The 47,967-nt window shown below is 63.2% G+C and carries 36 protein-coding genes, 1 tRNA gene and 2 pseudogenes; 24 read left to right on the top strand and 15 right to left on the bottom strand.

The features are described from left to right. The 6 genes and pseudogenes from ABH924_RS19155 to ABH924_RS19130 all read left to right on the top strand — a co-directional run. A pseudogene (locus ABH924_RS19155) lies at positions 1 to 342 on the top strand (acetyl-coenzyme A synthetase); the annotation flags it as partial. A 198-nt stretch (positions 343 to 540) separates the two neighbouring features. Continuing rightward, positions 541 to 1,857, top strand: a complete 1,317-nt coding sequence (locus tag ABH924_RS19150; protein WP_234748711.1) for an ABC transporter substrate-binding protein — start codon at positions 541 to 543, stop codon at positions 1,855 to 1,857. Positions 1,858 to 1,871: 14 nt separating this feature from the next. After that, positions 1,872 to 2,876, top strand: coding sequence for a carbohydrate ABC transporter permease (locus ABH924_RS19145; RefSeq protein WP_234748707.1), 1,005 nt, complete (start codon positions 1,872 to 1,874; stop codon positions 2,874 to 2,876). Beyond that, on the top strand, positions 2,873 to 3,781 hold the full coding sequence (locus ABH924_RS19140; protein ID WP_404501373.1) for a carbohydrate ABC transporter permease: 909 nt from the start codon (positions 2,873 to 2,875) through the stop codon (positions 3,779 to 3,781). Before ABH924_RS19145 ends, ABH924_RS19140 begins: the two co-directional genes overlap by 4 nt. Before the next feature lie 4 nt (positions 3,782 to 3,785). Then, the gene (locus tag ABH924_RS19135) at positions 3,786 to 5,861 is read left to right on the top strand and encodes a beta-galactosidase (protein ID WP_404501371.1); all 2,076 of its coding nucleotides are present in this window, start codon (positions 3,786 to 3,788) and stop codon (positions 5,859 to 5,861) included. Between the two features lie 29 nt (positions 5,862 to 5,890). Further along, a complete protein-coding gene (locus tag ABH924_RS19130; RefSeq protein WP_404501370.1) occupies positions 5,891 to 6,670 on the top strand; it encodes a DeoR/GlpR family DNA-binding transcription regulator in 780 nt (259 codons plus the stop codon). An 86-nt stretch (positions 6,671 to 6,756) separates the two neighbouring features. Here ABH924_RS19130 and ABH924_RS19125 read toward each other — a convergent pair whose 3' ends face one another. Together ABH924_RS19125 and ABH924_RS19120 are read right to left on the bottom strand one after the other, a co-directional pair. Beyond that, positions 6,757 to 7,776, bottom strand: a complete 1,020-nt coding sequence (locus tag ABH924_RS19125; protein ID WP_404501368.1) for a LacI family DNA-binding transcriptional regulator — start codon at positions 7,774 to 7,776, stop codon at positions 6,757 to 6,759. A gap of 13 nt (positions 7,777 to 7,789) precedes the next feature. Then, positions 7,790 to 8,992, bottom strand: a complete 1,203-nt coding sequence (locus ABH924_RS19120; RefSeq protein ID WP_404501366.1) for a Gfo/Idh/MocA family protein — start codon at positions 8,990 to 8,992, stop codon at positions 7,790 to 7,792. A 227-nt stretch (positions 8,993 to 9,219) separates the two neighbouring features. On the opposite strand from ABH924_RS19120, the gene ABH924_RS19115 reads away from it, so the two are divergent. The 5 genes from ABH924_RS19115 (at position 9,220) to aroQ (ending at position 15,402) form a co-directional block, all read left to right on the top strand. Further along, a complete protein-coding gene (locus tag ABH924_RS19115; RefSeq protein WP_404501364.1) occupies positions 9,220 to 10,161 on the top strand; it encodes a carbohydrate ABC transporter permease in 942 nt (313 codons plus the stop codon). Positions 10,162 to 10,173: 12 nt separating this feature from the next. Further along, positions 10,174 to 11,133, top strand: a complete 960-nt coding sequence (locus ABH924_RS19110) for a carbohydrate ABC transporter permease (RefSeq protein ID WP_234748692.1) — start codon at positions 10,174 to 10,176, stop codon at positions 11,131 to 11,133. 52 nt (positions 11,134 to 11,185) lie between these two features. Beyond that, the gene (locus tag ABH924_RS19105; protein ID WP_404501362.1) at positions 11,186 to 12,538 is read left to right on the top strand and encodes an ABC transporter substrate-binding protein; all 1,353 of its coding nucleotides are present in this window, start codon (positions 11,186 to 11,188) and stop codon (positions 12,536 to 12,538) included. A gap of 114 nt (positions 12,539 to 12,652) precedes the next feature. After that, a complete protein-coding gene (locus ABH924_RS19100) occupies positions 12,653 to 14,857 on the top strand; it encodes an alpha-galactosidase (protein ID WP_404501378.1) in 2,205 nt (734 codons plus the stop codon). Positions 14,858 to 14,937: 80 nt separating this feature from the next. Further along, positions 14,938 to 15,402, top strand: a complete 465-nt coding sequence (aroQ, locus tag ABH924_RS19095) for a type II 3-dehydroquinate dehydratase (RefSeq protein WP_234748689.1) — start codon at positions 14,938 to 14,940, stop codon at positions 15,400 to 15,402. Positions 15,403 to 15,772: 370 nt separating this feature from the next. Here the strand turns inward: aroQ and ABH924_RS19090 are convergent, their stop codons facing one another. Next, a complete protein-coding gene (locus ABH924_RS19090; RefSeq protein ID WP_404501359.1) occupies positions 15,773 to 16,957 on the bottom strand; it encodes a MarP family serine protease in 1,185 nt (394 codons plus the stop codon). A 247-nt stretch (positions 16,958 to 17,204) separates the two neighbouring features. Here ABH924_RS19090 and ABH924_RS19085 point away from each other — a divergent pair, with 247 nt between their 5' ends. Next, positions 17,205 to 17,882, top strand: a complete 678-nt coding sequence (locus tag ABH924_RS19085; RefSeq protein WP_011775987.1) for a Crp/Fnr family transcriptional regulator — start codon at positions 17,205 to 17,207, stop codon at positions 17,880 to 17,882. A 96-nt stretch (positions 17,883 to 17,978) separates the two neighbouring features. Here the strand turns inward: ABH924_RS19085 and ABH924_RS19080 are convergent, their stop codons facing one another. The 3 genes from ABH924_RS19080 to ABH924_RS19070 are packed head-to-tail and all read right to left on the bottom strand — an operon-like array spanning position 17,979 to position 19,602. Next, complete coding sequence (locus ABH924_RS19080; RefSeq protein ID WP_404501356.1) at positions 17,979 to 18,890, bottom strand: NUDIX hydrolase; 912 nt, start codon at positions 18,888 to 18,890, stop codon at positions 17,979 to 17,981. A 17-nt stretch (positions 18,891 to 18,907) separates the two neighbouring features. Further along, complete coding sequence (locus ABH924_RS19075; RefSeq protein ID WP_404501354.1) at positions 18,908 to 19,444, bottom strand: RidA family protein; 537 nt, start codon at positions 19,442 to 19,444, stop codon at positions 18,908 to 18,910. Positions 19,445 to 19,446: 2 nt separating this feature from the next. Continuing rightward, positions 19,447 to 19,602 carry a DUF4177 domain-containing protein gene (locus tag ABH924_RS19070; RefSeq protein WP_009359196.1) on the bottom strand — a complete coding sequence of 52 codons (156 nt, stop codon included), beginning with the start codon at positions 19,600 to 19,602 and terminating at the stop codon, positions 19,447 to 19,449. On the opposite strand from ABH924_RS19070, the gene ABH924_RS19065 reads away from it, so the two are divergent. The 5 genes from ABH924_RS19065 to ABH924_RS19045 all read left to right on the top strand — a co-directional run bounded on the left by ABH924_RS19065 (position 19,601) and on the right by ABH924_RS19045 (position 26,971). Beyond that, a complete protein-coding gene (locus ABH924_RS19065) occupies positions 19,601 to 21,907 on the top strand; it encodes a transglycosylase domain-containing protein (RefSeq protein WP_404501352.1) in 2,307 nt (768 codons plus the stop codon). The genes ABH924_RS19070 and ABH924_RS19065 overlap by 2 nt on opposite strands. Further along, on the top strand, positions 21,900 to 22,862 hold the full coding sequence (locus tag ABH924_RS19060) for a metallophosphoesterase (RefSeq protein ID WP_234748681.1): 963 nt from the start codon (positions 21,900 to 21,902) through the stop codon (positions 22,860 to 22,862). Before ABH924_RS19065 ends, ABH924_RS19060 begins: the two co-directional genes overlap by 8 nt. A gap of 303 nt (positions 22,863 to 23,165) precedes the next feature. Continuing rightward, entirely contained in the window at positions 23,166 to 24,995 is a 1,830-nt protein-coding gene (locus ABH924_RS19055) for an ABC transporter ATP-binding protein (protein ID WP_404501349.1), read from the top strand. Further along, the gene (locus ABH924_RS19050) at positions 24,992 to 26,809 is read left to right on the top strand and encodes an ABC transporter ATP-binding protein (protein WP_404501347.1); all 1,818 of its coding nucleotides are present in this window, start codon (positions 24,992 to 24,994) and stop codon (positions 26,807 to 26,809) included. Before ABH924_RS19055 ends, ABH924_RS19050 begins: the two co-directional genes overlap by 4 nt. Positions 26,810 to 26,894: 85 nt before the next feature. Continuing rightward, a tRNA-Pro gene (locus ABH924_RS19045) sits at positions 26,895 to 26,971 on the top strand. A 295-nt stretch (positions 26,972 to 27,266) separates the two neighbouring features. Here the strand turns inward: ABH924_RS19045 and ABH924_RS19040 are convergent. Beyond that, complete coding sequence (locus tag ABH924_RS19040) at positions 27,267 to 27,527, bottom strand: hypothetical protein (protein WP_404501345.1); 261 nt, start codon at positions 27,525 to 27,527, stop codon at positions 27,267 to 27,269. A gap of 138 nt (positions 27,528 to 27,665) precedes the next feature. Between ABH924_RS19040 and ABH924_RS19035 the strand changes: the two genes are divergently transcribed. After that, positions 27,666 to 28,952: a helix-turn-helix domain-containing protein gene (locus ABH924_RS19035; RefSeq protein ID WP_234748675.1), complete on the top strand. Its 1,287-nt coding sequence runs from the start codon at positions 27,666 to 27,668 to the stop codon at positions 28,950 to 28,952. Positions 28,953 to 28,959: 7 nt separating this feature from the next. Here ABH924_RS19035 and ABH924_RS19030 read toward each other — a convergent pair whose 3' ends face one another. Further along, positions 28,960 to 29,895: a phosphoribosylaminoimidazolesuccinocarboxamide synthase gene (locus tag ABH924_RS19030; RefSeq protein WP_234748674.1), complete on the bottom strand. Its 936-nt coding sequence runs from the start codon at positions 29,893 to 29,895 to the stop codon at positions 28,960 to 28,962. Between the two features lie 3 nt (positions 29,896 to 29,898). Next, positions 29,899 to 31,209: a phosphoribosylamine--glycine ligase gene (purD, locus tag ABH924_RS19025; protein WP_404501376.1), complete on the bottom strand. Its 1,311-nt coding sequence runs from the start codon at positions 31,207 to 31,209 to the stop codon at positions 29,899 to 29,901. Between the two features lie 554 nt (positions 31,210 to 31,763). On the opposite strand from purD, the gene ABH924_RS19020 reads away from it, so the two are divergent. The 3 genes from ABH924_RS19020 to ABH924_RS19010 are packed head-to-tail and all read left to right on the top strand — an operon-like array spanning position 31,764 to position 34,812. Beyond that, positions 31,764 to 33,341 carry a molybdopterin-dependent oxidoreductase gene (locus ABH924_RS19020; protein ID WP_404501342.1) on the top strand — a complete coding sequence of 526 codons (1,578 nt, stop codon included), beginning with the start codon at positions 31,764 to 31,766 and terminating at the stop codon, positions 33,339 to 33,341. A gap of 36 nt (positions 33,342 to 33,377) precedes the next feature. Next, positions 33,378 to 34,394: an asparaginase gene (locus ABH924_RS19015; RefSeq protein WP_404501340.1), complete on the top strand. Its 1,017-nt coding sequence runs from the start codon at positions 33,378 to 33,380 to the stop codon at positions 34,392 to 34,394. Between the two features lie 16 nt (positions 34,395 to 34,410). Further along, complete coding sequence (locus tag ABH924_RS19010) at positions 34,411 to 34,812, top strand: sterol carrier family protein (RefSeq protein WP_404501338.1); 402 nt, start codon at positions 34,411 to 34,413, stop codon at positions 34,810 to 34,812. A 66-nt stretch (positions 34,813 to 34,878) separates the two neighbouring features. Here ABH924_RS19010 and ABH924_RS19005 read toward each other — a convergent pair whose 3' ends face one another. The 3 genes from ABH924_RS19005 to ABH924_RS18995 form a co-directional block, all read right to left on the bottom strand. Beyond that, on the bottom strand, positions 34,879 to 36,369 hold the full coding sequence (locus ABH924_RS19005) for a cation:dicarboxylate symporter family transporter (protein WP_404501336.1): 1,491 nt from the start codon (positions 36,367 to 36,369) through the stop codon (positions 34,879 to 34,881). Positions 36,370 to 36,457: 88 nt separating this feature from the next. Beyond that, entirely contained in the window at positions 36,458 to 39,277 is a 2,820-nt protein-coding gene (locus ABH924_RS19000; RefSeq protein WP_404501334.1) for an aminotransferase class I/II-fold pyridoxal phosphate-dependent enzyme, read from the bottom strand. Between the two features lie 14 nt (positions 39,278 to 39,291). Continuing rightward, entirely contained in the window at positions 39,292 to 40,890 is a 1,599-nt protein-coding gene (locus ABH924_RS18995) for an amino acid permease (RefSeq protein WP_404501332.1), read from the bottom strand. A gap of 272 nt (positions 40,891 to 41,162) precedes the next feature. Between ABH924_RS18995 and ABH924_RS18990 the strand changes: the two genes are divergently transcribed. Together ABH924_RS18990 and ABH924_RS18985 are read left to right on the top strand one after the other, a co-directional pair. Further along, positions 41,163 to 42,779, top strand: a complete 1,617-nt coding sequence (locus tag ABH924_RS18990) for a PucR family transcriptional regulator (RefSeq protein WP_404501330.1) — start codon at positions 41,163 to 41,165, stop codon at positions 42,777 to 42,779. A 5-nt stretch (positions 42,780 to 42,784) separates the two neighbouring features. Then, complete coding sequence (locus ABH924_RS18985) at positions 42,785 to 43,696, top strand: glutaminase (protein ID WP_234748669.1); 912 nt, start codon at positions 42,785 to 42,787, stop codon at positions 43,694 to 43,696. A gap of 27 nt (positions 43,697 to 43,723) precedes the next feature. Here the strand turns inward: ABH924_RS18985 and ABH924_RS18980 are convergent, their stop codons facing one another. The 3 genes from ABH924_RS18980 to ABH924_RS18970 all read right to left on the bottom strand — a co-directional run bounded on the left by ABH924_RS18980 (position 43,724) and on the right by ABH924_RS18970 (position 47,009). Further along, positions 43,724 to 44,488: an SDR family oxidoreductase gene (locus ABH924_RS18980; protein ID WP_404501327.1), complete on the bottom strand. Its 765-nt coding sequence runs from the start codon at positions 44,486 to 44,488 to the stop codon at positions 43,724 to 43,726. A 21-nt stretch (positions 44,489 to 44,509) separates the two neighbouring features. Beyond that, the gene (locus ABH924_RS18975) at positions 44,510 to 45,268 is read right to left on the bottom strand and encodes an aspartate/glutamate racemase family protein (RefSeq protein ID WP_404501325.1); all 759 of its coding nucleotides are present in this window, start codon (positions 45,266 to 45,268) and stop codon (positions 44,510 to 44,512) included. 172 nt (positions 45,269 to 45,440) lie between these two features. Beyond that, on the bottom strand, positions 45,441 to 47,009 hold the full coding sequence (locus tag ABH924_RS18970; RefSeq protein WP_404501323.1) for an NCS1 family nucleobase:cation symporter-1: 1,569 nt from the start codon (positions 47,007 to 47,009) through the stop codon (positions 45,441 to 45,443). A 344-nt stretch (positions 47,010 to 47,353) separates the two neighbouring features. Between ABH924_RS18970 and ABH924_RS18965 the strand changes: the two are divergent. After that, positions 47,354 to 47,967 (top strand): annotated as a pseudogene (locus ABH924_RS18965) (pyruvate dehydrogenase (acetyl-transferring), homodimeric type); the annotation flags it as partial.

Genomic DNA, 47,967 nt, shown 5'->3' with positions numbered 1-47,967 from the left:
TCCGCCCTCGTCTCCCACCCCGCCGTGGCCGAAGCCGCCGTCGTCGGGGCCGCCGACGAAACCACCGGCCAGGCCGTCGTCGCGTTCGTCATCCTCCGCGCGGACGCCGTCAACGACGGCGACACCACCATCGCCGAGCTCCGCAACCACGTCGGCAAGGAAATCGGCCCCATCGCCAAACCCCGGCACATCCTCGTAGTCCCCGAACTGCCCAAAACCCGCTCCGGCAAAATCATGCGCCGCCTCCTCAAAGACGTCGCCGAAGGCCGCGAACCCGGCGACGCCACCACCCTCTCCGACCCCACCATCATGGCCCAGATCGCGCAGTCACTGAAGAAATAGGCACGGCCCCAAACAAGCAAAGCTCCAAAGGCCACCAAGCTAAGGCGGCGGTTCTCTCCAAAGAGGACCGCCGCTTTTGTCTTAAAACCCGCCGTCGCAAGAATGTTATATTTAGTTCTTTCATGTTCTGTTTTGAGCGGTTATAGTCGAGTTCTACGTGAGAAAACTCACAAGCACCACGCTTTCAAGGGAGAGAACATGGCAGCGAATCTTGACCCGTTCCAGTCGGCCCACAATGCGGGCCCTGGACGCCGCACCATCCTGAAAACGCTCGGTATCGGTGCCGCGGGGCTCGCCGGCATTCCGCTGCTGGCTGCTTGCACCGGTGGCTCCGGGCCAGCTCCCGGAGCCTCCTCGAACAGCCTGACCTTCGGCTCGGGTTCTTCGGACGATGTTCCCAAGGCGGCCTACAAAGCCGTCACCGATGCCTTCACCAAGAAGTCCGGCATCACGGTGGCCACCAACGTCGTCCCGCACAACGACTTCCAGAACAAGATCAACTCCTATCTCCAGGGCAGCCCCGACGATGCCTTCACCTGGTTCGCCGGCTACCGCATGCAGTACTACGCGGGCAAGGGCCTCCTGGCTCCCGTGGATGACGTGTGGGCAACGATCGGCAGCAACTTCTCCGACGCCATGAAGAAGGCCTCCACCGGGCCGGACGGCAAGATGTACCTGGTCCCCAACTACAACTACCCGTGGGGCTTCTTCTACCGGAAGAGCTTTTGGGCCGAAAAGGGCTACGCAGTCCCCAAGACGTTCGATGAGCTGAAGACCTTGGCCGCCAAGATGAAGTCCGACGGCATCATCCCGATCGGCTTCGCGGACAAGGACGGTTGGCCCGCCATGGGCACCTTCGACTACATCAACATGCGTCTCAATGGCTACCAATTCCACGTGGACCTGACCGCCCACAAGGAAAGCTGGGACCAGAAGAAGGTCAGCGACGTCTTCGACACCTGGAAAGCCCTCCTGCCGTTCCAAGACCCCAATGCCCTCGGCCAGACGTGGCAGGATGCGGCCAAGGCACTCGAAGCCAAGAAGACCGGCATGTACCTGTTGGGTTCGTTCGTGACCCAGCAGTTCACGGATCCCGCCGTGCTGGCGGACATCGATTTCTTCCCGTTCCCGGAAATCGCAGTTGAAGGCACCGACGCCGTCGAAGCCCCCATCGACGGACTGCTCCTCTCCAAGAAGGGCGGCGACAACAAAGCAGCGCACGACTTCCTGGCGTTCATGGGATCCGCCGAAGGGCAGAACGCCTACTCAGCAGTGGATGGCTCCAACATCGCCACCGTCAAGGGCGCCGACACGTCAAAGTTCACGCCGCTGAACAAGAAGTGCGCGGACACCATCGCCAATGCCAAGTACATCAGCCAGTTCCTGGACCGGGATGCCCTCCCTGCCATGGCGAACAACGTGATGATCCCCGCGCTGCAGTCCTTCATCAAGGACGGCACCGTGGACGTCAAGAACCTTGAAGCGCAGGCCAAGACCCTTTACGCAGCCCAGTAGGTGAAGGAATCCCCATGAGTACTACCGCCGAGAAACCGGCAGCACCGGACAGCGAGCCCGGTGCTGCAGGGCGAACCACGGCCGGGAAGAGCCAGCCCGGCACCGGCAGGCGGACCGGCAAAGCAGGCAGGGTCCGCCGCCTCACGCGCCGTGACAAATTCATCCTCGCGATCATGGTGGGCCTGCCTACGCTGATCCAACTTCTGCTGGTCTGGCTGCCCACGCTCTTCTCCATTGCGCTGAGCTTCACCCGCTGGAACGGCCTGGACCTGAAGGACATCAAGGCCGCAGGGACGGACAACTACCGCTACGTGGTCCAGGACTATCCCCCGTTCTGGCCCGCGATCCAGCACAACGTCCTGTGGCTCGTGTTCCTGGCCCTCATCGCGACGCCCCTCGGCCTGCTGCTGGCGGTGCTCCTGGACCAGAAGATCCGCGGCAGCAAGATCTACCAGAGCATCTTCTTCACACCCGTCATGTTGTCGCTGGCCCTCATCGGCATCATCTGGCAGCTGTTCTACAACCGGGACAGCGGGCTCCTGAACTACCTCCTGGGGACAGCGGGCACACCGCAGGCTGTGGACTGGTTTGGAAATTCGAACGTGAATATCTGGGCGGCCATGGTTGCAGCTACCTGGCGTCACGCGGGCTACGTGATGATCCTGTACTTGGCCGGGCTCAAGGGCGTGGACCCTTCGCTGAAGGAAGCGGCGTCGATCGACGGCGCCAATGCGGCGCAGACGTTCTTCCGTATCGTCTTCCCGGCAATGCGCCCCGTGAACATCGTGATCGTGGTGATCACGATCATCGAGTCGCTGCGTGCCTTCGACATTGTGTACGTCATCAACCGAGGGACCAACGGCCTTGAATTGATCAGCGCCCTGGTGATCCAGAACCTGATCGGCGAAGGCCAGGTGATCGGAGTCGGCTCGTCCCTCGCGGTGATTCTCCTGGTCATCTCGCTGATTCCCATCGTCTTTTACCTCATCCGCACCTTCGGCAAGGAGAGCAAGGCATGAGCACCCTCGCCAACCCCATCCCGCGCACAGCAGCGGCAGGCGAAACCCGGACCTCCGGGAAGCGCCACTATGGGACCCATATTTTCCTGACCGTCATGGCAATAATGTGGCTGATTCCGCTGGGTTGGTCCTTGTTCACGGCGTTGCGTCCCAAGGCGGATACGGACAAATACGGCTATTTCAGCCTTGGCGGCACCTTCAATTTCGACAACTTCATACAGGCCTGGACCCAAGGCGGATTCTCGAAATACCTCCTGAACTCGGTGATCATCACCGTGCCGGCGGTGCTCCTGACCCTGTTTTTTGCCTCGATGATGGCATTCGCCGTCTCCAGGGTGAGCTGGAAATTCAACGTCACGCTCCTGATCATGTTCACGGCCGGGAACCTCCTTCCCCCGCAGGTTCTGGCAGCCCCGTTGTTCGAGATGTTCAAACATGTCACGCTGCCGTACTCCTTCAGCGATTCCGGCAACCTGCTCAACACCTACATCTCGGTGATCGCCGTGGACACGGCGTTCCAGATCGGGTTTTGCACTTTCGTGCTTTCCAACTACATGAAGGCCCTCTCGTCCGACCTGACGGAGGCCGCGCTCGTGGACGGTGCCGGGATCTGGCGGCAGTACTGGAACATCATCCTGCCGCTGTGCCGGCCCGCCCTCGCGGCGCTCGGAACCCTGGAAGTCATCTTCATCTACAACGACTTCTTCTGGCCGCTTCTCTTCATCCAAAGCGGTAACCGGCTGCCGATCACAACGGCCATCAACAACCTGCAGGGCGAATTCCTCAGCAACTACAACCTGCTGGCGGCCGGCGCCACCATCACCGTGATACCCACCCTGATCATCTACCTCGTGCTGCAGCGCCAATTCGTGGCCGGTCTCACGCTCGGTTCCAGCAAAGGATAAACGCATGGCAATGGATTACATCGTCGACAAGTTGGGCGGCCGGATCGCGTTCGGCGGCGACTACAACCCCGAACAATGGGCCGAAGAGGTCTGGAAACACGACGTCGCCCTCATGAAGGAAGCCGGGGTGAACCTCGTCAGTGTCGGCATCTTCAGTTGGGCCCTTCTGGAGCCCGAAGAAGGCCGGTACGAGTTCGGCTGGCTGGACAGGATCCTTGACCTGCTCCACGCCAACGGCATCAGTGCGGATCTCGCGAACGCGAGTGCTTCTCCCCCGCCGTGGTTCAGCCGCAAGTACCCCGATTCGCTCCCGGTGGATGCCGACGGCGTCCGGCAAAGTTACGGTTCGCGCCAGGCCTTCGCGGCGTGCTCGCCGGACTATCGCCGGGCGGCAGCAGCCCTGACGACGGCGATCGTCCAGCGCTACGCGGGGCACCCCGCCGTCGTGATGTGGCATGTCCACAACGAGTACGGCTGCCACAACCAACCGGACTTCGGCCCCCACGCGGAGCGTGGCTTCCAGGAATGGCTCCAGGCCAGGTACGGGAGCCTGGACGCGCTCAATGAGGCCTGGGGCACGGCCTTCTGGTCCCAGCATTACTACGACTGGGCCGAGATCCTGCCGCCGCGCCGCTCGGGAACGTGGGTTAACCCCACGCAGCAACTGGATTTCGCGAGGTTCTCCTCCGATGCCCTTCTTGAGTGCTTCAACGCAGAGGCAGACATCATCCGGGCCAATTCGAAGCACCCGGTGACCACCAATTTCATGGGCTTCAACATGGGCCTGAGCGCTCCTGTGGACTATTGGCGCTGGTCCGGGCATATGGATGTCGTGTCCAATGACCACTATCTGATTGCGGCCGACGAACGGAACTTCCAGGAACTGGCCATGACAGCGGACCTCACCCGCGGCTGGGCACAGGGCAAGCCATGGCTCCTGATGGAACACTCCACCTCGGCAGTCAACTGGCAACCCCGCAATGTGGCCAAAGCACCGGGCGAAATGCTGCGCAACTCGCTGCAGCACGTGGCCCGCGGAACCGATGGCGTGTTGTTCTTCCAATGGCGGGCTTCCCGCGCCGGGGCCGAAAAATACCACTCCGGACTGGTCCCCCATGCCGGCCGCGACAGCAAAGTCTGGCGCGAAGTGGTGGAGCTGGGCCGCGCGCTCGAGAGCATTTCGGAGGTGGCCGGCTCAACGGTCCAGGCCGAAGCCTGCATCATCCACGACACCGACGCCCGCTGGGGCACCGAACTGGACTCGCACCCCAGCGAGGACGCACGGAACCTCCCGGAAACGCGGCGCTGGCACGACGCCCTCTACCGGGCAGGCGTCACCACGGACATCCGGCAAAGCACCGATGACCTTTCCGGCTACAAACTGGTGATCGCCCCCATGCTGTACCTGGTCACGGATGAAGGTGCGGCAAAGCTCCACGAGTATGTCGAAGCCGGCGGAACCCTCGTGATCACCTATTTCTCCGGAATCGTTGACGAAAACGACCACATCCGTATGGACCCGGTCAACGGCGGCGGTTATCCCGGGGCATTCTCCGAACTGCTCGGCGTGAGCATGGAGGAATTCTTCCCCCTGCGTTCCGGCGATGCCGTCGGCTTGAGCCGCTTCGGCTCCGGGACAGTCTGGAGCGAGCTGGGGAAGGCAACCGCGGCGGAGGTTCTTGCCACGTTCGACGGCGGCGGAGACACAAACGGCACAGGCGCCGGCGTCGCACGCACCGGCGTCGACGGCTCGCCGGCGGTGACCCGCCGGGCGGGATCCGCCGGACGCGGTGCCGCCTACTACGTGGCCACGAGTCTGGGCCGCGCGGGACTGGCCGAACTGGTCCAGCTCCTGTGCTCGGACGCCGGGGTGGAGCCGGTCCTGGGCATTCAGCCCCCGGAAGACGTGGAAATCGTCCGCAGGAGCAACGGCACCAAGGACTGGACCTTCGTCATCAACCACGGCTCGCAGGACGTGGAGGTGCCGCTCGACGGCGTCGAGCTCCTGAGCGGGGCACCCACCGGAGGTACGCTAAACCTTACTGCCGGAGGCGTCGCCGTCGTCGCCACTCCCGCCTAGCCACCCGCCGCCCCTCCAGAAAGGCTCCGATGCTTCAGGCAGCCCGCCACACCGCCATTGTCGACGCCGTCCAGCGCGAGCGGGTTGTCCGTGTCTCGGACCTCGCGCAACTGCTGGGCGTCTCAGCCATGACCGTTCGGCGCGACATCGAGTCGCTTGAGGAGTCCGGACTCGTCGAGCGCATCCATGGCGGGGCCAAGATACCCGGCGATGCCCGGACCCACGAGCCCGGCTTTGAGCTGAAATCCACCCAGCTGATCGAGGAAAAGCACGCGATCGCCATCGAGGCCGCCACCCTGGTCCATGAGGGCATGGCCGTGGGCCTGAGCGCCGGAACAACCACCTACGAGCTCGCCAAGGTACTCCTTGAAGGCCCGCGGATCACCGTGGTGACGAATTCCATCAGGATTGCGGATCTCTTCCACAATGCCTCGGGTTCACGGCCGGGTTTCCCGGTCATCGTGACGGGCGGAGAGCGCACGCCGTCGGATGCCTTGGTGGGTCCCATCGCAACGGCCGCGCTGAAGCAACTGCACTTGGACACCCTGTTCCTGGGCGTCCACGGCATGGATGCGGACGCCGGATTCACCACGCCGAACCTGCAGGAAGCCGAAACCAACCGGGCCTTCATCAGTGCGGCCCGCAACGTGGTGGTCTTGGCGGACCACAGCAAGTGGGGAACGGTGGGCATCGCCTCGATCGCCCAGCTGGAGGAAGCCGACGTGCTCGTGACGGATTCGCATCTCGGCGAGGATGCCCGGCGCATCCTCGCCGACGGCGTCGGGAAGCTCAGGATCGCGGCACCTTAGCGTGGGAGGCCCAACTCACTCGCACTTGTTGTCGTTATGAGCCCTCAAAACGACAACAAATGCGAGTCAGTTGGGCTGGGAACGCGCTACGGGCACCCGCACGATTGCCGGATGCGCAACTGCGTGGGGAAGACCCTGTGCCGCGGGGGTTCGTTGCGATTCTCGCCCACCAGCGCGGACACCGCGGCCTCTGCCATCTCCCACACCGGCTGCTCTACGGTGGTGAGCGCCGGCCAGCTGTATTCGGCCTCGATCGAACCGTCGAAGGACGCCACGGCAATATCGTCAGGAACGGACAAGCCGGCCTCGCGGATTGCCCGCAGGAGCCCGATTGCCTGCATATCGGAGCTGGCGAAGATCGCCGTCGGACGGTTTTCCGCGGCCAGGAGGCGTTGTCCGGCGGCGTAGCCCCCGGGGCGGTCGAATCCGTCGCGGGCAAGGGGTCCAGGAGGCAGTCCGGCGGCTTGCAGAGCCCGCCGCCACCCCTCTTCCCGTCCGTCCGTCACGTTGTCCGCCGTGATGCCCATGGCGAGTCCGATGTTGGTGTGTCCGTGGCCGATCAAGTGTTCCACGGCCAGGCGGGCTCCGGCTTCAAGGTCCACGCCTACGCTGTTGAATCCGGGTGCGGTCGAGGCATGGTTCAGCAGCACCGAGGGTATTTCCGCCCCGAAAAGCTCCAGTAGATCGGGTTCAAACATGACGCTTGCCAGGACCACTCCATCTACCTGACGGGCGGCGAGGTTGCGGATGTGGCGGCGTTCGGAGTCCAGCTTGTTGTCGGAATTCGTCAGCAACAGGGCATATCCGCGCTCGGCGGCAGCCACTTCCACCGCATGTCCCAGCAGCGCCCAGAACGGGTTGCTGGAATCCGGAATCACGAGGCCGATGGTCTGGTTGGACCCCATTTTGAGCGCACGCGCGGCGGCATTCGGGCGGTACCCCAGGATCCGGATGGCGTCTTGGACCTTCGCTTCCGTCGCCGGCGCCACCTTCTTGGGGCCGCCGTTAACCACATAGCTCACGACGGCGGTGCTCACCCCGGCGTATCGGGCCACGTCTTTGCGCGTCACCGGTCCGCGCGGGGTGTGCACTGCCGAAGTAGTCATTGGATCATGCTAGCTACAAAGCCTCCGGAGCATCGCCGAAATCGCGGATAGGGAGCCGCTCGCCGCCGCGGAGCGCGGACTCGTGAGCCACGACGCCGGGGAGTGTGAAGCGCGCGGCCACCCAGGCGTTGACCGGGGGAAGGCTTCCTTTGTTCACGGCCGTGACGAAGTCGTCCACCAGGAACTGGTGGCTGCCTTCGTGCCCTGTTGGAGCTCCCTCGAATTCAACGGGGAGCCGGCCGGCGTCGTGCACCGGAGCGAGGCCGGAGATGAACGCGCCGCGAAGCTCCGGTGCGACATCCGCCAACGAGGGGTCATCGGCCGACATGCTCGGCTTGGTCTCCACCTGGTCCGAGACATCCAGGACCCCCTTTTTGTCCTGCCACAGCGTGGTGGTGGCCAACTGTTCAAAGCTTGCCTCCGTGCCGAAGAAGCGGAAGCGCGATTCACGGATGTGCGAGGGGTAACCCACGCGGCGCATCTCGTTGGTCCGCATCACGCCGCCGTCGTTCATTTCGAACAGCGCCGTGGCGTTGGAGAAGTCATTGTCGAACATGCTGACTTCCTTGTCGAAGACGCCGTCGCCGCGATCGTCCTTGACTCCGATGCAACTGACGCTCACAGCATGTCCAGGCACGGCACCCAGCACGCCACCGATGGCGTGCGTGGGGTACAGCATGGGCGGGTAGCTGGCGGTTGCCTTCCAGTTTTCGCCGCCGCTGTACTGGTAGGCCTCGTAGAAGCCCAGGTCCATGTCATGGACGTAGTCGCCTTCGGTGTAGAAGATGCGGCCGAACTTGCCGGCGGCGTGCTGCTTGCGGGCATAGACGGTGGCGGGGTTGTAGAAGCTGGTCTCTCCCATGGCATAGACCAGTTTGGTTTCACGCACGGCGTCGATGATTCCGGCGATCTGATCCTCGGAGATTGCCATCGGAACAGCCGAATAGACGTGCTTCCCGGCGCGCAGCGCCTTGATCACCAACGGCCCGTGTGTCCAGCGCTGCGTGAAGATGGCGACGGCGTCGACGTCGGAGGCCAGCAACTCGTCGAAACTGCCCATGGTGCCGTCGAGCCCGAGCTGTTCAACAGCTTTGGACGCGCGTTCAGGGAGCTCGTCCACTGCGTAGACCGCGGAAACCCCTGGGTGGAGCTTGAAGAGGTGGGCAAATTGGCCGCCAAACTGGCCAAGGCCTACTACTCCCATTGAAAACGTCATTGTTAGCCCTTCGATTCATGTGGGTAGCTTCAGAATGTCCTCGCCGCGCCGGGAGCGGCTCGACAAGTGACTCAGGCCAGTGAATCACCGGGATCTACACGAGTCAACAAAACGCAAGAAATCTAAAATAATCGAACAAAACTTCACAGATTTACTTGACCCCTTCATATCTACTCGTGTAGATTCTCATCAGTTGTAACCCACATCACAGTCAGGAAGGGTCGAAGATGACCACCCTTACCAAACCAGCGGCGCATACCGCACCGCCCCAATCGGGCAAACCAAGCAGGTTCGGCATTCGGCGTATCGGTGACCTGAAGATCGCGTTGCTCTTCATCTTTCCGGCGTTGATCGGCTTTGTAGTTTTCTTCCTGATCCCCACCATCCGGGGCATCTACCTCAGCTTCACCGAGTACAGCATCCTGGGTGATCCCACCTGGATCGGCATCAAGAACTACACGGCAATTTTCAGCGACGATCTGTTTTGGAACGCCATGGCCGTCACGGTCCAGTACGTGGCACTGAACATCGGATTCCAGACCGTCATCGCCATCGGACTCGCGTTGCTTATGCATCGCGTGGCCAAATCAACCTTCATCCGCGGCGCACTTCTGCTCCCGTTCCTTGTGGCCAACGTCATCGTTGCGCTGCTCTGGTTCTGGATGCTCGACTACCAACTAGGCATCGTCAACGAGGTCATCAGCTGGCTGGGCCTTCCCCGCGTTGCCTTCTTCGGCAGCGAACAGTGGGCCATTCCCACCATCGCCTTCGTCAACGTCTGGCGGCACATGGGGTACACCGCCCTGCTGATCTTCGCCGGGCTCCAGTCCATCCCCAACCACGTCTACGAAGTAGCCAACCTTGACGGCGCGTCCCCCACCCGGACCTTCTGGAGCATCACCATGCCGCTCCTGCGCCCCGTGCTGGTCCTGGTCCTGGTGGTCACCGTCATCGGATCCTTCCAAGTCTTCGACACCGTGGCCGTGACTACCGGCGGCGGACCGATCAATGCCTCCCGGGTGATCCAGATGTACATCTACCAGAAGGCCTTCGGCGAGTCCGACTTCGGCTACGCATCAGCCCTGTCCGTGATTCTCTTCATCATTCTCGCCCTGGTGGCCTTCATCCAGATGAAGTTCCTCAAGGGCAACGAGACGGACCTGGACTAAGGAAACCCTGCCATGAGTACCTCCACCAATTCCCGCCGTTCGCGCGAGTCCGCCACCGCCGTCGTCGGCTCCCCGCAGTCGCGCCGCACCCGCACGAAACCCTTCAACTGGCGCCGCGCAGGCGCTTGGACCCTCGTCGTCATCGCCGTCGCCGTCACGGTTGCCCCCTTCCTCTGGATGATCCGGACGGCATTGTCCAGCAACCATTCACTGGCCTCGAACGCCGGCAACCTTCTCCCTGCAGACTTCAGCTGGGGCGCCTTCCAGCGTGTCCTGGGGCTCCAAAGCCCCGAGCAAGCCATTGCCGAGGGCGGTTCCGGCGCCGCCATCAACTTCTGGCTGTACCTGCGCAACTCAATCATCTTTGCCACCATGACCACCGCAGGCCAGGTGTTCTTCAGTGCGATGGCAGCCTACGCCTTCTCCAGGCTGCGCTGGCCCGGGCGGAACAAGGTCTTCGCGATCTTCTTGGCCACGATGATGGTCCCGCCGATCTTCACGGCGTTGCCCAACTTCCTGATGATCAAGAACCTGGGCCTGCTCAACAGCTTCGCCGGTCTTGCATTGCCCTACATGTTCATGACGCCTTTTGCCATCTTCTTCCTGCGCCAGTTCTTCCTGAGCATGTCCCGCGAAGTCGAAGAGGCAGCCATGCTCGACGGCGCCAAGCACCTCCGGATCTTCTTCCAGATTGTGATCCCCAACGCCGCAGCCCCCCTCGCCACCCTGGCGCTGCTGACCTTCATCGGTCAGTGGAACGAGTACTTCTGGCCGCTCCTGGTGGGCCAGGACGAGAACGTCCGCGTCCTCACCGTGGGCCTGGGTGTCTTCAAGTCCCAGTCCCCGCAAGGGGCACCGGACTGGAGCGGGCTCATGGCCGCCACCCTGGTGGCAGCGCTGCCCGTCCTGATCCTCTTCATCGCCTTCGGCAAGAAGGTGGTCAACTCCATCGGCTTCTCCGGCATCAAGTAAGTCATCCCCGAGCACCGCCTCCGTTCTATCGCAACCCCCTGAAAGGTCCACCATGAAGAAATCCATTGGCACCGTCGCCGCTGCCGTCACCGTCGCTGTCGCGGCCGCGCTGTCACTCTCCGCTTGTGGCGGCTCCGCCCCCGCCTCCAGCGAAGCCAAGGGCGAGATCAACTACTGGCTCTGGGACGCCAACCAGCTCCCGGCTTACCAGCAGTGCGCGAGTGACTTCACCAAGGCCAACCCGAATATCACGGTCAAAATCACCCAGCGCGGCTGGGACGACTACTGGACCACCCTGACCAACGGTTTCGTGTCGGGTACCGCTCCTGACGTCTTCACCGACCACCTGTCCAAGTACCCGGAATTCGCTTCGAAGAAGCAGCTGCTGGCCCTCGACGACGCCGTAGCCAAGGACGGCGTCAAACTGGACAGCTACAACAAGGGCCTGGCCGATCTCTGGGTGGGCCAGGACGGCAAGCGCTACGGCCTCCCGAAGGACTGGGACACCATCAGCCTCTTCTACAACAAGGCCATGACCGACTCCGCCGGCATCACTGCCGAGCAGATGGCCAAGCTGGATTGGAACCCCAAAGACGGCGGCAGCTACGAAAAGACCATCGCCCACCTGACCGTAGACAAGAACGGCAAGCGCGGAGACGAAGCCGGCTTCGACAAGAACAACGTGGCCGTCTACGGACTGGGCTTGGAGTCCTCCGGTTCCGGCCAGGGCCAGACCCAGTGGAGCTTCCTCGCGGCCACCACCGGCTGGACCGCCACGGACAAAAACCCGTGGGGCACCAAGTTCAACTACGACGACCCCAAGTTCCAGGAGACCATCTCCTGGTGGGCCGGACTGGCCGACAAGGGCTACATGCCCAAACTTGAAACCACCGTCGGCGCCAGCGTGTCGGACAACTTCGGTGCAGGCAAGGCCGCAATCAACACCAGCGGCTCGTGGATGATCGGCCAGTACACCGGATACAAGGGCATCCAGACTGCCATCGCCCCCACCCCGGTCGGTCCAAGCGGTAAGCGCGCGTCCATGTTCAACGGCCTGGCCGACTCCATCTGGGCCGGCACCAAGAACCCGGCAGCAGCCACCAAGTGGGTCGAATACCTCGGCTCCTCAGCTTGCCAGGACGTCGTCGCCAACAAGGCCGTCGTGTTCCCGGCGATCAGCACGTCCTCGGACTTGGCCGCCAAGGCCTTCGCGGCCAAGGGCGTTGACGTCTCCGCCTTCACCCAGCAGGTCAAAGACGGGACCACGTTCCTCTTCCCCATCGCGGACAAGGCTGCCAAAGTTGACGGCATCATGAAGCCCGCAATGGACGCAGTACTCAGCGGCAAGAAGCCGGCCAGCTCCCTCTCCGATGCCAACAACCAGGTCAACAACCTCTTCAAGTAACACCAGTCCCGCCAAACCAGTCCGGGCGCCGCCGCTTCACTCCTTTGACGGCGGCGCCCGGACTCTCCACTCCCTCGTATTGCGACACACGACTCTCTGAAAGTGAACCAGCCCATGGACCCGCTCCACCTCCGTTCCGCCGGCACAAGCCTGGTGGTCAGTTTCGATAACGGAGAGGCCGAAGTCATCCACTGGGGTGCCGATCTCGGCAGCACCCTCCCGGACCTCGCCATCCTGGGCGAACCCATCCCGCACTCCGCCGTCGACGCAACTGTCCCGGCGGCGCTCCTCCCTCAAGGTTCCTCCGCATGGCAGGGCCGCCCGGGCCTGCGCGGCCAGCGAATCGCCGACGGCGTCCCTGGATTGGACTTTTCGCTCCGGCTCCGCGTGGCGGAAGTGCAGGCTGACGCCAGTTCCGCCGTCGCCTCTGCAGCGATTGCCTCTGCAGTGATTGTCCAGAAGGATCCCGACGCCGGAATCACCGTGACGTCCAAGCTCACGCTTCACCCCGGCGGCCTTCTCGAGCTGCGCCACACCGCCGTCAACGACGGCACGTCTCCCTTCCAGCTCGACGAACTGGCCACCGTCCTCCCGGTGGGGCCGGACGCCGTCGAACTCCTTGACCTCACCGGGCGCTGGTGCCGCGAACGGCACCCACAGCGCCGGCCCGTCCAACAAGGGACGTGGGTTCGCGCGGGACGCCACGGCCGCACCGGGCACGATTCCTCGCTGCTTTTCGCCGCAGGTACCGCCGGATTCGGCAACCGCCATGGGAAGGTGTGGGCCACCCACTTAGCGTGGAGCGGCAACCACGAACAATTCGCCGACACCGTGGCTGATGGCCGTACCATGATCGGCGGCTCTGAGCTCCTGGGCCCGGCCGAAGTAGTGCTCCAGCCTGGCGAGGGCTACACCACGCCCGCACTGTTTGCCGCCTACTCGGACCGGGGCCTGGACGGCATCAGCGAAGCCTTCTACAGCTGGTTCCGGTCCCGCCCGCATCACGTCCTTCCCGCGGCTTCCACGGGACTCCCCGCCGGCAAGCCCCGCCCGGTGGTCCTCAACACCTGGGAGGCCGTGTACTTCGACCACAAACTGGACACCCTGATCGAGCTCGCGGAGTCCGCTGCCGAGCTGGGGGTTGAGCGTTTCGTGCTCGACGACGGCTGGTTCCGCGGGCGCCGCGACGACCATGCCGGCCTGGGCGATTGGTACGTCGACGAAACCCTTTGGCCTGATGGCCTGACACCGCTCATCGAGGCTGTGAATTCCCACGGCATGGAGTTCGGGCTCTGGGTGGAACCGGAAATGATCAACCTGGATTCCGATGTTGCCCGGGCGCACCCCGACTGGATCGTGGGCCCCGCGGCCCTCTCCCACAAGGACGGCGGCCGCCTCCCCCTGGAATGGCGCCACCAGCACATCATCGACCTCGTCGACCCCGCGGCCTGGCAGTACGTCTTCGAGCGGATCGACGCCCTGCTGGCGGAAAACAACATCAACTACCTCAAATGGGACCAGAACCGGGACCTCAGCGAGCATGGCCATGCAGGCCGAGCATCAGTGCATGCGCAGACCCTGGCCGCCTACCGGCTTTTCGACGAGCTCCGAAAGGCCCACCCCGGCGTCGAAATCGAAAGCTGCTCTTCCGGTGGGGCCCGGGTGGACCTCGGCATCCTTGAGCGGACCGACCGCATCTGGGGATCGGACTGCAACGACGCCCTCGAGAGGCAGACCATCCAACGCTGGACCGGCGTCGTGGTTCCCCCGGAACTGGTGGGCGGGCACATCGGCCCCACCACCTCGCACACCACGGCCCGCACGCACGATCTCTCCTTCCGCGCCATCACTGCGATGTTCGGGCATTTCGGCATGGAATGGGATGTCCGCCAGGTGCAGGGCGCCGAACGTGAGGAACTCAAGCGCTTCATCGGCCTCTACAAGGAGCACCGCGGGCTTATCCACAGCGGGCGGATGGTCCGTGCGGACGTTCCGGACGACTCGCTGATGCTGCACGGCGTGGTGTCCGACGACGGCGGGTCCGCACTGTTCGCCGTCGTCAGCACCCGGACGTCGTTCGCCGAACAACCCGGGCGTGTCGCTGTACCGGGCCTCGACCCCGAGCGTTCCTACACGGTGCAGGCAATTTTCCCGGCCCCCGGCGACGCCGACTACGCCCGCACCTTCACCCAGGTGCAACCGCCGGCATGGCTGCCATCCGGGGCTCAGGCGAGCGGCCGCTTCCTTGCAGAGGTGGGGCTTCCCATGCCGGTCCTGAACCCTGAGCACGGGTTGCTGCTCCGCTGCACTGCGGTGTAGCTGCCGTTCGGCGTTTCTTACGCAGCCCACGGCAGCGTAAGAAACGCCGGACCGCCTCCGCACACCGATAGATTGGGGGTATGACTGAAGCTCCCACCGCCACCGAAGCCGGTCGCGGCACCATCCTCGTCCTCAACGGCCCCAACCTGAACTTGCTGGGCACGCGCGAGCCGGAAAAGTACGGCACCTCCACCTTGGCCGACGTCGAACAGCTCGCCATGGCAGCCGCCGGGGCCCACGGCTTCACAGTGGACTGCGTCCAGTCCAACCATGAGGGCGACCTCTTGGACGCCATCCACGGCGCACGCGGAACCGCCGTCGGGATCGTCATCAACGCGGGTGCGTACACGCACACTTCCGTAGCGCTGCGGGACGCCCTTGCAGCAGTGCAGCTTCCCGCCGTCGAAGTCCACATCACCAATGTGCACCAGCGCGAGGAATTCCGGCACCACTCCTACCTGTCCCCGGTGTGCTCCGCGGTGATCGTCGGCGCAGGAGTCCAGGGCTACAAGCTGGCCATCGACTACCTCGCCACCGCGGTCTAGATCCTCAGACTGAGCGGGATTCCCTGGGCGGCACGGATATGCCCGCACAGCAATGGGGACATGCTCATTCTTAGTGACCAGCGTTGGACATGTGCGCCCCACCCCTGGGGACATGCCCATTCTTAGCGGCCAGCACTGGACACATTCGCAATATGTCCAATGCTCAGATCAAGCGCAGAGCATGTCCCTAGGTGGGCAGCACCATTTTTCAAGTCCTGGCAATGGGGACATGCTCATTCTTCGTGGCCAGCGCTGGACATGTGCGCCCCACCCCTGGGGACATGCCCATTCTTAGCGGCCAGCACTGGACACATTCGCAATATGTCCAGTGCTCAGATCAAGCGCAGAGCATGTCCCTTGGTGGGCAGGGCTACTTCTTGGTGCACTGGCCTGACGACACTGCCTCGCTCAGGGATGGTGCTTGCTGGGCCACTGGCGAGAGCTCGTCCATAGTCAGCGCGTAGCCCACTGCCACATCCGAAGTGGTCTTGGCGAAGACCACGCCGGCAACCTGTCCTTCGGTCGTCAGAAGCGGACCGCCCGAATTGCCCGGCTGCACGTCTCCGGCCAGCTTGTAGACCTGTTCCGGGGACGGGTTGTTGCCGTAAATGTCCGGCACCAGCAGGGTCGAGATGCCCTCCACCGCGGCCGGCTTGGACTGGAACGGACCACCGTGAGGGTAGCCGGCGAAGGCCGCGGGTGAACCAGCCGGAAGATCGGCGCTCAACTGGAGCGCCGCCGTCGGGAGACCATCGACGGCGACCACGGCCAAGTCGCGTTGGCTGTCGAAGTAGACCACGCGGCCAGGCAACGCACCGCCGTCGGGGATTTCCACTACCGGCTGCGACACGCCAGCCACGACGTGCGCGTTGGTCACCACGCGGCCGGGGGAGACAACGAAGCCGGAGCCCGTCTGGTTTTGGCCGCACTGGTAGGCGGTGCCGGCAATCTTCAGCACGGAATGGGCCGCATTGTTGAGTGCAGGAGTGTCCGTGCTGGTGTTCGGAACGGGCACAGGAGCCACGGGGCCAATGCCCTCGATGAGCTGCGGAATGCCGTTGCCCATGACCGTGGAACGCAGTTGCGCCACGCTGGCCTTGACGGGTGTGGGCGTCATGGTGTCGATGAAACGGATCACCTTGGAATCGGCCAGCTGCTGCGAAACGAACGGCACACCCAAGGAGCCGATGCTGAACGCCAACATGGACATGACCAGTGCGGCAACAACCAAGCTGACGAAACCACCCAGCACGCGGTCAAGTGCGTGCAATGGCTGGATGCGCACGGCTTTGCGGACCCTCTGGCCGATCCAGGTACCGAGCCCGTGCCCCAGGACAATGAGCACCACGGCCGAGCCGATAATCGCAGTCAGCCTCCAGCCACTGTCCTTCACCCAGTCGCCGACGAGCGGTACCGCGATAAAGGCAGCCACCGCTCCTACGGCGAAGCCTGCGATTCCTCCGAGCGTCACGAAGAAGCCGTTGCGCAGTCCGTAGATCAGGTAGGAAAGAAGCGTCAAAATCAACGCCAGGTCCAATATGGTCAAGCCGAACACCAAAGCTCCTCACAGCCGAGTAAGCCCCAATTGTAGTTGCACAGACTGACAGCTTCCCTTCGGAAGCAAGCTGTCGCCCAGATCGCACAGCCGCCGCCCAGCAGGGCATTCCCGGCCGGTTGGGGCGCGGATTTGTGGCTCTTCCGCGTGATTTAGGGCGTTTCAGCTGCCAAGTACGTCACAGACGCGACAAAATTCTGAAACAATGGCTGAAGCGCCCCAGCCGAACTTTTACTCAGGAGATTTCATGGATATCGAGGTATTGCGCCGCGCACCCCTCTTCGCCACCCTTGACGACGACGCTTTCCGTCTGCTGACGGACGAACTCACAGAGGTGGACCTTTCACGCGGAGCCTCCGTTTTCCGCGAGGGAGATCAGGGTGACCAGCTCTACTTCATCGTGTCCGGCAAGGTTAAGCTCGGCCGCACCTCCCCGGATGGCCGTGAATCCCTCCTGGCCATCCTCGGCCCGGGCGAGCTCTTCGGCGAAATGGCACTGTTCGACCCCAGCCCGCGCACCGCAACGGCCACGGCCGTTTCCGAGACCCGCTTGGCAGGCCTGAAGAACGAAAGCCTCAACGCCCTGCTGCGCACCCGCCCCGAGGTGTCCGCACAATTGCTTCAGGCACTCGCGCGCCGCCTGCGCCGCACCAACGATTCCTTGTCCGACCTCGTGTTCTCGGACGTCCCGGGCCGTGTCGCCAAGGCCCTGCTGGACCTAGCGGACCGCTTCGGCCGACCCGCGACCGACGGCGTACTGGTGGCCCACGAACTCACGCAGGAAGAACTGGCCCAGCTGGTCGGAGCCTCCCGCGAGACGGTCAACAAGGCCCTCGCCGAGTTCGTCCAGCGCGGCTGGCTCCGCCTGGAAGCCCGCGCAGTGGTCATCCTGGACATGCAGCGCCTCCGCCAGCGCTCCCGGTAATTTCTGGCGACGCAGAAAATGCCTGGTGACACCGGAATTCTGGTGTCACCAGGCATTTTTCGTGTCGCCAGCGTCGCGTGTCGCCAGCGTCGTAGCTCAGCGCTCCCGCTGCGGCTCCCCTGAAACCGTCCGGGCCGCTTCGACTTCAAGCATGAGTGCGCCGCCCTCTTCGATGAGCCGCGGCTGGTACATGTGCGGCTTCCGCTTGTAGCTGAGGTACGCAATGCAGCCCTGGGCAGCGGCCATCTTCTCGAGGATGATCTCCGAGCCCGGCACCAGCAATTGGCCCAGTGGCAAGCCAACCGTGTTTTCCTGGCCGATTTCGTCCCCAAGCGCAGTAGTCTCGCGCTCAGCCATGAGTTTGGAAACGCACACCCAGCGCCCCCAAACACCCTTGCTTGCCAACAGCGAGGGCTGTTGGTTAACCGGAAGGGTTGCCGCGAAGTAGCGGGTGTTGAAGCGACGGTGCGCGAAGTCCGGGCTGAGCCAGTTGACGAGCGGCTTGAGCAGGTCCGTCCGCAGGGCCAAGCCACGCTTGGCCAGGACATCCGTGAACGACTTGTCCTGGGCTGCTACGGCCTCTCGGGCCTTCATCCACTCGGGGGTGGAGGTCGCCTCCACTGTGGAGGACAGGTCGGGGCCGGCCAGCAGCACGCCGGTTTCCTCGAACAGTTCGCGGATGGCGCCCACCACGTGGCGGCGCGCAAGTCCGACGTCGGCGGTCCCTAGCGTCTCGGCCCAATGCTGAGGCGAGGGGCCAAGCCAGCCGAGGGCGTCTTCGTCGCTGGGTTCCAGCGATCCGCCGGGAAACGCGACAACGCCCAGCGGCGAGGAACCGGGACGGTAACCCATCCACGTTTCCAGGCCGGTAGGCGAATCGCGGAGCAGGACAACCGATGATGCAAAACGCGCGGCGCGGGGGGCCCGTTCGCCGAGCTCAAGCCAATTCCGTGCAGCCCCTTCTAGTTCAGGGGGTAACGCAAACAGGCGTCGGGCTAGTTGTGGCAATTGAGTAAACCGGTTCCTTAGCTGAATTCAGCGATCAACTCGACCTCGACGGGAGAGTCGAGCGGAAGGACTGCAACGCCGACGGCGGAACGCGCGTGCTGCCCTTTGTCGCCGAAGACACGCCCGAGGAGCTCGGATGCACCATTGATTACACCGGGCTGGCCGGTGAAGGAGGTATCGGAGGCCACGAAGCCGACGACCTTCACGATGCGCGTGATCCGGTCGAGGTCTCCGATGACGCTCTTGACGGCAGCCAAGGCATTGACCGCACAGACGGCCGCATACATCTGCGCGTCTTCCGGAGACACCGTGGGCTCTTCCGAAAGGCCCTCTTCACCGCTGGAGACTTTGCCCGTAGCTTCGAGTTTGCCGTTAATGAAGGGCAGCTGTCCGGAGGTGTAGACGTGGTTGCCGGAGACGATGGCCGGAACATAAGCGGCCACCGGAGCTGCAACAGCCGGCAGGCTCAGTCCCAGTTCGGCAAGGCGCTGCTCGACGGCGGATGCCGGAGCTGTGGAATCCGCGCCAACGCTGGCTTCTGCGGGGGTTGTCATTGTTACTGCTTCTCCCTCTTCAAGTATGCAACAAGTCCGTTTCCATCGGGTCCGGGAACAACCTGGACGAGCTCCCAGCCGTCCTCTCCCCACTGGTCCAGAATCTGCTTTGTAGCGTGAATAATGAGCGGAATCGTCGCGTACTCCCATTTGGTCATGAAAGAAAGACTAGCCCTTGCCGGTAAAGTGGTGAACATGGTGACTCGTAGGAACCCTCTATTCGACACTGCCACCACTCTTGGAAAGATCCTCGGATTCCTCGGTGTGAGCGCTATTTGTGGTGTCCTGGTGGCGGGCTTGCTCGTCCCCGCGGCCGCCGTTTCAGGCAGTGCGGCGAGTGGATCCATTCAGTTCTTTGACACGCTGCCCGCGGAGCTTCAGGTGAACCCGCCCAGCCAGGCGACCACCATCCTGGCCGCGGATGGCAGCCAGATCGCCTCCATCTACTCTGAGAACCGCACGCGTGTCTCGCTCGACCAGATGAGTCCCTTTATCAAGGACGCGATCGTCTCGGTTGAAGACAGCCGCTTCTATGAGCACGGCGGCATCGACGCCACCGGCATCATGCGCGCCATCGTCAGCACAGCGCGCGGAAAACAGCAGGGTGCCTCCACCATCACCCAGCAGTACGTGAACAACGTCATCAACGAGTCCCTCGTTTCCCAGAACAAGGCTTCCGACGTCAAGCTCAACGGCGTCAACAAAGGCGTCGGCGACAAGCTCCGGGAAATGAAGCTGGCCATCGCGCTGGAGAAGAAGTTCTCCAAGCAGCAGATCCTTGAGGGTTACCTCAACATCGTCTTCTTCAACAAGGATGCCTACGGCATCGAGGCCGCCTCGAAGCTCTTCTTCAGCACCAGCGCGAAGGACCTCACGTTGCCGCAGGCCGCCTTGCTGGCCGGCGTCGTCAACAGCCCGTCCTACTACGATCCGGTGACGAACCCGGACCACGCGAAACAGCGTCGCGACCTTGTGCTCGGCCTCATGTTGGATCAGGGAAAGATCAAGAAGGCTGACTACGACGCCGCCATCGCGACGCCGGTGACCACCAAGGTCACGCAGCCTCGCCAAGGCTGCCCCTACTCCGCCACTGCTGCATATTTCTGCGACTACGTACTGCACCTGCTCTATAACAACCCGGCCTACGGCGCGACGCAGGACGAGCGCGTCAACCGCGTCTCACGGGGTGGCCTGACCATCCAAACCACACTGGACCCCAAGGCGCAGGCCGTGGCCCAAACCCAGGTTGACACTTCCGCCGGCGCCAATCCGGACAAATGGGGCGCTTCCTTGGTGTCAGTCCAGCCGGGCACCGGCAAGATCATCTCGATGGCCCAAAATACTGTCTGGTTGCCAGCCGACGGGAAGTTCCAGGCCGAGCAGAACTTCAACGTAGACAAGCTGGATTCCAACGGCAATGACCTCAACGGACTGGGCGGATTCCAGCCCGGTTCCACCATGAAGCCCTTCACTTTTGCCGAATGGTTGAACGAGGGCAAGTCGATGAATACTGTGCTGGATGGTACCGTCCGGCGGTATCCCCAGAATTTCCCGTGGAAGAATACTTGCCCGACTCCAACGGTCGGCTGGTATGACAGCACCAATGGCACTCATGACCTCCAGAACGCCGAGGGTGGATATTACAAACCCATGACAGTGGTGGATGGTTTGGCCAACTCCATCAACACCATGACATTTGCCACGGCTGCAAGGGTTGACCTGTGTGGCATCCAGAAGATCGTCGATGCCGTTGGCATCCACGGCGGCCTCCCGGACGCCAGCAATCCCAACCCGAAGGTTCCCATGACAACCTTGGGCAACCTGATTGGTTCCACCCAGACCGCGCCACTGACCATGGCCAGCGCCTTCGCCACCTTTGCCAACAATGGCACGTACTGCGAGCCGATCGCCATCACCTCGGTCACCGACCAGACGGGCGCCAAGCTGCCAGCCCAGTCCACGAGCTGCAGGAGCGCAGTCACCCCTGAGGTCGCTCACGGCGTTGCTTACGCGATGCAACAGGTTCTGAACGTCGGTTCCGGCTCGCTGATCCAGCCTCGAATCTCCACCAAGACAAACTTCCCCATCGCGGGCAAGACCGGAACCAACGACTCCAATGGTTCCACCTGGGTTGCCGGATACACTTCCGGCCTTGCAACGGCCACGTGGTTCGGCGATCCGTTGGGCAGCCAGAGCCGAGCGGGTCAGAATGTCACCATCAATGGCAAGTTCTACCAGGGCATTGACGGTTACATGATCGCTGGTCCGCAGTTCTCCAACTACATGCTCCAGGTTGCTCCCACTTATGGAACCAACCCGTTCCCGGCCCCGCCGTCGAACCTGCTCGATCCTCCGGGGTACAAGCCTTCGACGCCGAGCACCACGACTCCGGGCAACACTTCTCCGAGCACCCAGCCGAGCAGCAACGGGAACGGCAATGGCAACGGAAACAAGAATGGCTAACGGCTCCAAGCCCGTCATTGAATCGCTGGCAAGCCGCGTCCGAAGCATCGGACGCGGCTTTGCCGTCGCCACAGCGGCGGGCGCAACCGCCGGCGTTGCGGGCTTTGCTTATGGCCTCTGGGAAAAGAACCAGTTCGTGCTCCGGGAAGAGACCGTTCCAATCCTCCCCGAAGGCTCGGCTCCCCTCCGGGTGCTGCACATAAGCGACATCCATTTCGTACCAAGCCAACGCAAGAAGGCCGAATGGCTGCGTTCGCTCGCGACGCTTGAACCAGACCTCGTGGTGAACACGGGTGACAATCTCAGCCACCCCCACGCCGTCGTTCCGCTGCTGGACGCATTGCGGCCACTGTTGAAGTTCCCGGGCGTCTTCGTCCCGGGCTCCAACGACTACTACGCCCCGCGGTTCAAGAACCCAGCAGCGTATTTGCGCGGCCCGTCGCGCGTCAAGAACAAACAGGTCGAGCTTGATTGGCCGCGGCTGCGTTCCGGTTTCGGGATGTCCGGCTGGATCGACCTCACCAACAGGCACCAGTCCCTGCCCATCAACGGAATCCGCTTCGATTTCTCCGGAGTAGACGACCCCCATCTGAATCGGGAGCGATACGCTGGCTGGCCACGCGGCACCGCCGGACAGGACTCCCGCCCGCACCTGCGCGTCGCCGTCATCCACGCCCCCTACCAACGGGTCCTGGACCATTTCACGAACGACTCCGCAGACCTCATCCTCGCCGGACACACCCACGGCGGCCAGATCTGCATCCCCGGCTACGGCGCCCTGGTTGCCAATTGCGATCTCCCCACATGGCGCGCCAAGGGCCTGCATGACTGGGAAAACAACGGACGCACGACGCCGGTCAACGTCTCGGGCGGCATCGGTACCTCACGCTTCGCTCCGGTCCGGATCGCGTGCAAGCCGGAAGCGGTGCTGCTGACGCTGACGGCCCGCCAATAGCCAGCGCCACCACTGAGCATGTCCATCCTGCAACACCAAGGATGGACATAGCCACCCAGCCCCACTGAGCATGCGCATCCCTACGTACCATGGATGGACATAACAGCAATATGTCCATCCATGGCTACCAAGGCTGGGCATGTCCCGGGGGAAGGGGCAGTTCCGAATACCTCGTATCACGCAACGCAATGGTGCTGTGAATCCTGTTACGCGATGGCATAGGGTAGTTGCTACAGGAAACTACCTCCGTGCATCGCGCCGGGCAGGCGCGGAACGCCGGGACAAAGCTGTTGAGAAGCGGGCATGGCCAAACAGACTTCATTCTTTACCTCCGTCAAACGTCTCTATCCGCACGTTAAACCGATCCTCCCGCGGCTTTTCATGGGGCTGCTCAGCGCTTTGCTGGCCAGCATCATGGCGCTTGCCGTCCCGCAGGTGCTGCGGATTTTGATCAACGGCTCCCTCCACCCTGGCGGCCCCAGCAACGCCGTCTGGATTGCCGCCGTCGTGGTTCTGGGACTCGGCATCGCAGAAGCCGGGCTTGTGGCGCTGCGGCGCCAGTTCGTCATCAATCCCGCAACCACAGTGGAATCAAGGATGCGGGTGTCCCTCTACGGGCATCTCCAGGACCTCACTGTTTCCTTCCACGACCGTTGGGGTTCAGGGCAGCTCCTGTCCCGCGCGATGACGGACTTGAACTTCCTGCGGCGTTGGATGGCGTTCGGCGCGATCATGCTGGTGGTGACCACCTTGACAGTGGTGATCGGCGTCGTGGTGATGTTCGCTATGAGCTGGCAGCTCGCTTTGATCTTCCTGGCCGCCGCGGTGCCCATCATGGTCTATTCCTTCCGCTTCCGCCGCCGCTTCAGCCTGGTGACCCGGCTCAGCCAGGACCAGGCCGGCGACCTCGCCACCACAGTGGAGGAGTCCGTTCACGGCATCCGCGTGCTCAAGGCTTTCGGTCGCAGCCGCGAAGCGCTGGAGAACTTCAACGAGCAGGCCGAGGAGCTGAGGCAGACCGAGATCGCCAAGGCCAAGCACCAAGCCACCTTCACACTGGTGGTAACGCTGCTGCCCGAGCTGGCGCTCGGCGTCGGGCTCGTGGCCGGCGTCCTGCTCGTCTCCACGGGCCAACTCAGCATCGGTTCCCTCGTTGCGTTCTTCGGCACCGCAGCGGTTGTGGCGGCACCGGTGGAATTCTCGGGGACCCTCCTGGCCATGGCATTGACCGCCAAGACCGCCCTCGACCGCCACTTCGAGGTCATGGACACACCCAACACCATCACCAGTCCCGCGAACCCCCAAACACCCAAGGAACTGCGCGGGGCCTTGAGCTTCAAAGGTGCTGCTTTCGGTTTCGACGACGGCGCCCGGCTCCTGCACGACATCACCTTGGACATCAGGCCCGGCGAAACCATGGCACTCGTGGGCATTACCGGCAGCGGAAAGAGCGCCTTGCTCCAGCTGGTCCCCCGGCTCTATGACGTGACCGAAGGATCCGTGACCATCGACGGCGTGGATGTCCGCGACTTCAGCGTCGAGCAGCTGAGGACCGTCGTAGCGGTCGCCTTCGAGGACACCACCCTGTTTTCCAGCTCGGTCCGGGACAACGTGCTGCTCGGCGCGCCCGACACGTCCGAGGAAGCCCTCGAAGAAGCGCTCGACGTCGCGCAGGCGCACTTCGCGTATTCGTTGCCCGACGGCGTCGAGACCCTCATCGGCGAAGAAGGCCTGAGTCTTTCCGGCGGGCAGCGGCAGCGGATCGCCCTCGCCCGGGCCATCGCAGCCAAGCCCAAGGTCCTCGTGCTGGATGATCCGCTGTCGGCCCTGGATGTGAATACGGAGGAACTCGTCGAAGCCGGGCTCCGCGAAGTCCTCCGGGACACCACCACGCTCATCGTCGCGCACAGGCCTTCGACCGTGGCCCTGGCCGACCGGGTGGCGCTGCTCGAAAACGGAACCATCACCGCCGTCGGGACCCACACGGAACTGTTGGCCAACAACGCGCACTACCGCTACGTGATCGCAAGCCTCGACTCCGGTCCGAAGGACCTCGACCTCGAACTCGACGAGCTAGAACACGAACTGGATTCGGAACAGCACATGGACCAAGCCGGGGAGAGTCGCCGATGAGCACGTTCGGAACCGCCAATGAAGACAACGCCCACCTGAGCCGCAGCGACAGCAAAGCAGTACGACGGCGGTCGGTCGCCTTGCTGGGATCGCTCATCCGCCCGGTGCGGTTGCGGTTTTGGCTGACGCTGGGCATGGTGGTGCTCTCGCAGGCCACCCGCGTGGCCGGGCCCGCGATCATCGCTTTTGGTATCGACCACGCACTGCCCTCGCTGCTTGCCGGGAACAACATGCCGGTGGTTCAGGCCGGCGTCCTGTACCTGACCGCGGCCGTCGCAACGGCGATTTTGACGGCACTCTACGTCACTTCCACGGCGAAGCTGAGCCAATCCATGCTCCTTGACTTGCGGCTGCGGGTCTTCCGGCACACCCAAAGGCTCAGCTTGGAGTTCCACGAGAAGTACACCTCGGGCCGGATCATCGCGCGCCAGACTTCGGATCTTGAGGCGCTGCGTGAACTCCTCGATTCGGGCGTCAGCTCGCTGGCTTCCGGGATCCTGTTCATGCTTTTCACGGCATTTACCGTGTTTGCCCTCGACTGGCGCAGCGGGCTCCTCATGCTCGCCACGGGCGTGCCCGCGTACTTCCTGGCCCGCTGGTACCAGAAGCACTCGCAGATCGCCTTCCGCGAATCACGGGTGGTGTCCGCGAGGCTGATTGTGCACTTCGTGGAGACCATGACCGGCATCCGGGCCATCAAGGCCTTCCGCAAGGAGCCGGAGAACGCCCAGCGCTATGCCGAACTCTCCGAGGACTACCGCAAAGTCACGGTCCGCTCCATCAACCTCAACGGCGTCTTCCAACCGGGCTTGGTCCTCATCGGTAACGTGTGCGTGGCAGTGGTCCTGCTGTTCGGAGGCTTCCGGGTGCTCTCCGGAGACCTGGCGGTGGGCGTGCTCCTGGCATTGATCCTTTCAACGAAACGCTTCTTCCAGCCCGTGGACCAGATGGCCATGTTCTACAACTCCTTCCAGAGCGCCCAGGCCGCGCTGGAGAAGGTGTCCGGACTGCTCGAAGAAGTCCCCACCGTCCGGCCTCCCAAGAACCCCGTGCCCCTGCCCCATGCCCGCGGCGAAATCGACTTCCGTGGCGTGGAGTTCGGTTACGGCAACGGCAAGGTGGTGGTCCCCAAGCTGGACCTTCACATCCCCGCCGGACAGACCATAGCGCTCGTCGGACAGACCGGTGCCGGCAAATCGACCTTCGCCAAGCTCATCGCCCGCTTCTACGACGTCACCGAAGGATCCTTGACCCTCGACGGCGTCGACCTCCGGGAGCTCTCGACGGCGGACCTGCGCCGCGCCGTCGTGATGGTCACCCAGGAAGCGTTCCTCTTCAGCGGTTCCGTGGCGGACAACATCGCCTTGGGGCGGCCTGAGGCTACACGTGCGGACATTGAAGAAGCTGCCCGGGCAGTAGGGGCACATGACTTCATCTCCGCCTTGCCTGACGGCTACGACACCGACGTTAACAAGCGCGGTGGCCGGGTCTCCGCCGGGCAACGGCAGTTGATCGGCTTTGCCCGGGCATTCATTGCGGCCCCGGCAGTACTCATCCTGGATGAGGCGACATCTTCGCTCGATATCCCCTCCGAACGGCTGGTGCAGGCCGGCCTCGGCAGCCTGCTGTCCGGAACGGACTCCGAGCGCACCGCGATCATCATCGCCCACCGGCTCTCTACCGTGGAGACCGCAGACCGGGTGCTGGTGGTGCACGAGGGACGCATCGTGGAAGACGGCACGCCGGCCGAACTCATCGGCGGAGGAGGACGCTTCGCCCGCTTACACGGCGCTTGGAAGGACTCGCTGGTCTGAGGCAGTTGTTCCCTAGCGGGGCTTCCTTCGATTTCGCATCCGGGGAGGGATCGGCTATTCTTGAACAGTTGCTTTCGCAGCGGATCGGGATGTAGCGCAGCTTGGTAGCGCGCTTCGTTCGGGACGAAGAGGTCGCAGGTTCAAATCCTGTCATCCCGACCAAATTGGTAGAAGACCTTCCACTCGGAAGGTCTTCTACTTTATTTAACGAGCTTTTCGAGGGGCCGGGAAAACCGGAAAAACATTCCCATGACCGGTTTTCCTCACCCGCCCAGTGTTTAGAGACAAGTGTTGTTAACAACCCCGGCACAATGACTTGGGGGTATATCACGGACCACGCGGATCGTCGCGCAAAGAAATCCCCGGTGTGTCGATTTCAGACAACCGGGGACTTCTTCACTTCATTTGAATTATCCAGCGGCTGCCGGGATCTCCGGGAGCCGCCGTCGAGCCTCACTTACACGGGATCGGGCCAGTTACCGATAGCCTGCGAGACCGTCATGGGATCAGGCCAGTTACCAATCATCGGCCTCACCACCATGGGATCAGGCCAGTTGCCGATAGCCTGCGAGACCCTCATCGGGTCAGGCCAGTTACCAATGCTGAGCACCGTGCTGACGGTGTCTGCCACAGGGGCTGCCGAAACCACGGCTGGCGCCGCGGCGGAGAATGCAAGAGCGCCGGCCAAGGCCACTGCTGCAGCAATCTTCTTCAACATAATTTTTCCTCAATGCGAGTCGGATTCGTTACGGAAATTTCGCGGTCCCTGTTGACATTCATTGTAAAATGTTTTCCACAGCGACTGTCAAGCTTTAGATGTAAAGACAGCGCAAAGACCAGCCTCTAGGAGGAACCTGTGGGGAACGGATTCGGAGAAAAGCTCCGTGCCGAACGGCTCGAACGCGGGCTGACCCAGGCTGAATTGGGCAGGGACCTTTACTCGCCCAGCTACATTTCACTTCTTGAAACCGGCCGGCGGGAGCCCACGGCCGAAGTCATCGAAGAACTCGCCCGCCGTCTGGAACTGGCACCAAAAGCCTTGGAAGCCTGGAGCCAGCCCGTATCCGTCAGTGACGCCGAATACGTGCTTGCCGGGCTGTACGCGAGGCAAGCTTGGGACCTCAGGGACTACCCGCTTGCCGCAAGCCACGCATCAACCGCCGCCCAAATCGCGCTCGAGGCAAAGAACACCAGCGCCTGGTGGAACATGACCTACATGCAGGCCGAATGCCTCATGAAGCAGGGGCAGTTGAAGGAATGCCAGCAGATCATCCAGCATCTCCTGGAACATCCCATGGCCACGGAATCCGCGGGCCTGGGAGTCCGTGCCCGGCAGATGCTTGCCGCTGTCTGCCACGGACAAGGGCAGCTGGCCACCGCCGTCGAGCACGCCAAGGAGGCCGTGAGGCTTTCCGAGCAGCTGCCCAAGGGCTCAACGTTGATCATCGGGGCGCACCGGGCGCTGATCGGGGCACTGGCGGAGAGCGGCAGGTTGGACGAGGCCTGGACATATTGCCAGGCCATGAACAACCAGATGGACGACCATTCGATGTCGCAACTCGCAGGCGAAGTGGCCTGGGTGGTGGGAAACGTGGCCTTCATGCGCCACGACTATGTGGAAGGCATCAAGCATCACGAGCGCGCCGCGAAGCTGCTCTCCCCCGCCAATGACATTGAGCTGTGGGCCCGCTTTAACAAGGCATCGGCGGCTGTCCGGCTCTCCTCGGGAATCGTGGAGCCGGAGACGCTCTCGGCCATCGAACGCGCTGAACTCGCCCTGTCGATTGTGGGCGGAAACAAGACGGACCAGCTGGAAGTTGCCTTTATCCGCGCCCGCTGGCTCTACCTGACGGGCGACATCCCGGCCGCCATCACCAAGCTGCGCGAAATCCACTCGGACCGCGATGTCCTCGCCCGGCACACTGCGGGCGAGGTTGCGTTCCTCCTCGGCAAGGCACTCAAGGCGGCCGGTGAAAACACGGACGCACTGGTCCACCTTGAAGAAGCCCAGCGCGATTTCACCGCCGCGGGCGCAGCCGACCGCGTCCAGCAGGCCATGGACTCCGTACTGGAGATCCGGCTGGCGGAACGTCGGGCGGCGTCTGGCCATGGCGAGAACGCGAAGTCTTCCCGCGCGAGCTAGTGACGAGTTAGACGAAAGTCCGGCCGGTCAGCTTCTCGTAGGCTTCCACGTAGCGGGTGCGCGTCTTCTCCACGACGTCGGCCGGCAGCGCGGGCGGCGGGGTGTCACTCGAGCGGTCCCAGCCCGACTCCGCGGAGGTCAGCCAGTCACGCACAAACTGCTTGTCGAACGATGGCTGCGCCTTGCCCGGCTCGTAGGTGGACGCGTCCCAGAAACGTGAGGAATCCGGAGTCAGGACCTCATCGCCCAGGGTAATGACACCTGTGTTGACATCGATGCCGAACTCAACCTTCGTGTCGGCCAGGATGATGCCGCGGCCACGGGCGATCTCTTCCGCGCGGGTGTAGATCTTCAACGTGAGTTCGCTCAGGCGTGCGGCGATATCGTCGCCCACCATCGCGACGACGTCGTCGTAGGTGATGTTCTCGTCGTGCTCGCCGACTTCAGCCTTGGCAGAAGGCGTGAAGATGGCGTGCCCGAGACGCGAGCCGTCAACCAGGCCTTCGGGCAAGGGGATGTCGCAGACGGTGCCCGATTGGCGGTACTCGGCCAGGCCGGAACCCGTGAGATACCCGCGGGCGATGCATTCCACGGGGAACATCTCCAGCCGTTTGCAGATCATCGCGCGGCCCTCAACTTCTGCGGGCACACCCTCGGCGACCGTGGACGCCAGGACGTGGTGCTCCACGCCAAGCTGCTCGAACCACCACAGGCTCAATTGAGTAAGGACCCGGCCCTTGTCCGGGATCTCGCTGCTCAAGACGTGGTCGTAGGCGCTGATGCGGTCGCTTGCCACTACCAGGACACGGTCCTGGCCGGATTCGGCCCCGCTGAGATCATCTGCCGGGACGTAGAGGTCGCGGACTTTGCCCGAGTAGAAGTGCTTCCACCCCGGGAGGTCGAGGGTTTCGGTCTGCAGGCCGTTTGCGTTGTTTTCAGGCATGGTTCAGGCCTTCACATTCGGGATGGAGCCGGTGGCCGGGGAGACCACGTGGATCTCGCCGCGGGCTGCCTTGCCGGCGATATCGGTACGGAACTGTCCGCCGTCGAGCTGGACCAGCTCCACGCCGTCGTAAGCCCGCTCGCGGGCCTCCACGAGGTCGGTGCCCAGCGCGACAACCGCCAGCACGCGGCCGCCGGCGGAAACAAGCCGGCCTTCTTCGTCCAGCTTGGTGCCGGCGTGGATGACGTGGACGCCTTCCAGCGCGTCAACCTTGTTCAGGCCGCGGATGCGGTCCCCCGTGCGGGGAGTGTCCGGGTAGTTTTCGGCGGCAACGACGACGGCGACGGCCGACTCCTTCGACCAGCGCAGCTCTTCAGCCTGGTCCAGTTCGCCCTTGGCGGCTGCCAGCATGAGTGCGCCGAGCGGGGTCTTGAGCCGGGCCAGGACCGCCTGGGTTTCGGGATCGCCGAAGCGGACGTTGAATTCGATGACGCGCGTGCCGCGGGAAGTCAGGGCCAGGCCGCAGTAGAGGACGCCGACGAACGGAGTTCCACGGCTGGCCATCTCGTCCACGGTCGGCTGGGCCACGCGGTCGATGACTTCCTGCACCAGGCCTTCAGGCGCCCACTCGAGCGGGGTGTAGGCGCCCATGCCACCGGTATTGGGGCCTTCGTCATTGTCGAAAATCCGCTTGAAGTCCTGTGCCGGCGACAGCGGCACCGTGGTGCGGCCGTCGCACAGGACGAACAGGGAGACCTCGGGTCCGTCCAGGAACTCCTCGATCACCACGGTTCCGCCAGCGTCGAAACAAGCCTGAGCGTGGGCGAGTGCTTCCTCGCGGTCATTGGTGACCACGACGCCCTTGCCGGCGGCCAGTCCGTCATCCTTGACGACATGCGGAGCGCCGAAAGCGTCCAGTGCGTCAGCTGCCTCTGCAGCGTTTGTTGCCACGCGGGCCATGGCGGTGGGCACGCCGGCCTCGGCCATGACTTCCTTGGCGAACGCTTTGGAGGCTTCGAGCTGCGCCGCGGCCTTGCTCGGGCCAAACACCGGAATGCCGGTTTCGCGGACAGCGTCGGATACGCCCGCCGCGAGTGGGGCTTCAGGGCCGACCACAACCAGGTCAACCGCCAACTTTGTCGCAAGCGCAGCGACGGCGCCGGGGTTGTTCCCGTCGATCGCGTACGTGGGGACCAGCTTGGCGATGCCCGCGTTTCCCGGAGCCGCATGGACCTCGGAAACGTTGGGATCCTTGAGCAAGGAGCGGACAATTGCGTGTTCGCGGCCCCCGGGGCCAATGACGAGTACCTTCACAGTCTTCAAGGGTACTTTGTGCGGGGGCAGGCTCCTAAGCTGTCTCCACCATTGGACATGCCCACCCACACCCCGGGACCAAGAGGGAGCATGCCCACCCTTCGTTACGAGCGATGGACATAACAGTGATATGCCCATTCCTGACAGCCAAGAGGGAGCATGTCCAACCCAGACCGCAGGACCAAGACGGAGCATGCCCACACCTGGCCATGAACAACGGACATGACAGTGATATGCCCACTCCAGAGCATCGACGCAGGGCATGTCGATACCCCACCCCCAACGCAGGGCATGTCCATACCCCACCCCCAGCGAAGGGCATGTCCGTACCGCACCTCCAACGCTGGGCATGTCCAACCCAGACCGCGGGACCAGGACGGAGCATGCCCACCCCTGGCCATGAGCGATGGACATGACAGTGATATGCCCACTCCCCATCTCCGACGCTGAGCATGTCCATACCCCGCCCCCCAGCGAAGGGCATGTCCGTACCCCATCTCCGACGCTGAGCATGTCCAACCCATCTCGGAGGCCTCCGGCTACGAACAACCTGCATGAACAAGCTCAGGAACTGGCTCAGGGGACCCACCGCATTGGCTGCACTGGCCGGGGTGGCCGCTGCCGCCGTCGTACTTTCCGTTGCGGAACTGATCGGCGCCTTCTTTACGGCCCGGGCTACTCCTGTTATTGCGCTGGGGTCCACGTTCATCGACTTCACGCCGCCGTGGATGAAGGACTTTGCCGTGACCACGTTCGGCACCAATGACAAGGCCGCTCTGTTTGTGGGCATGGGCCTGACCATCTTCGCGCTGGCTTGCGTGCTGGGCGTCGTGGCCTTCCGCAACTGGGCCCTCGGTGTGTTGGGCGTTCTCGGCATGGGTGCGGTGATTGTGGCTGCCTTGGTGACCCGGGCCAGCGTGAAGCCCGTGGATTCCATACCGAGCCTGATCGGCACTGTGGCTGGGCTCATTGTCCTCCGTCTCTTGGTGGCGCGGCTCTGGCGGCTGAGGTCCTTCCCGGAAGCCCCTGCGGACACCGCGGCCAAAGGCATCGAACGTCCCGCCACGACGCGCCGAACTTTCTTCGCCGCCACGGGTATCACCGTTGCCGCAGCGGCCATCGCAGCCGGCGGCGGTCGGTTCCTGAGTGCCGCACGCAGCAATGTGGCCAAGGCACGGGATTCGTTGAAACTCCCGGCTCCGGCCCGGCCGGCTGCTCCCGTCCCCGCGGGCGTCCGGTCCCCGACGCCGGGAGTCACCCCCTGGCTCACCCCGGCCAAGGACTTCTACAGGATCGACACCGCCCTCAGCGTGCCGGAGATCAACGCCCAGGATTGGGAGTTGAGGATCCACGGGCTGGTGGAACAAGAGGTCCGGCTGACTTTTCAGGATCTGCTCGACGCCCAACTGATCGAAACCCATGTGTCGCTCACGTGCGTGTCCAACCCCGTGGGCGGAAACCTGGCCGGCAACGCCAAATGGCTGGGCATGCCCATCCGCGACGCACTCAAACAAGCGCGTCCCAAGACGGGAGCGGACATGGTCCTCTCCACCTCGATCGACGGCTTCAGCGCCTCCACTCCGCTGGAAGTGCTCCAAGATGGCCGGGACGCCATCCTGGCCATCGGCATGAACGGCGAACCACTCCCGCTGGAACACGGCTACCCCGTGCGCATGGTGGTTCCGGGTCTTTACGGCTTCGTCTCCGCGACCAAATGGGTGGTGGACCTGGAAGTCACCCGATTCGCCGACAACAAAGCCTATTGGACCACCCGCGGCTGGTCCGAGCGGGGTCCCATCAAGACCATGGCCCGGCTTGAAGTACCCAAGTCCTTCGCCAAAGTACCTGCCGGCAGGGTCGCCTTGGGCGGCACAGCCTGGGCCCAGACCCGTGGCATCAAGAAGGTGGAGGTCCAGATAGACAACGGCCCATGGGCCGAAGCCACCCTCGCCGCGGAGGCATCTGTCGTCACGTGGCGGCAGTGGTCCTTCACTTGGGACGCCACTCCGGGACCCCACTACATCAAGGTCCGGGCCACGGACGGAACCGGCGAACTGCAGACTGAAAAGCGGGCGGATCCCGTGCCTGACGGCGCCTCGGGATGGCAGTCCGTTATGGTGACCGTGGAGTAGCCCGGGAAGGTGGTTCCTTCGCCCTAGACTTGCATCATGCCCTTGAGTTCGCATGAAACCTTTAGCGTTGAGTCCGCCGTCGAGCTGGCAGTGATCGAACGCAGCGGCTTCATCGAATCGCGCCACATCGGTTCCGCAGTGGTTCTTTCCGGTGACGGCTCGGTGGTGACCCAGCTCGGCGACATCACGACGCCCATCTACGCCCGCTCTGCGCTCAAGCCTTTCCAAGCTCTAGCTTCGATGCAGTCGGGGGTGCCCCTGCGCGGCGCCCAGGTGGCTTTGGCGTGTGCCAGCCATGTGGGCTCGCTGGATCACATGGACGTGGTGGAAGGCATGCTGAAAGCGGCGGGCGTCCGGGAAGAACAGCTGCAATGCCCGTCGGTGTGGCCGCAGGACGAAGTTGCGCGCAATTGGTTGATCCGTTCCGAGCACGGCAAGTCCAAGTTGGCTTCCAATTGTTCAGGCAAGCATGCTGCGTTCCTCTGGGCCTGCACCGAGAACGGTTGGGACACGCACAGTTACCTGGAGCCCAACCATCCGTTGCAACAGCGCGTGCGGACCGTCATCGAGGAATACAGCGGCGAGAAAATCGCCCACCTCGGCATTGACGGGTGCGGAGCACCCGTTGCCGCGCTTTCCCTGACCGGGCTGGCGCGGGCGTACTCGCGCCTGGCACAGGCCCCGCGGGACCAGAGCTCCAACGCCCGCGCGGCAACCATTGCCACATCCATGTTGGACTACCCGTGGGCAGTGCAAGGCCGCGGCGAGGCGAACACCATCGTCATGGACGAACTCGAAGTGCTTGCCAAGGGCGGAGCCGAAGGTGTCCTGGTCCTGGCAACCCCCACAGGTGCCTCTGTCGCAGTGAAGATCCTGGACGGGAACCCCCGCGCAGCCACCCTGGTTGGACTCACGCTTCTCGCGGTTGCCGGCGCCGTCGATATTCCCGGTGTCTCGAGCGTGCTCGAAAAGGTCGTGGAGCCCGTCCTCGGCGGCGGCCACTCGGTCGGCAGAATCCGCCTGGGCCACGCCGTTTCGGCGCTGCTGGACTGATTGGAACTGGCGAACTATGGCAATTGCACGACGCCGGATCGACCTTGAGGAAGGCCGCGCGGCACTGGCCGCATGGCAGGCCGCCGTCGGGCAAGAATCCGTCGGGCCGGAAGCCGGGCCGGGGACGCCGCCGTCGCGCACTGTGCTGGCCACCGCGGTGCGTTACTCGCTGGAGGAACTCACCGCCCGCGCCCCCGGCAACTCGGTGGAAGTCAGGGTGCCGCCCTTCGGGGTCACCCAGTGCGTGGAGGGACCCCGGCATACGCGCGGCACCCCGCCGAACGTCATAGAGTGCGACGCCGCCACTTGGCTGGAGATGGTCACCGGCCGCTTGGCGTGGTCCGCCGCCGTCGACGCCGGCCGGGTAGCCGCGTCGGGCCTGCGCGCAGATTTGTCGGAGCTGCTGCCGCTGCTCTAAGCGTTTAAATGGTTGATCGCCCCACGGCGGCGCCGTGGGGCGATCAACTGGAATGGTGCGTGGTGCCTAGTCCGGGCTGACGGAGGGGCTCCGGTGCTGGCCCGGTTTGATCATTTCGAACTGCGGAATCGCGTCGGGATTCGGGCCGCCCCGGAACTTCGGCGAAGGTTCGCGTCCTTCGCTGAGACGCTCGATTTCCTGTTCCTCGAAGACGTCCTCGGCCCCGAGCATGATGGCGGAATCCTCGTTGGTGATTTCACCGTTGAAGGCGCGGACCATGACCGACCGGTCGAACTGGCCTTCCCATTTCGCGACGACGAATGTAGCGACGCAGTTGCCGAGGAGGTTGACGACGACGCGCATGGAGTCCATGAGGCGGTCGGCACCCAGGAGCAGCGCGACGCCGGCAACCGGGAAGATGCCCAGTGCGGCGGCCGTTGCCGAGAGAGCCAGGAAGGACGAGCCCGGGACGCCCGCCATGCCCTTGGACGTCAGGAGCAGGACACCGAGGGCTGCCAACTGCTGCCCCAGGTCGAGGTGGTGGCCGAAGGCCTGGGCCAGGAACAACAGCGAGATCGAAAGGTAGATCGCGGCGCCGTCGAGGTTGAAGGAGTAGCCCGTGGGGACAACCAGGCCGGTGGTGGCCCGGGAGCAACCGGCGTTGGTCAGCTTGGTCATGATGCGGGGCATGACCGCCTCGGTGGATGCCGTGCCCAGTGCGAGCAGGAATTCCTCACGTGTGTACTTCAGGAACTGCCACAGGGGCACCCGGGCGAAGGTCCAGGCGACGAGGAACAGCAGGCCGATGAAGACGATGGCCGCCCCGTAACAGGATGCGATCAGGAGCGCATAGGTCCCCAGGGTGTCGAGGCCGTACTGGCCGATGATGAACGCCATGGCGCCAAATGCACCGATGGGCGCCACTTTCATGATCCAGGACATGATCTTGAAGATCAGTTCCAGGACAGTTTCCATGAGGCTGATGACCGGTAGGCAGCGCTCGCGTCCGATGACGACGATTGCCGCGCCGAAGAAGACCGAGAAGAACAGGACCTGGAGCAGGCTGTTGCTGGCGAACGCGCCGATCACAGAGGTGGGAATGATGTCCAGGAGGAAGGAAGCCGCATCCTTGGGCGGCGCCGTCCCGGTCTTTGCGTTCAGCGCATCCTGGGAGAGCGTGCTGGGATCGATGTGGAGTCCGGCGCCGGGCTGAACGAGGTTTCCCACGATCAGGCCGAAGACCAGGGCAAAAAGCGTGGCGCCGGTGAAGTACAGGAGTGCCTTGACCCCGACCCTTCCGACCGCCTTGACGTCGCCCACTGCCGAGATTCCCGTGACGATCACGAGGAAGATCAGCGGAGCGATGATCATCTTGATGAGTTGAATGAAACCATCGCCCAGTGGCCGGAGGGCGGACCCGATATTCGGCCAGAAATGGCCGATGAGTACACCTGCGACGACGGCGATCAGAATTTGGAAGAAGAGCGACTTGTACAGTGGCTTCTTCTTCCGCGGGGCCGAACTCGCCTTCAGCGCCGCAGAGTCTGGGAACTTCATTGATCTGAACCAATCAGTTTGGGAACAGCCCCCGATTTCGGGGATGAATTCAATGTAATCCCGCTCACACCATTCCACAAGGGGAAATTCAAATTTCACAATGTGGAATCATGTGGCAGTGATGCTGCTCCTTGTCTGCGAAGATCCTGAACCCACGCAATGAGTCGAAGCCATGAACTTCCCGGGTGTCGAGTGCCTCCATGAACTCCAGTGTCTGCCCCGTGATGACTTGCCCGGGGACGAGGATAGGGAAGCCCGGAGGGTAGGGCGTGACGAATCCGGCCGACACAACTTCCTCGCCTTCAGCGATCCTGGCCTTGATCTCGTTGGCCAAAAGGTATGTGGTGGATCCCGGCTTGTAGCTCTCGAAATACGCGGCACGAATGTCGCCATCTGGGCTGAGCGGATCGCCCCGGTAGCGGTCCGCGAACCTGCTGAAGTCCGGCAAGGGCGGAGTGGCTCCGGTGAGGCCCGCGGCGACACCGGCGTCTGCCGTTTCCCGCGCTCGTTCCTCCTCGAACGACTCGGCCAGCTTGACCAGGACTTCGATCAGGTAGGCGACGGCGCTGCGGGATGTGCCGATATTGGTCATGAAGAGCACGGTGTTACGCGAGGTCTTGTTGACTTGGATCCCGTGTTTGTCGGCGAGATAGCGGTGCCGGAACGTGTCGCCGTCGATCCCGGTCCGGCTGATATCCAGCGTGAGGCGGCTGGGGTCGACGACGAACTCGTCGTGCCGCCAGGCGTCCGCCAGGGCCGCCAGCCCGTCCCGGAGCGGCATGGCACTGCCCGTTTCCCGATAGGGCGCCGCAATGAGGTCCCTCGACGTGAGGACCCGGAAGTACTTCTTCAGCAAGGGGTGGCGGGCCACAGCCTGGGCAACGCTGGTTGCCAGATCCGCCTGTTTCTGGACCAGGCCGAAACCCTCAAGTTCTACCTGGCGGCGCCCGATGTCGAGAGAAGCGAGGATCTGGTAATTGGGCGATGTCGAAGTATGGGTCATATATGCTTCGCGGAACGACTCTTGGTTATGCTCGCTGAAGTCCTGATCGAAGATATGGATCATGGATCCCTGGCGCAACGAAGTGAGGGTCTTGTGTGTGGACTGCGTGGCGTAGACGCGCAGTCGCGCTTTCGCTGGATCCGGGATCAGCCGGGTCTTCAGCCAGAGTTCATCATCGGCGGGCGCGCCCGTCACCGCGTCGTGGAGCGATGCCGCTTGTTCAGCATGCCTGCGGGCGTAGTCGGGGTCACCGAAAGAAGCCTCAAGCGTCCTCGCCGCGGCCATGGCCGTCCTGCGTCGGAAGACGGGGTGGGACCGGGCGAAGGCGAACCACGCTTCGTCCCAAAGGAAGACCAGGTCGGGTTTGATGGCCAGGCATTCTTCCATGACCCGTTCGACGTCATAGACGATGCCGTCGAAGGTGCAGTTGGTCAGCGTGATCATCTTGACTGCGTCCAGGCGCCCGGCACTTCGGTAGGCCAGCAACCGGGCCTTGATGCTGGCGAGGGGTACGGCACCGTAGAACGCGTACTTGTCCAGAGGGTAGGCATCCAAGTAGGAAACCTGGGCCCCGGCTAGGACGAAAGCGTAGTGGTGGGATTTGTGGCAGTTGCGGTCGACGAGGACCACATCCCCGGGAGCAAGGATCGACTGATGAACGATCTTGTTTGCGGTGGATGTTCCATTCGTGACGAAGAAGGTCTTTTGTGCACCGAAAGCCCGCGCCGCCAAGTCCTGGGCCTCCTTGATCGATCCGTGCGGATCCAACAGCGAATCGAGGCCCCCCGAAGTCGCAGACGTCTCGGCCAAGAGAAGATTCATCCCGTAGAAATCAACCATGTCGCGGATCCAGGGCGAATTGCCCACCGAGCCGCCGCGAGAGATCGGCAAGGCGTGGAAGACGCTGGCCGGGCGCCGGCTGTATTCCTGCAGCGCAGTGAAAAACGGGGTCCTGTACCGCTGAGCGACGCCTGACAACAGCGATAGGTGCAGGTCGAGATTGTCCTGCCTGCGGAAAATCCTCCGGAATCGCTTCGTCAGTGAACCCGCGAGGCTCTCCATGGCGACACCGGCTACCAGGTACACATCAAGTTCGGGGCGCAACTCGGAGATCTGCTCGGCCAGGCTAAGGAACCTGCCCAGCGGCGGCATTCCGGCAAGTTCAGGGCCAACCAGGCCGGCAAGGTATTTCCTCAGGTCGCGGCCAAGCGGCTGGCTGCTGCCGATGGTGAATCCCGGGCGGAGAATGCAGGCCTGGATGGCAGGATTCAGGACCAAGGCAACCAGCGCATCCTCGTAGCTGGGAACCACGATGAGTTCATAGGTGAAGGCATCGGACGGCCTCCGTTGGGCCAGCATTTCCGCTTTCAGCGTTTCGGCTTCTTGTTCAGTGATGTCGTCGACAAACAGGACCTCGAACCGCGGCCGCTCCCTCGCCTGCCGTTGCTCCCCGAAGCCTTCGTCCTGAACACCCGAAATGGAGCGCTCCGCCCCGGACTGCCCTGGTTCCGGACTGACTGGTCCCGGACCGGGGGGAAGCATCAGGTGGGACATTCCGCGGATCATCTCCAGTCCGGCGTCGTAATCACCCGAATCCACGCAGTCGAATAGCGGCACCAACGCGGCGAGCCCCGGCGCCGCCCAATACAGTTCCACGGCCTGCAGCAGACGCAGGGCCTGGATGGCCTGGTCCTGCAGACCGGTATGCGACCGCGTTCCAGGGCCGCCCTTTGCCAGCTGCTTGAACGCGTACCCGAGAAACTCCCACGCGTCGGCGCGCGAACGCCACGCGCTGCTGGGCGTGCCGATGTCCCGCAGGCTTCGCTTGGTCAGGGTGGTTTGCTTGGTCAGGGTGGCGCTGTTGTTTCGGGACGTCATTCCGGGCAAGGTAATTCCGCTTTCCATCAATTCGTTGTGCATCAGGAGCGTTGGCCGCCCTGGGAGAAGGAGCCGGCGACGACGGGCAGGTCGCCAGTGAGGCCGCGTCGGGCCTCGGCTGCCTCCAGGATCCGCTTGCGGCAAGCGAACCAGCCGGCAATGAGCAGGGGTATCAGGAGCAGCAGGGAAGCGAGCACCCAGCGCCCGGTCTCCGAGAAGCCCATCGTGACGAGAACGAAGGCAAGGAAGGCGAGCGTGAGGTATGAGGTGAAGGGGGTTCCGAAGAGCCGGAATGACGGACGAGCGGCCTTGCCGAGCCTGACCCAGGTCTGAAGCTTGATGTGGCACAGGATAATGGTTGCCCAGCCGCCGATGATCCCGATCGCAGACACCTCGAGAACGATCTCGAACACTTGGGACGGCACCAGGGCATTCAGGCCGACACCAAGGAGAGTGATCACCGCTGTCAGCAGGATGCCGCCATACGGCACCCCCGATTTGCTCATCCTGGCGGTGAACTGTGGCGCGGAGCCATTGACCGCCATGGACCTCAAGATCCGGCCCGTGGAATAGAGGCCGGCGTTGAGACTCGACAAAGCCGCTGTCAGGACAACGAAGTTCATCACCGATGCCGAAACAGCCGCGGCATGGGGATCTCCGAGATGGGAGAAGAAGGTGACGAACGGCGATTCGCCGGATTTGTACGCCGTGAACGGCAAGAGCAACGAGAGGAGCACCACGGAACCGACATAGAAGAGGGCGATCCGGAAGACCACCGTGTTGACGGCCTTGGGCATCACCTTTTCCGGGTTGGCAGTTTCGCCTGCAGCCGTACCAACAAGTTCAATTGCGGCATACGCGAACACGACGCCGCTGATCGCGAGCAGGGGCGCTACGGCACCGGTCGGGAAAGCTCCGCCGTGGTCCAGGATCACGCCCAGCCCGGGAACGCCGATGTCGGTCTTCCCACCAAAGACGATGAAGCAGACCCCGACGACAAGGAAAGCTACCAGCGCAGTCACCTTGATCAGCGCGAACCAGAATTCCATCTCGCCGAAGATTTTCACGGAGACGAGGTTGAGGGCCAGGACAATGACGAGGGCGCAAAGCGCGATAAGCCATTGTGGGATTGTTTGCAGCGGCACCCAGAATTGCCCCCAGAATTTGACGTAAAGCGCCACGGCGGTGACATCGACAATCGACGTCATGGCCCAGTTGAGGAAGTACAACCAGCCGGCCGCGTAGGCCAGCTTCTCGCCATAGAACTCTCTGGCATAGGACACGAACGAACCCGAGGATGGCCTGTGTAGAACCAGTTCGCCGAGGGCGCGCAGAATCAGGAACGCAAAGAACCCGCAGAGGGCGTAGACGAAGATCAAGGCCGGACCGGAACCATTCAATCGGCCACCCGCCCCCATGAAGAGTCCCGTTCCGATCGCGCCCCCGATCGCTATCATTTGGATCTGCCGGGGTTTGAGGGTCTTGTGGTAACCGGCGTCCTCGCTTGAAAAATCCTGCGCAGCGGTTGAACGGTCACCAAGAAGCTCCCGGTTGTTTTCCAGCGAATCAGCGGGATCAAGCCCGGCGATCTGAGCCCCGGCGATCGGGCTCGGCGCAGGCGGGTTCAGTGTGCGTTTCATTCCAGGGGTCTCCTTTGACTCCGGTTCCGCGGGTGCGGCTGCATGCTCCAGAACTTGTCCCCCTGCTGAGGCTTGGAATCACAGCTACACTGCTGGATCGTCAGAGGAGGGGACGGAAACAACTCTAGGTTCCGGCGGAAGGGAAGGAACTGTCTGGCCAGCTAAATTCGCCCGATCCCCGTTGTGCGCGAATGACAACTTCGTTCCGCCAGAGTGCGAGTAGTGTTCATGGCTGTGAGCGCGGCTAAGCCGCTTAGAGGAAGTGAATACGGGTGGCACCCCATGAATCTGCCGAGCATGTCATTGGCGCCATGCTCAGCGACATACTTGAAGACATTGGAGTCGACAACGGGCAACTGCTGGTTCCTCCCGGAACGGACAACGGCACGGTTCGTGAAACGGTGATCGTGGACGCCGAGGACGATGCGCCGGTCCAACACGGGAGCTTGGTCCTGCTGATCGGAGTCCGGGGTCGCGCGGCATTGCCCGGCATCCGGAAGCTGATTCCGGACTACCCCGCCGCCGTCGCGGTGAAAGGGAACGAGGAGGACCTGGACGCCGTCCGGGAAGTGCTGTTTCCCACCGGAATCGGCCTGATCGCAGTGTCTCCGGCAATGAACTGGGGAACGCTGGAAAGCATCGCCAAGAACCGCATCCAGGAGCCTGCACTTTCCGCCGACGCGTCCACGATCATTCACCGGGATCTTTTTGCGATCGCCCAGACCACCGCGACCCTGGCCAACGGCCACGTGGTCATTGAGGATCCGGCAAACCGCGTCCTGGCGTACTCGCCGGCCTCGAACGACGTCGATGAACTCCGCAGGCTCTCCATCCTGGCCCGGCGTGGACCGGAGCGTTACCAAAAACTGTTGAAGGAGTCAGGGGTCTACAAGCACCTGCAAGCGGCCGAGGCTCCCATCCATATGGAAGCCAACCCGACGGAAGGTCTCCGGGAACGGGTGGCGATCGGTATCCACGCAGGCAACAGGATCCTGGGGTACATCTGGCTTCAGGAAGGGAAGGAACCCCTCGCCCACAACACGGACAAGCTCATGGTTGGAGCGGCACGGCACGCGGCCATAGAACTGGTCCGGCACCGCAACGAGCAATCCCAGGCACTACGGCGCGACAGGATCTCCAGCCTGCTCAGCGGCACTCCCCAGATCCATTCCCAGGCACAGTCCGCGGGCATCGATCCATCCAAGCCGGCAGCCCTTGTCCTGATTTCCGCCCAAGGCGACGACGAGACGGCAGCCGGCTTGCAACTGCGGCGTGGCGAGTTGGCCAATGTGGCATCGATCCATGCGGCCGCCTACCGTCCCGGTGCCGTGGTGGGAGCCATCGGCCTGGAAATAGCCATGATTCTTCCTGACCTTGACCCCGTAAAGTCCCCTCCGGCCATCAACCGCCTCATCAACGTCATTGTCCGGGACGCGAGGGTCCACCTGCACTGCCAGGTGCAGGCCGCCGTCGGGCCCGTCGTCGAACGCCTGGACGCATTGCATGGCACGCTCGAGCACGTCCGCAGCGTATTGAAAGTCCTGGAAAGCACGCCCTCGATTCATGTGGCCTCCTACGCAGACGTGGAAACGACCGTTCTGACGAAGGAATTGCTGGAGCTTCTGGCTTCGAGGACCGACCTTCGGCATGGAGGCATCTCCCTGCTGTGCGACAAGTACCCGGAGTTCGCCACTACGCTGTTGACGTACCTTGAATTCTTCGGTGATGTGAACCGGTGTGCGGAAGAACTGGCCGTCCACCGGAATACGGTCCATTACCGGCTGCGGCGAGCCTGCGAAGTGGCCGGCATCGACCTCCACTCCGCAGAGCAACGGCTGCTCGCGCATCTTCAGCTCAGGCTGTGGACCCACTCCGAAGGACGGTACTAAGAAACATGGACCTCCAGAATCTCCTTGACGACATTGTCGGCACGGTTCAGCCCTTGCTCGGCCAGGGAGCGCCTGCAGACTACATCCCGAGCCTGGCCGCGGTGGATACCAGGCAATTCGGCATTTCCGTGGCAACGGCCAGCGGCGACGTGTTCTCCTCCGGAGACGCCGACGTACCTTTCTCCATCCAAAGCATTTCGAAGGTCTACGCCCTCGCCCTGGTGCTCGCCGGGGATGGCGACCGGATCTGGAAGCGCGTGTTCCGGGAGCCCTCCGGCAATCCGTTCAATTCCTTGGTGCAGCTGGAACACGAAGACGGAATTCCGCGGAATCCGTTCATCAATGCCGGCGCCCTGGTTGTCACCGACAGGCTGCTCAGCATCGTGGGCAACTCGCCATCACCCGTCCGGGAATTGCTCCGGCAAGAAAGCGGCAACAACTCTATAGACGCCGACCCCGAGGTAGCTGCTTCAGAGGCGGCGAACAGTCACCGCAACGCCTCGCTGGCACACTTCCTGGCAAGCTACGGAAACCTCGAAAACCCCGTGGACTCGGTCCTCGAGGCATACATCAACCAGTGCGCGCTTGAAATGAGCTGCACTGATTTGGCCCTCGCGAGCCGGTTCCTGGCCAACAACGGGCTGCGCGGGAACGGCACGGCGCTTCTGTCCCCGTCCCAGACAAAGAGAATCAACGCAGTGATGCTCACGTGCGGCACATACGACGCCGCCGGCGAATTCGCCTACCGCGTGGGACTCCCTGGAAAAAGCGGGGTGGGTGGCGGCATAGTGGCCGTGGTACCCAACAAATGCACCATCTGTGTCTGGAGCCCCGGCCTGGGACGATCCGGGAATTCACTGGCAGGCATTGCCGCCCTGGATGAGTTCACCACCCGCACAGGCTGGTCGATTTTCTAGCAGCATCGGGCTTCGAGCCGCAGCCAGCTAGCCGCGGCCCACGAACGGCATTCCGGCGGCGGTGACCACTACGGAACCAACATTGGCCGACGCGGGCATGTTGGCCATCATGAGCACAGCGCGGGCAGCATCCTCCACAGGAAACATGGGCTCCACTCGCCGGCTTCCATCGGCCTGGAGCGCACCCGAGCCTACGCCTATGGTGTCCATGATCTCGGTGCGGGTATTGCCGATATCGATCTGCCCGCAGGTAATTCCGAACGCACGCCCGTCCAGCTCGATGCTCTTGGTCAGGCCGCTCATGGCGTGCTTGCTCACGGTGTACGCGACGGACAATGGCCGCGGTGAATGGGCGGAGATGGAGCCGTTGTTGATGATGCGGCCGCCTTGCGGTTCCTGCGACTTCATGGTGCGCACGGCCTCGGCCGCGCACAGCATGGAGCCGGTGACATTCACGGCCAGAGTCGCATCCCAGTCGGCCACGCTGATCTCGTCGACGCCGCCGGAAGGGCCGAAGATGCCCGCATTGTTGAACAGGACATCAACCCTCCCCCAGCACTGGCGGGCCGCCGCGAAAAGGCGCGTGACGTCGTCGGGCACCGTTACATCGCACGGCACCGCAAGCGCCTCGGGGTGGCCGTCGGCAGTTTCGAGAAGCTGCGCTTCCCGGCGTCCGGCGAGGGCAACGCGGTAGCCATCGGCCAACAGAAGCCGGGCGACTGCGCGCCCGATCCCGGAACCGGCTCCGGTGACGACGGCGACCCGGGGCCGGGTAGGGATGGTTTCGCTCACGCGGTTCTCCTGTTTGTTGAGCTAGTGCGCGGCGGGAGCATCCGCCGTCGTCGTGTCCGTTGTGGTCAGGGGCCAGCCTATGACGGTCTTGGGACGCGGTGTGGCGTAGGTCCGGACCTTGGACGTGGACAGTCCCAGGCGGACGAGCGACTCGGCGATGGTCACCGCGGCGGCGACGCCGTCCACCACCGGAACGCCGCAGCGTTGGCGGATCTGCTCGTCGAGGCCCGCCATGCCGCCGCAGCCGAGGACGATGACTTCCGCTTTGTCGTCACGCACGGCTCGTTCAGCTTGTTCCACGATGGCTTCGACTGCGCGGTCCGGGTATTCCTCGAGTTCCAGGACGGCCATGCCGCTCGCGCGGACGGAGGCGCAGCGGTCGTCGAGCCCGGCGAGCTTGAGGCGGTCTTCGATAAGCGGGACCGCGCGGTCCAAAGTGGTGACCACGGAGTATTTGTGGCCGAGGAACATCGCGGTGCTGGCCGCGGCCTCGGTGATGTCGACCACCGGAACGTCCAGGAGCTCCTGTAGTCCCTCGCGGCCGTGCTCGCCATAGCCGGCCTGGATGACGGCGTCGAACGGTTCAGGATAGTTGACCACGCGGTCCATCACGGCGATGGCGGCGAGGTAGCTTTCAAAGTTTCCTTCGCAGGAATCGGCGCCGAAATGCGGGGTGATGCCGATGATCTCGGTGCCGGGAGCCGCGACGCTTCGCGCCTGGGCTGCGATGGAGTCGGTCATGGATTGGGTGGTGTTGACGTTTGCGACGAGGATGCGCATGTGTTCCTCCTGGATTGGGTGGCCTGATAGCCGGGTAGCCCGGTTAGCCCAACTGATCCCCACCGCCTCCCTCGCCTCGCAAGCTCGGCCAGGGAACCCTGGCGGTGTGGGCCCACGCAGTTGTTGTCGTTTTGACGGGCGAAAACGACAACAACTGCGTGTCAGTTGAGTATTAGTGGTTGCTGACGACGGCGATCGGCTCGCCGGAGACGTCGGTGTGCTGCTGTTTCTTGTCCGCGAACAAGTAGTAGCACAACGCCCCGATGCCTGCGCCGAAGAACCAGGCGAACGGTGCCGCGGCCTCCAGGGCGGGAACGAACGCAATGAGGATGGCGACGACGGCGGCCGGAACCATTGCGGCGATCGCCCGGGGGTTGACGCCGCGCTTGTAGAAGTAGGTGCCCGAAGGGTGGTCCGTGTAGAGGTCAAGGATGTTGACCTTGCCGCGGCGCAGGAGCCAGTAGTCGGCCATGACGACGCCGAACAGCGGGCCGAGCAGCGCGCCGAGTCCGCCCAGGAAGTACACGATCACCAGGGGGTTGTTGTAGAGGTTCCACGGCAGGATGACCAGACCGATGGTACCGCTGACCCAGGCTGCCTTGCGGAAGTTCAAGTGCTTGGGGAAGAGGTTGGTCAGGGCGTAGACGGGTGCCACGAAGTTCGCCATGAGGTTCACTGCGATGGTCAGGATCAGCAGGGCAAGGCAGGCCAGCACGAGGAAGAGCGTGTTCGGGATGCTCTGCACGATGTCCGAGGGGCTTTCAATGATCTTGCCGTTGATCTTGTACTGGCCACCGGCCATGATGACCACGATTGCGCCGAACAGGAGCATGTTGATGGGGATGCCCCAGAAGTTGCCGCGGACGATCGACTTCTTGGACACCGAGGAACGGGTGAAGTCGCAGAAGTTCAGCACGAAGGTGCCGTAGATGGAGACCCACAGCGCGCCGCCGGCGAAGATCGTGCGCCACATCTCCCCTCCTTCGAGGCCCTTGATGCCGGACCATTGGATGGCGCCCCCGGCCTCCACGAAGACCCAGATGGCAATGGCAAGCATGGTGGCGAGAATGATGGGGCCGGCGAAGGCCTCGTACTTGCGGATCATTTCCATGCCGAAGCTGACGATGACCAACTGGACAATCCAGAGCGATACGAAGGCGATCCAGCCAAGGGTGGACAGGCCCAGGATCGAGTTGGCGTCCATGTCCTTGAGTCCGGGGAACATGGCGACAAGCATGACGCGGAGCACCACGGAGGCAAGGTATGTCTGAATTCCGAACCAGGCGATGGCCACCGCCCCGCGGACGAGGCTGGCCAGCTGGGCGCCTCGGATACCGAAGCTGATCCGGCTCATCACGGGGAAGGGGACTCCGGTCTTCTGGCCCATGAAGCCGGAGAAGGTCAAGAGGGTGAACAGCAAAACCGCGCCGATGCCGAGGGCCACGAGGATTTGCCACCCGCCCAGGCCAAGCGAAAAGAGGCCGATGGCGAAAGCGTAGTTGCCAAGGCTGTGGACGTCGTTGGCCCAGAGGGTGAAGATGCTGTAGCTGGTCCAGCGCCTCCCCTCTTTCTTGGTGGGGGCCAGGTCGAGGTTATAGAGGCTGGGGCTGATGGTGCGGCCTGCTGCGACGGACGCTACATCGCACAGGGTTTCATTTCCTACGGACGGATGTACCGAACTGCCTGGCAGTATGGTCTGCTCCGGAGCCGTTGTGACGCCGACTGGGGGAGTCGATTGCATCGTGGATCTCCACTTCTTTGTGGTGCTGCAACTAGGCTTCCGAGACGCTGTGAGAGGAGTTGAAGCTTTTCGCATCGTGGAATCTAGTTATTGAATAGTGAAATAACTGTATGAGCTAGGTCACCTTTGGTCAAGGGCTGCGCTCCCGACGGCGGTCACAAACGGCAGAGTAGGGGCCGCGAGGCCTTGTGGGCGCTAGTCTCCGCCCCGCTGGATTGACGCTTGGCGAAGGCATGGCTAATCTCGAATTACAGAATTTTATTCTCACAATACGAAATTTCTATGCACGTTTCAGCGCGCACTACAGTGCAAGCGCCCAGACATTCAATGAAGAGAGGTTGGACGTGGCTGCAGGAGAAGAGACCTCACACATCCTTAGCGGGTTGACTTCCCAGCTGCCTGATCGTGATCCGGAAGAGACTGCCGAGTGGGTTGAGTCTTTGGATGCGTTGATCAGGGAGCAGGGCACGGAGCGGGCGCAGTTCATCATGCGCAGCCTGCTTCAGCGGGCGGGGTCCCAGTCGGTGGGGGTGCCGATGGTGACGACCACCGATTACGTGAACACGATCCCGGCGGACCAGGAAGCGCCGTTCCCGGGCAACGAGGAGTTCGAGCGCCGGTACCGGGCGTACATGCGCTGGAACGCGGCCGTGATGGTGCACCGGGCGCAGCGGGCGGACATCGGGGTGGGCGGGCACATCTCCACCTACGCCGGGGCCGCGACCCTGTACGAGGTCGGCTTCAACCATTTCTTCCGCGGCAAGGACCACCCCTCGGGCGGGGACCAGGTCTTCTTCCAGGGACACGCGTCCCCGGGCATGTACGCGAGGGCGTTCATGGAAGGCCGGCTCTCCGAGGAGGATCTGGACGGGTTCCGGCAGGAAAAGTCCAAACAAGGCCACGCGCTCTCCTCCTACCCGCACCCGCGCCTGATGCCCGCCTTCTGGGAATTCCCGAC

Source organism: Arthrobacter sp. GAS37 (assembly GCF_044908325.1).
Classification (GTDB): domain Bacteria; phylum Actinomycetota; class Actinomycetes; order Actinomycetales; family Micrococcaceae; genus Arthrobacter; species Arthrobacter ramosus.
The sequence above is the reverse complement of the archived record's forward strand: the minus strand, read 5'-3'. Positions and strand labels throughout refer to the sequence as shown.

Excerpts from the sequence above, each read along its gene's own strand:
- ABH924_RS19075 (WP_404501354.1), bottom strand. The coding sequence starts at position 19,444 with ATGACAACCCCCGCAGAAGCCAGCGTTGGCGCGGATTCCACAGCTCCG.
- ABH924_RS18975 (WP_404501325.1), bottom strand. The coding sequence starts at position 45,268 with ATGCGCATCCTCGTCGCAAACGTCAACACCACCCAATCCATGACCGAC.
- ABH924_RS19030 (WP_234748674.1), bottom strand. The coding sequence starts at position 29,895 with ATGCCTGAAAACAACGCAAACGGCCTGCAGACCGAAACCCTCGACCTC.
- ABH924_RS19135 (WP_404501371.1), top strand. The coding sequence starts at position 3,786 with ATGGCAATGGATTACATCGTCGACAAGTTGGGCGGCCGGATCGCGTTC.
- ABH924_RS19020 (WP_404501342.1), top strand. The coding sequence starts at position 31,764 with ATGAACAAGCTCAGGAACTGGCTCAGGGGACCCACCGCATTGGCTGCA.
- ABH924_RS19060 (WP_234748681.1), top strand. The coding sequence starts at position 21,900 with ATGGCTAACGGCTCCAAGCCCGTCATTGAATCGCTGGCAAGCCGCGTC.
- ABH924_RS19065 (WP_404501352.1), top strand. The coding sequence starts at position 19,601 with ATGAAAGAAAGACTAGCCCTTGCCGGTAAAGTGGTGAACATGGTGACT.
- ABH924_RS19145 (WP_234748707.1), top strand. The coding sequence starts at position 1,872 with ATGAGTACTACCGCCGAGAAACCGGCAGCACCGGACAGCGAGCCCGGT.
- ABH924_RS19015 (WP_404501340.1), top strand. The coding sequence starts at position 33,378 with ATGCCCTTGAGTTCGCATGAAACCTTTAGCGTTGAGTCCGCCGTCGAG.
- ABH924_RS19070 (WP_009359196.1), bottom strand. The coding sequence starts at position 19,602 with ATGACCAAATGGGAGTACGCGACGATTCCGCTCATTATTCACGCTACA.
- ABH924_RS19040 (WP_404501345.1), bottom strand. The coding sequence starts at position 27,527 with ATGTTGAAGAAGATTGCTGCAGCAGTGGCCTTGGCCGGCGCTCTTGCA.
- ABH924_RS19010 (WP_404501338.1), top strand. The coding sequence starts at position 34,411 with ATGGCAATTGCACGACGCCGGATCGACCTTGAGGAAGGCCGCGCGGCA.
- ABH924_RS19100 (WP_404501378.1), top strand. The coding sequence starts at position 12,653 with ATGGACCCGCTCCACCTCCGTTCCGCCGGCACAAGCCTGGTGGTCAGT.
- ABH924_RS19125 (WP_404501368.1), bottom strand. The coding sequence starts at position 7,776 with ATGACTACTTCGGCAGTGCACACCCCGCGCGGACCGGTGACGCGCAAA.
- ABH924_RS18970 (WP_404501323.1), bottom strand. The coding sequence starts at position 47,009 with ATGCAATCGACTCCCCCAGTCGGCGTCACAACGGCTCCGGAGCAGACC.
- ABH924_RS19115 (WP_404501364.1), top strand. The coding sequence starts at position 9,220 with ATGACCACCCTTACCAAACCAGCGGCGCATACCGCACCGCCCCAATCG.
- ABH924_RS18985 (WP_234748669.1), top strand. The coding sequence starts at position 42,785 with ATGGACCTCCAGAATCTCCTTGACGACATTGTCGGCACGGTTCAGCCC.
- ABH924_RS19130 (WP_404501370.1), top strand. The coding sequence starts at position 5,891 with ATGCTTCAGGCAGCCCGCCACACCGCCATTGTCGACGCCGTCCAGCGC.
- ABH924_RS19005 (WP_404501336.1), bottom strand. The coding sequence starts at position 36,369 with ATGAAGTTCCCAGACTCTGCGGCGCTGAAGGCGAGTTCGGCCCCGCGG.
- ABH924_RS19050 (WP_404501347.1), top strand. The coding sequence starts at position 24,992 with ATGAGCACGTTCGGAACCGCCAATGAAGACAACGCCCACCTGAGCCGC.
- ABH924_RS18995 (WP_404501332.1), bottom strand. The coding sequence starts at position 40,890 with ATGAAACGCACACTGAACCCGCCTGCGCCGAGCCCGATCGCCGGGGCT.
- ABH924_RS19140 (WP_404501373.1), top strand. The coding sequence starts at position 2,873 with ATGAGCACCCTCGCCAACCCCATCCCGCGCACAGCAGCGGCAGGCGAA.
- ABH924_RS19055 (WP_404501349.1), top strand. The coding sequence starts at position 23,166 with ATGGCCAAACAGACTTCATTCTTTACCTCCGTCAAACGTCTCTATCCG.
- ABH924_RS19105 (WP_404501362.1), top strand. The coding sequence starts at position 11,186 with ATGAAGAAATCCATTGGCACCGTCGCCGCTGCCGTCACCGTCGCTGTC.
- aroQ (WP_234748689.1), top strand. The coding sequence starts at position 14,938 with ATGACTGAAGCTCCCACCGCCACCGAAGCCGGTCGCGGCACCATCCTC.
- ABH924_RS19120 (WP_404501366.1), bottom strand. The coding sequence starts at position 8,992 with ATGACGTTTTCAATGGGAGTAGTAGGCCTTGGCCAGTTTGGCGGCCAA.
- ABH924_RS19085 (WP_011775987.1), top strand. The coding sequence starts at position 17,205 with ATGGATATCGAGGTATTGCGCCGCGCACCCCTCTTCGCCACCCTTGAC.
- ABH924_RS19000 (WP_404501334.1), bottom strand. The coding sequence starts at position 39,277 with ATGGAAAGCGGAATTACCTTGCCCGGAATGACGTCCCGAAACAACAGC.
- ABH924_RS19150 (WP_234748711.1), top strand. The coding sequence starts at position 541 with ATGGCAGCGAATCTTGACCCGTTCCAGTCGGCCCACAATGCGGGCCCT.
- ABH924_RS19110 (WP_234748692.1), top strand. The coding sequence starts at position 10,174 with ATGAGTACCTCCACCAATTCCCGCCGTTCGCGCGAGTCCGCCACCGCC.